Raw genomic sequence first — 54,707 nt, 5'->3', positions numbered from 1 at the left:
GCGCAACTGGTGGCCGAAGACGCTGCGCGTTCCGGTGCCGGTGCGGTCGGCTTTCTTCGTGCCGGACGTCAGCACCAGCCGCAACAGGTCCTCGTACTGGGTGTCGGGAGCCGATGCCGGATCGAGCGCGTCATGAGCCACGTCTGGCAACTCTAGTCTTCGCGCTCGCACACTCGGCGAGCCGATCGGGCGCGTCCCTGGCCACGCCTGACGACGGTGGCCCGCCGCGGCCCTGGCAAGCTCGAGCCCATGCGCAAGCTCTACGTGATCGGCATCGGCGCAGGCGACCCCGACCAGGTCACCGTGCAGGCGGTCAAGGCGATGCGGCAGGTCGAGACGTTCTTCGTCATCGGCAAGGGGGACGCCAAGCGGGAACTGGTCGACGTGCGGACGGCGATCCTGGCCGAACACATGGATAGGCCGTACCGGATCGTGCCGATCGCCGACCCGCCGCGGGACCGCACGCCCGCCGACTACGTGGACGTGGTCGACGACTGGCACGATCGCCGCTCGGCACTGCTGGAATCGGCGTTCGCCGCGGCCGACGGCGTCGGCGGCATCCTGGTCTGGGGTGATCCCGCGCTGTACGACAGCACGCTGCGGATGATCGAGCGGGTGCTCGCTCGCGGCGTGGCGCGTTTCGACTACGAGGTGATTCCCGGCATCACCAGCGCGCAGGCCCTGGCCGCCCGGCATCGGATCGTGCTGCACGGCATCGGTGAGCCGGTACGCATCACCACCGGCCGTCGCCTGCGCGAGGAGGGACTCGGCGCAGAGAACGCCCTGGTGATGTTGGACGGCGACTGCTCGTTCACCACGATTTCGGACCGCGGCGCGCACATCTGGTGGGGCGCCTACCTCGGCATGCCGGACGAGACGTTGATCGAGGGGCCGCTGTCGGAGGTGGGCGAGGAGATCGTGCGCCGCCGCGCCGAGTTGCGCGACCGGAAGGGCTGGATCATGGACATCTATCTGCTGCGCCGCGGGGAGTGATCCGTCCGCTGCCGTGTGAGAACCGGCAGGTTGTCGGTAGGGCTGGGTAGTCTGAACTCCGTGCCTGAGCTACCGGAAGTGGAAGCGTTGGCTCAGTTCCTCCGGGAGCATGCGGTCGGCGCCGTGGTCGGCCGCGTCGACGTGGCCGCGTTGAGCGCTGTCAAGACGTTCGAGCCCCCGGTCACCGCACTGTCCGGCCGAGACGTCACCGGCGCCGGGCGCTGGGGCAAATTCCTCGGCATGGAATGCGACGGGCTGTGGCTGGTCACGCACCTGTCGCGGGGTGGATGGCTGCGCTGGATCGATGAGCCGAGCCCGACGCCGCCCAAGCCGGGCGGCAAGAGCCCGCTGGCGCTGCGAGTGCACTTCTTCACACCCGAAGGGGCGACACCCGCGTTCGACCTCACCGAGGCCGGCACGAAGAAGCGGCTCGCGGTGTATGTGGTGGCGGACCCGAAGGCGGTGCCCGGTATCGCGCGCCTGGGCCCCGACGCGCTGGAGGTGACCGAGGCGCAGTTCGCCGAGATCCTGCACGGCACCTCCCAGCGGATCAAGACCGCGCTCGTGGACCAGGCGCTGCTCGCTGGCATCGGCAACGCCTACTCCGACGAGATCCTGCATACGGCGCGGATCTCGCCGTTCGCGAACACCAAGACCCTCCCGGCGGACAAAACAGCCGAGCTGTACACCGCCATGCGCACGGTGCTCACCGACGCGGTGCGACGCTCGGTGGGGCAGGACGCAGCCCGCCTCAAAGGCGAGAAGCGCTCCGGTATGCGGGTGCACGCGCGAACCGGGCAACCCTGCCCGGTCTGCGGCGACACGGTCCGCGAGGTCTCCTACGCCGAACGGTCCTTCCAGTACTGCCCCACCTGTCAGACCGGCGGCAAGGTCCTCGCCGACCGGCGGATGTCGCGCTTGCTGAAGTAGCGGCTCAGGTCAGCGTCGGGACCCGCACGCCCTGCCAGGCGAGTCGCTTCTCCCGGTCGGGGTCGTGTTCCACGCGCGTGGGGTAGTCGATGATCAGGGTGGACCTGCGGGCCTCCGTATAAGCGGGCCAGGACGGCAGCGGAGCTCCGGTGCGCGCGAAAGCCAGCCAGTTGTCCTGGAACTGCTCGGTGACCGCCCGCAGTCCGCGCCTGCCGCCCGCGGCGGTGAAGGCCCGGCCGATCGGAGTATCCGTCACGCCGAAGACCGGAACGAGATCGGTCGCGTGCGTGGCGCCGATCCCGGCGAGTTGCAGGGCGCGCGGTGCGAAGTCGTAACGGTAGGCGTAGGTCGGCGCGTGCCTGCTGTGACCTTCCATGACCTTCACCGAAGGACGCCAGAAGGTGTAGTCGCCGCCCGCCCGCACCGCGGCCTTCGGCTGGGGATAGCCGGGATACGCCGCCTTGATTTTGGACTCGGTCTCGGTGGAGTTGCCGAGCGCCGAGCGCAGCCGGTCCGGAGTGGTGGGCAGTTCGTCGGCGAACCTGGCGAACAGCGTGCCCTCGTCGCGGTTGGTGCCGATGATCAGCGGCACCCGGTGCGCGGAGCCGTCGGTGATCGCGTCGACCGGGGAAACCGGCAGGAACTCGCCGTCCACCACCGGGCACACCGGAAACGCGCCGGGCTGTTCCCGCACCACCTGTGCGATGGTGCGATCGACCGCGCGGCGGATGTCGTTCGCGCCCGCGGTGCGCAGGGCGGTATGCGCGGTGTCCGGCGTGGCGCCCAGCGCGGCGACGCAGCGGCGCGCGAAGCCGCGGGCTTCCTCGGCGGTCACTGCCCAGTCGGCGGGCGGGCTCTGGGGAAATGGCCTGATGGAAAAGCCCTTTGGCTTTGGGTGTGGCCAGGAGACCGAGTACGGCGTGCGCCCCGGCCGATTCGCCGAAGATCGTCACGTTGTCCGGATCGCCGCCGAAGGCCGCGATATTGGTGCGCACCCACTCCAATGCGGCGAGCTGGTCACGTAAGCCGAGGTTCGAGTCGAACGGTTCCCGCGCGGTGCCGAATTCGCTGAAGTCGACGTAGCCGAACGCACCCAGCCGGTAGTTCAGCGAGACCACCACCACATCGCCACGCAGCGCCAGTCGCGCGCCGGAGTACAGCCCGAGCGCGGAGGTTCCGATGAGATAGCCGCCGCCGTGGATGAACACCAGCACCGGGCGCGGGCTCGCCGCCGGTGTCGCGGGCATGGTGACATTGAGTGTCAACGCGTCCTCGCTGGTCGGCTGATAGGCGCGCGGCCCGATTCGCGCCCCGGAGCGATGCTGCATCGCCGCGGAGGTGAAGTCCGTCGCCGCCCGCACGCCGGACCAGGGTTCGACCGGCTGTGGAGCGCGAAACCGCAGGTCTCCGATGAGAGGAGCCGCGTAGGGAATGGACCGCCAGCGCAGGACGCGGCGGCCCCGGCGACCGCGGACGACTCCGTCGGCGGTCGCGATATCCGTTGTTGCCACCATTTTCAAATGGTAGCTACGCGCGCCGCTCCTCCAACAGGCGCAGCCAGAACTCGCTGACCGCCGGGAAAGCTGGCACGGCGTGCCAGAGAGTGGACAGCGGCACCCGGCCGACCACGGCGATCGTCGCCGCGTGCAATTGCTCGCCCACGTCGGGCCCCACGAAGGTGGCGCCGAGCAGCGTATCGGTGGCGCGGTCGATCACCAGTTTCGCGCGGCCCGCGTAGTCGTCCCGGGACAACGCCGATCCGGCCACCTCGATGTCGAGTTCGACGGTCTCCACCGAGTGCCCCGCGTCCCTGGCCGCGGCCTCGGTCAGGCCGACCGCCGCGACCTCCGGCGCGGTGAACACCACTTGCGGCACCTTGCCATGATCGGAACTCGCCACGAACCGTGGATCCTCCAGCGGCCGGCCCTCGGCCCGCGCGGCGATCACGTCGCCGCACACCCGGCCCTGGTACTTGCCCATGTGGGTGAGCGCGGCGCGGTGGTTGAGGTCGCCGACCACATACAGCCACTCGCCCTCGACATCGCGCGCGGTGAGATGGTCGTCGACCGCGATGTAACCGTCGGACAGCCCGACCGTGTCCAGGCCCAGCCCGTTCGTGGCGGGTGCGCGCCCGGCCGCCACCACGATCTCGTCCACCTCCAGCGCCGACTCGCCTTCGGGACCGCGCAACCGGACCGTGACGGGACCGCCGTGGATCCGGCCCTCGCCGGTGTCCTTCGCGACCGGGCGCTCGACGGCGGTGGGCTCGGTGCGGAAACGCACCCGCACGCCCGCGTCGGTCAGCGCCGCCGCCACCCGTTCGCCCGCGAACGGCTCGTTGGCGGCCAGCAGCGCCGAGCCGCGCACCAGCAGGTCGACCTCGGCCCCGAGCGTGGCCAGCCAGGTCGCCGCCTCACCGGCCACCACGCCGCCGCCGACCACGGCGACCCGCCGCGGGACCTCGTGCAGATTGGTGGCGTCGCGGGAGGTCCACGGCAGCGCGGCGCGCAGGCCGGGCACGTCGGGCACGTTCGCGGTGGTGCCGGTGGCGAGCACCACGGCATGCCGGGCGCGCAACTGCCGCCCGCCGACCTCGACCGAGCGCGTGCCGGTCAGGCGGCCGGTGCCGCGCACGACGTCGATGTGTTTGCCGCGCGCCCAGTCGGCCTGGGAGGCATCGTCATGGTCGTGCACGAAGGCGTCGCGCCGCCGCAGCACCGCATCGACGTCGAGGCCGGTGGCCGAAACACCCGGCATCGCCCGCGCGGCCGCCAGGACGTGACCCGGCCGCAACAGCGCTTTGCTCGGGATGCAGGCCCAATAGGAACATTCGCCGCCGATGAGTTCACGCTCCACGATGGCGGCCGTGCGGTCGCTGCCCGCGACGGCGTAGGCGGCGGCGTTCTCGCCCGCCGGTCCGCCACCGATCACGATGACGTCGTAGTCGGCTGGTGTGTTCGACATCGCCGCGCCTACTGCAGGTAGCCCTCGACCTGCGAAACCGTATTGGCTTGGACCGCGTCCGGGGACTCGCCCTGGTCGATCCGCGCGCGGCGATGGCGGAGCAGGTCCCAGGCCTGATCCAGCATCACTTCCAGTTCGGCCAGGCGCTGGCGTTCGGTCCTCGGGTCCAATTCGCCGCGAGTCGCCTGCGAGCGCAGCTGGTGCTCCTGGTCGACCAGTTCCTTGATCCGCGCCAGGATGTCCTGTTCGCTCATGGTCCGTCCTTTCCGGCATGTGCGGGGCTCCGCGTGATCACGCTGCGCTGCCGCCTCCGGGCCTGTTCGCTGACCCCGACCATGCTACGGCTGGGCCAGGCACGCGGCGGCCTTCGGGACGGCCACGGCGAGTTCCGGCCAGGACAGCGCCGTGTAGCCGAGCGCGACGCCGAAGTGGTCCCGGCGCGATCCGAGGTGATGTCTGGCCAACCCGTCCAGCGCGACACCGTGCGCCAGGCCTTCGGCGACCACGCGCAGCTCGTCCTCGGCCGACTCCACCGGTACGACGACGTGCGAACCCGCGTCGTCGCCGAGCACGCCGAGTCCGCGGCGGCGCAGTTCGGTCACCACCAGCGCCCGGCGCGGTGGCAGCATGCGGCGCAGCCTGCGCAGGTGCCTGGCCAGATCACCGTGTGCGGCGAAAGCGGCGAGCACGCGCTGGCCCGCCGTGCTCGGGCCGGTGCCGGTGCGCTCGCGGTGGGCGAGCACCGCCCCGGCGATCTCCGGAGCGGCGAGCAACCAGCCGACACCGAAACTGGGGGACAGGATCTTGCTCGTCGTGCCCAGGTGGACGACGACGTCCGGAGCCATGGTGGCCAGCAGCGGCAGCGGCGCGGTGTCGTAGCGCAATTCGCCGTCGTAGTCGTCCTCGATGACCAAGATCCCGGAGCGGCGCGCATGCTCCACCAGCTCGACCCGCCGCGCCGCGGGCATCCGCGCGCCGAGTGGGAATTGATGCGCCGGAGTGCAATACACCGCTTTGATCCGGGACGGCAGTGCGTCGACGCGCAGTCCGTGCGCGTCGACGGGAACCGGGACGACCTCGAGACCGGCCGTCGCGAATGCCCCTGCGGCGCGCTGATAGCCGGGATCCTCCATGGCGACGGCATCGCCCGGCCGCAGCAGCGCCACGGCCAATTCGCCTACGGCGGAACTGGTTCCCGCCGTGGCGAGCAGCACCGTGTCGCTGCCCGCGCCGATCCCGCGGTGACGCAGCAGATGCTCGGTGACCGCCGTGCGGAACTCCGGTTCGCCCGCGCGGTCCTTGCGCACGAGCGGGGAGTGGTCCGCCGCGGCGCGCCAGGCGCGGCGCCACGCGGCCGGATCGATGGCGTCGACGCACGGCGCGCCGGGGGCGAGGTCGAACAGCTGCGGCGCGGCGTCGGTGTCGTGCACGGGGCCGGTGCGCGCGGGCGCGGCGGCCGGTGCGGTCGTCAGGTAGGTTCCGGAGCCGCGTCTGCCGTCGAGCCAGCCCTCCGCGTGCAATTGGTCGTATGCGGCGGCGACCACGGTGCGGCTCACGCCGAGCCGCCCGGCCAGCGCGCGGGTGGACGGCAACCGGTCGCCGCCGCGCAGCGGCCCGCTGGTCGCCGCGCGGCGCAGTTGATCGGCGATCTGCACCGACAGCGGTTGCGCCAGGTCGCGATCGAGGTCGAGGGGAAGGTCATCCAGCACGACTCCTCCTCGAAGTGGACTGGTGAGAATCATTCGAATTGGCACTTTGATAATGCCATTAGCGGCTCGATGCTGGGTTCATGACCGAAACAGTCAGCCCACGCGCTCCCCTCTCGCCGACGCCGCGCAGCACGCCGACCCGGCTGACCGACCGTGCCCGCACCGATCGCGCCGACTTGGACGCGGTGCTCGACGCCGGGCTGATCTGCCACTTCGGTGTGCTGCTCGGCGGCGCGCCGGTCGTGTTGCCGACCGCCTACGGCCGCGACGGCGACACGCTCTACCTGCACGGCTCCACCGGCGCGGGAAACCTGCGCGCGGCGCTCGCCGCCGACATCTCGGTGGCGGTGACCTTGGTCGACGGCGTGGTCTACGCGCGTTCGGCCATGCATTTCTCGATGAACTACCGCTCCGCGGTCGTGCTCGGCCGGGCGCGGGAGGTGACCGAGCACGACGAACGACTGCACGGGCTGCGCGTGATCGTCGAGCACGCCGCACCGGGCGCGTGGTCGCGCGTGCGGCCCCCGAGCAAGAAGGAGCTCGCCGCCACGAAGGTGCTCGCTCTCGACCTCACCGAGGCATCGGTGAAGGTCCGTGCGGGGGGCCCGAAGGACGACCCATCGGACATCGACAACGGCGGCGTGTGGGCCGGTGTCCTCCCGCTGCGCCAGATGTGGGACACCCCGATCGACTCCGCGGACCTGGACCCCGGCGTCTCGGTCCCCGCCGACGTCCTGGGGCGCTCTGCCCCCGCCCGCTGACTACTTGCGGGGATGAGGACGACGGCGCGAGTCCGGCGATGTCGACCGCTGCGCGTGACCCACACGGTTGCTCGGGTTTTCGCGGGCGTCACAGCGGGTGCGGCGCGTCGACCGGCTGCGCGGACGCGGAGTCGTGGCGGGCCGCCGAGGCGGCTGGGCGGCAGGCGAGCAGCGCCGCGAATGTGAGGAGCCAGATGCTCCACAGCACATAGCCCGCGAAGTTCGCCTGCGCGGTGAGCGGGACGTTCAGCGGTACCAGTACTCCGCTGAGCACCAAGACGGCGCAGGCGCAGCCGAGTGCGCTCCACACTGCGGGCATTCTGTGCCGCAACGCGATGGCGACCAAGGCCGTCCACGCGGCGGTGAGGGTGTATCCGGCCGTCTCGCCGAGGCCGGTGCCGAGCACCGCGCCCAGCACTTCGAAAGTGCGCACGGCCGAGGAGCCGGGGCCTTCCTCGGCGGCCCGCGCCGCCAGCGCCGGCACCGCGACGGTCCAGCGCAGCAAGCCGATCGCCTGCACGGCGGCGGCCGCGACGCCCGTCGCGACGGCGGCGCGCATGGCCGGTGCGCGGTCCAGCCTGCCGATCAGCACCGCCAACGGCGCCAGTGCGGCGGCTGCGACGGCCAGCACGACGAACCAGGTGACAACGGCGGTTTGGTTCTGCCGGAACAGAGCGAGCACCTCGGCCGCGGGTTCGCGTAACACGTGCGGATAGTCGAAGGCCGAGCCGAGTCCGGCGAAGGCGACGTTCAGGGTGATCGGCGCGGCCACCAGCAGGGCGATGACGGGCCAGGGGCGTGCGGGCATGGCGTCTCAATTCTGACTGTACGGGGTACAGGTAGCTGTACGGGGTACAGTCAACCGGGTGGCAACGGCGAAGTCAACACCCGGAGAACGCAGGACCAGACCCGAGCGACGGGCGTTCAGTGACACGCAGATCGTCGATGCCGCCATGGAACTCATGGACGAGGGCGGTGTCGCCGCGGTGTCGATCCGATCGGTCGCGACTCGGCTGGGCGTGAATCCGAACGCGGTCTACACCTACGTCGCGAGCCGGGCCGACCTGGAGCGCGCGGTGGTCGAACGGGTGCTCGGAGCGGTGCCGGTCGCCGTGCTCGCCGACCCGGGCGTCGAACCCCGCGCGGCCGTCCTGGAATTCGCCCGTGGACTACGAACCGAGGTGCGGAGACATCCCGCGGTGGCGGGGTTGATGATGAGCGCGCCCATGGACGGCGACGCCGCACGAGACGTCGGGGAGGCGTTGCTGAACTGCCTGGCCAGAACCGGCCTCCCCGAGGAGGACTGCGCCCGCGCGGCCTACGCCGTGATGGTGCAGGTCATCGGCTCGCTCGCCATGGAAGTCGCGGAAACCGACGGAAGACTCCCGCTGGCGCCGGAATCCGAGCGGATCGCCGGGCGCGCGGCCGCGTTCGACACCGTGGACGGTGACCGGTGGCCGCGCACCCGCGCGAATGCCGCCGTACTGGCGCAGTGGATCTCGGACGCGCAGTTCGACTGGGGACTGGGCGCGCTGCTGGACGGATTGATGCGGCGCGACGGTCAGAACCAGAACGCGGCGCCATAGCCGGTCGTTTGCGCGGTTGCCCTTTTCGAATCGGCCCGTACGGTGACAAAAGGCATGGCCGAAGCCGGTGAAAGGCAACCGCTGACATTCAACGGGGTATTGGTGTGCGCGAAGGTGTAGGGGAATTCGGATTCCCCGTCGATTTCCGCCGCGCCGACCACCGCCGCCGTGACCGAACCGGGGGCCAGGTTCACCGCGAGTTCGCCGGCGACGCCCGCCTCGACGCCGATGCTGGGCTGGATGGCAACGGCGGCGCCGACGGTGACGCTCGGCGGCGCCATCAGTTGCAGGGAGGGCATCATCATCATGTGCTGATCGGGCATGTTCATCTGCACGGAGGGCGCCTCGAAGGTGAGGGAGCCCTCCAGGCCGAAGGAGGGCGCGATCCCGGCGTTGATTCCGACGCTGGGTGAGATACCGATCGAGATGCCGTTGGAGATGTCGACCGCGCAGCCGACCAGATATCCGACGGCGATCTCTCCGCCGCGCAGCGCCGTGGGGCCGTCGAGAGACACCGAGAAGTCTCCGGACACCCGCACCGAATGCACGAACGGAATCCCCGGCGCGATGTCACCGGCGGGCGCGAAGTTGTTGGCGTTCGCCGACGCGATCAGATGCAGTCCACCGGCGTTGATCTCTCCTGGCGCGGCGCCCGCCACGGAATCGGAAACAGCGAAAGCGCCGGTAGCGGTCACCACCACCGCGATGATCGCGGCGAGAGTACGCGAATGCCTTCGGTTCATCATGCTCCAGTCGAGTATCGATGGAATCGGAACTTTTTGCGCGAAACGGACTTGCACGGCAAATGGGTCGTCGCGGCCCTCACTCGGCATACGCCGCAGACTTTATCGGGCGGTGCCGCCGTCGGCGGTGAGCACGCCACACGGCGAGTCGGCCGACCCGACCGATCGCGGTCGTCGGCATTCGCGCGAATCGCCGTGACCGGCGGGCGAAACTATCGGATTTCATACCAGGTCGACAAAACTCACCGCTGTTCGCCGAAATTTTGCGCGTGTCGTATGAACTGGCCGTGCGGAGATCCGCGAGCCGGGGTGCGCGCCCGTGGATATGCTCGCCGCTCGGCGGGCGCGCGTGGGGACGCTCGGCGTGTCAGTCCGCGGGAATCACCACGGCGAGGCGTGCAAGCCCGCGGAATTCACCGCGCGCACCGCCAGTTCGCGCAGCGCACCGGCGGACTCGATCCGCGCCGGGTCGAGGGAGACCAGGCTGAGCACGTAATCGTCGCCGATACGGCAGAGGTAGCCCGAGAGGCGGGTGCGGGGCAGTCGCGAGCTGGTGAGGCCGGGATGGATGGCGCGAGCGGCGACGCCGGTGCAGCGGTGTGGGCCGAGTTCGAGCAACGAGGCCGGGAGCGTGCCGATGTTGGAGCACAGAATGTCGCGTTCGCCCGCGCCTTTGGACAGTGCGTAGGCCCAGCGGTCCGGAATCACCTGGAGGAGTTCTTCGGGCATGTCGTTCGGCGCGGACATGCGGTGCTCATAGGCGGAACGGGCCAGCGCACGGATTGTCGCCGGGGTGTCGGCGCGGGTGATCGCGATGCGCGTCATGGCGAGATCGTTGTCGACACGGGGTTCGTCGCGGGTGTCGACAGGCAGGCTGGTTTCGATCGTGTCGCCGGGAAACCCGCTGTCCCAGAGCACCCTCGCGACGAGTTGGATGAACAGGCTGTTGGACGTACCGCCGTCGCGCGCCGCCACGCGATCCCACGCCGCGGCCGGGCATTGCAGGATCGCGCTGTGCGTCGCGTTGTCGGCCCTGCGCGGCCGCTCGTCCCGGCTCGGCGCGGCGGGTTGCCGCGGAACCCCGTGCCGCAGCGCCGCCGCGGTACCGCGCAGGACGATCGACCACTGGCGGCGGGCGTCGGCCCAATCCGATTCCCGTGCGGAGAGATCCGCCGGACGTACCCGAGCGCCGCCCAGTGCGTCGTCCACCGCGAGTACCAGCGCGCGCCCGTCGGCCAGCACGTGCGAGCACGTGAGGGAGACGACCGAACCGCCGTCATCCAGCGCCGCGGTCGAAAGCCGCCACCCCGGGCCGTATTCCGGATCGAGCCCGGCGCCCTGCACGTCGGCCCAGTCGAGCAGGTCCGCGACCGGGAGGACGCCCTCGGCGCGGCGTATCGGATACGACCGGACATTCGCCCGCCAGGCCCGGCGAGCTCCCGGAACGCGCGGGCGAACCACTCTGCGTCCCAAAGGGCCCGACCGCAGCGCCTCGTGCACTCGCACCAGCAGCGCAGGGTCCACCCGGTCGGCCGTCCGCCACAGCCCCTGCAAGGCGATCGGCGTGCCGAGCCCTCGGTGGCCGCGCAGGAAGATCTCGTCGACGACGCTCAGCCGGCCCATGGGGCTCAGGCGCGAGCGCCGTGCCGGCCCGCGCCGGCCGCGAAGCGCTGCGCGCCGTCCAGCGCGCCGTCGGCCAGCGCCGTCAGCCCGTGGCGGAATTCGTTGCGCAGCGCGGACTCCTCGGTCATCCCCTCCTGCTCCAGCATCGACATCCGGTCCGAGCGCAGGCAGGTCTGCGGCAGCGCGGCCAGTTCGGCGGCCAGCGCCTCCGCCGCACGGCGGGCTTCACCGGCGGGCACCACGCGATTCACCAGCCCGATTCGCAGCGCCTCCTCGGCGGCGACCGCGCGGCCGGTGAGCACCAGGTCCATGGCGCGGCCCGCGCCGATGATCTGCGGCAGCCGGACGGTACCGCCATCGATCAGCGGGACGCCCCAGCGGCGGCAGAAGACGCCGAAGGTGCTGTCCTGTTCGGCGACCCGCAGATCGCACCACAACGCGAGCTCGAGCCCGCCCGCCACCGCGTAGCCGGAGACCGCGGCGATCACCGGCTTGGACAGCCGCATCCTGGTCGGTCCCATCGGGCCGTCACCGTCCTCAGCGGCCCGGTTGGAGCGCTCGGTACCGAGTGCCTTCAGGTCGGCGCCCGCGCAGAAGGTGCCGCCGTCGCCCCACAGCACCGCGACCGCCGCATCGGGGTCGGCGTCGAACTCACGGAAGGCGTCGGCCAGCGCCGCGGCGGTCGGCCCGTCCACGGCGTTGCGTGCTTCGGGCCGGTGCAGGATCACGGTCGTCACGGGGCCGTTGCGTTCGATGAGTACCGTCACGCGCTCGACCATACGCCGTAAAAGCACCCTTGTGTGAAGAAATGAATTCGTGCTTCACTTCTTGGGTGGCCTACCGCAGAACTCCCGCTGTGCAGGCCCGCCTGGACGCTCAGGCGGGGCTGATCGTGCAGGCCGCGACGAAGGTGCTGTCGCGCGGCGGCTACGCCGCGCTGTCCATGGCGGCGGTCGCGACCGAGGCGGGCTTGGCCACCGGCACGGTCTACAAGAACTTCGACGGCAAGTCCGCGTTGGTGCGTGCGGTGTTCCGGAAAGTGGTCGCCCGCGAGGTCGCCGCCGTGGCCGCGGCGGGCGCGCTCGGAACGGCCGTCGAACGGGTCACCGCGGCCGTGGAGACCTTCGCGGGCCGTGCGCTGAAGAACCCGAACCTGGCCTACGTGCTGCTCGCCGAGCCGGTCGACGCGGCCGTGGACAGCGAACGCCTGCACTTCCGGCGGGCGTTCGCCGAGACCTTCGAATCGGCGGTGGCCGAGGGCATCGCGCGAGGCGAGATCCCGCCGCAGGACCCGAGGATCAGCGCGGCCGCATTGGTCGGCGCGATCGGCGAGGTGCTCGTCGGGCCGCTCGCCGACGCGCCGCACGGCGAATCCGTCGTCCCCGAACTCACCGCTTTCGCGATGCGCGCACTCGGCGTGCGCGACGACCCGGGCGCGGGTGGCGCCCGGCTGGAATCAGGAGTGTCAGATGCAGACGCATGAAGTCTTCAACCAGGTGCCCGATATCGTGCCGTTCGACGTGTCGCGCAATCCGGCGCTGCTCGAGGGCCTGCACCGGGAAGGGGCGGGCTGGGCGGAAGCCGAAGTGCGAGAACTGGGCGCGCTCGCGGGCGGCGCGCAGGCGCAGGAGTGGGGCAGGCTGGCCAACGAATATCCGCCGGTGCTGCGCACGCACGACCGGTACGGGCACCGCATCGACGAGGTCGAGTTCCATCCGCACTGGCACGACCTGATGCGCGTCGCCGTCGAGCACGGCCTGCACGGCGCCCCGTGGCTGGACGACCGGCCGGGCGCGCACGTGGCGCGCGCGGCGAAGTTCTACACCTGGGGCGCCGCCGACGCGGGCCACATGTGCCCGATCTCGATGACCTACGCGGTGGTCCCCGCGTTGCGGCACAACCGGGAACTGGCGGCGAAATACGAGCCGCTGCTCGGCTCCCGCGTCTACGAATTCGGGTTGCGCGAGCCGTCCACCAAGGCCGGGCTCATCGCGGGTATGTCGATGACCGAGAAGCAGGGCGGCTCGGACGTGCGCGCCAACACGACCACCGCGACGCCGCAGCCGGACGGCTCCTACCGGATCGTCGGCCACAAGTGGTTCACCTCCGCGCCGATGTCGGACATGTTCCTCACGCTGGCGCAGGCGCCCGGCGGCCTGTCCTGTTTCCTGCTGCCCCGGGTGCTGCCGGACGGCACCCGCAACCCGATCCGCATCCAGCGACTGAAGGACAAGCTGGGCAACAAGTCCAATGCCTCTTCGGAGATCGAGTACGAGAACGCCTCGGGCTGGCTGGTCGGCGCGGAGGGCGCGGGCGTCAAGACCATCATCGAGATGGTGAACATGACCAGGCTGGACTGCGTGATCGGGTCCGCGACCGGTATGCGGGCGGGCGCGGTGTACGCGGTGCACCACGCGCGGCACCGGAAAGTGTTCGGCGCCGAGCTGATCGACCAGCCCGCCATGCGCAACGTGCTGGCCGACCTGGTGATCGAGTCCGACGCCGCGACCACCGTGATGATGCGGCTGGCCGGGGCCACCGACCGGGCGGGCGGCGATCCGGCCGAGGCGGCGCTGCGGCGCATCGCGCTCGCGGTCACCAAGTACTGGGTGTGCAAGCGGGCGCCCGCGCATGCGGCCGAGGCGCTGGAATGCTTCGGGGGCAACGGATATGCCGAGGAATCCGGTATGCCGCGGCTGTACCGGGAGGCGCCGCTGATGTCGATCTGGGAGGGGTCGGGCAATGTCGCCGCGCTGGACGCGCTGCGTGCCATGGGGCGTCAGCCGGAGACGGTGGAGGCGTACTTCAACGAAGTGTCGCTCGCCAAGGGCGAGAATCCGCGCCTGGACGACGCGATCGCCCGGGTCGGCAAGGAATTGTCGGATCTCAACGACATCGAGTACCGCGCGAGGCGTGTCGTCGAGCTGATGGCGCTGGTGCTGCAAGGCGCGCAGCTGGTCCGGCACGGTCATCCCGCCGTCGCCGACGCGTTCTGCGCGACCCGGCTCGGCGACGACTGGGGCATCGCGTTCGGCACTTTGCCCACCGGCGTCGACACCGGCGCGATCATCGAACGGGCATTCGTCTGAGCTGTCGGCCGCCCCTGCCTCTCAGGCGGGACGGGTCAGCACGCGTTCGACCAACGCGGTGTCGCAGTACTCGACCACCTCGCGCAGTTTCCCGTCGGCGACCCGAAAGACGAAGCAATAGGTCTGGTTGTAGGTTTCCCCGCGCGTGGTCACGGCCTCGGCGCGGGCCTGCACGACGACGCGGTCGTCGGCTGCGACGATCGTGTCCGCGGCCGAGCGGTATTCGGTGAACTGAGCCATCAGCGGACGCAGGAGTCCTTCCAGCACAGCTGGTTTCGGCTGCCACGTACCGCTCCAGGACCAGTCGCCGGGGAAGACCCAGCGGAAGTCGTCGGCCATGGCGTCGCTGAGTGCGCGGGTGTTGCCGAGGGACATCTGCTCGAAGATGTCGGTGAGCAGCCTCTTGTTGTCGATCGCGGTCATGCCCACGACGCTAGGGCGGTACGAGGTATGCGACAAGCGACTGTCTCGCATATATGGTATGAGAATTACGCATGGATGAGTTCACCGTCGCCGGTCTCCGGGTGATGCGGGAAGCCGCCGCCTGCGGATCCTTCTCGACGGCCGCGGAGAACCTCGGTTACACCCAGTCCGCGGTGTCCAGGCAGATCGCGCTCATGGAGCGGGCGGCGGGCCGCGCGCTGTTCGAGCGACACGCCCGCGGCGTGCAGCCCACCGAGGCGGGGCGGATCGTGCTGCGGCACGCGGACGTGATCCTCGGCGAACTGGAGCAGGCCCGGCACGACATCCGTCATCTCACGGCGCGCCCGGCGGGCCGTCTGCGCGTCGGTGCGTTCTCCACCGCGATGGCCGCCTTGGTGCCCGGGGCGATCTCCGCGACCCGTGACCGGCAGGTGCGGATCTCGCTGCGCGAGGGGCTCAGTCCCAGGCTGCTCACCGCCGTCTCGCGCGGACGCCTCGACCTCGCCGTGGTGACCGCGCCGGACCCCTTGCCCTCCGGCGTGGAGATCGAACCCCTGGTGGACGATCCGTTGCTGGTCGCGGTCCCGCCCACCCATCCGCTCGCGGGCGCCACCAGCGCGACCCCCGAGGTATTGCGCGATGAGCGATGGATCGCGGGCAGCCAGGAGCCGTCCGCCACCCTCCTCGGTGCTTGGCGCGACCCGGACTGGGAGCCGGACATCGCGTTCGTCGCGCGTGATTGGTTCGCCAAACTCGGTCTCGTCGCGGCCGGACTCGGTATCACGGTGGTCCCCGGCATCGCCGTCCCCGTGCTGCCGCCGACCGTCGCGCTGCTGCGCATCGACCATCCCGCCGCGGTTCGGCGCACGGTCATCGCGCATCGTGGCGACCGCGGAGCCGCCGAATCGCGCGGTGCGTTCACCGAAGCGCTGCGCGACCGTGCGGCCGAGTTGTCCGCCCAGGTACGCCAGCGCCTTCGCGCCGGCGTCTGATCGCCGCGTTGTTCTCGTGGGCCGGAACCACGGGGGCCGGCGCCGCGAATGGACACGGCGACAAGCCCGCGCCGCATACGCGTCCGCCTCCCGCTTTCCTGGTGCGTGATCCGCGCCATGCCCAGCTGGGGCCGGGCAAGCGCCCGTGCGCGTGGCATCACTCTGTGGAGGAGTGTGGATAACCTTCGCGAAGCGCGAGCGCCGGTCAGCGGAAGTGGCGATCCGAAACGGTGGACCGCCGGTAGTGTGGCGGCGGTGGCAGGGCAGTTCGTCGACAGACCGTTGAGCTGGCTGGTCCGGCGGGTGCTGGATCGGGCCGGGCGGGGAAGGTATCTGCTCGGCATCACGGGGCCGCCCGGCGCGGGCAAATCCGCCTTGTCGGTCGCGTTGCGCGACGCGATCAATACCGAGGCGGGCGGAGCGGTCGCCGAAATCGCGCCCATGGACGGATTCCACCTGACCAACGACGTCCTGCGGGCGGCGGGAAGCCTTGCGCGCAAAGGCGAGCCGGATACCTTCGACGTCGACGGTTACGTTTCGGAGCTGCGCCGCCTGCGCGCCACTCCTGTAGGCGAGCCGGTGCCGTGGCCCACATTCGACCGGTCCATCGATGCCCCGGTTCCCGGTGGCGTGGTGTTCGACCGGCAGTCAATCGTCCTCACCGAGGGCAACTACCTGCTGCTCGACGACTTCGGGACGCGGCGGTGGTCCGCGGTTCGCCCATTGCTGGACGAGTGCTGGTACCTGGACGCCGCGCGCGATGCGATCGAGAATCGCCTGCTGGACCGGCACATTCGCGGTGGCCGCACCCCTGCGGCGGCACACGACAAAGTGCACCACAGCGACTTGCGCAACGCTGACCTGATCGCGACCACCCGCGAGCGAGCCGACCTCTTGTTGCGCTGGCATGCGGGAGGCTATGCGGTGGCCGGTCCGCCCGGGGCATCAGCAGTCGATCCGAGCGTCTCGTAGTCGACGCATCTCTGGGATCGCGACGCGCACCGTCCGGCGCGTGCGGCGTCTCTTGCGCTCCACCTGGGCCGATGATGGAGGAATGACGGAGAATCGCGCAGTCGGCAGGTTGTCGCGTGCCTTGCACAACCTGCTGGCCGTGGTGTGCGCTCTGCTGTTCTACTACTTCCTGCCGCTGAAGGCCCTGCATCTGGGCCGGTTGTCCGGCGTGTCGGCGTTGCTCGCGTTCGTCGTCGGCGTCGCGGGCTTGATCTGGCTGGCCCGGTGGCGCATCCGGCGGTACATCATGGATCCGCGCGCGACCGTCGGGCGCATCAACGACGTGCTGCTCGTGGTCTGCGTCGTCGTCACGTTCTTCGCCCTGTACTACTACGTGCTGGAATCGCGCGCACCCGGCCAGTTCGAGGGTCTGCACACGCGGACCGACGCGCTCTACTACACGATCGTCACGCTGGGCACGATCGGCTACGGCGACGTGCACGCGGTGGGGACCGCCGCGAAGGTGGCCACCATGGTGCAGGTCGCCTTCGACCTGGGCGTCATCGGCATTCTGATCGCGATATCGACCTCACACATCATCCAGCAGTTGAACGAGGCACAGCGCGACCGTCCGACGGGCGGCGGCGACTAGCGCCGAGCGTCGCACGCGATCAGCGGTGGGCGCGGTACCAGCGAATGAGCGAATCGGTCGACGAGTCCTCCTGCGGTTCGGGCTCTTCCGCCGACGTGAGCAGCGGCGCCAAGGCGAGCGCCTGTTGTTTGCCGAGTTCGACACCCCACTGGTCGAAACTGTCGATGCCCCAGATCGTGCCCTCCACGAAGACCTGATGCTCGTAGAGCGCGATCAGCTGACCGACGACCGACGGGGTGAGTCGCGGCGCGAGGATGGTGGTGGAGGGACGGTTCCCCGGCATCACCTTGTGCGGCACGAGCGCCGGATCGGTGCCCTCGGCGGCGATCTCCTCCGCGGTCTTGCCGAAGGCGAGCACTTTGGTCTGCGCGAACAGATTGCTCATCAGGATGTCGTGCATCCTGCCGGTGCCGTCGCTGGTCGCCAGATCGTCGGTGGGCTGGGCGAATCCGATGAAATCCGCCGGGACGAGGCGGGTGCCCTGGTGCAGCAATTGGTAGAAGGCGTGCTGGCCGTTGGTGCCCGGTTCACCCCAGAAGATCTCGCCGGTGGAGGTGGTGACCGGGGTGCCGTCGGCTCGGACCGACTTCCCGTTGGACTCCATGGTCAACTGCTGCAGGTAGGCGGGGAAGCGGGCCAGATCGTTCGAGTACGGCAGCACCGCATGCGATTCCGCGCCGAAGAAGTTCGAGTACCAGACACCGAGCAGGCCCAGCAGCACCGGAGCGTTCGCCTCCAGCGGCGCCTCGGCGAAATGCCGATCCACCGCGTGCATACCCGCGAGGAACTCGGCGAAGCGCTCCTTGCCGACAGTCGCCATCACCGACAGGCCGATCGCCGAGCCCACCGAGTAGCGGCCGCCGACCCAGTCCCAGAAACCGAACATGTTCGCGGTGTCGATCCCGAATTCCGCGACCCGCTCGGCATTGGTGGACACCGCGACGAAGTGTTGAGCCACGGCGCCCTCGCCGAGCGCGGCGACCAGCCAGCGCCGGGCCCCGGTCGCGTTGGTGAGCGTCTCCAGGGTGGAGAAGGTCTTGGACGCGACGATGAACAGCGTGGTGGCCGGGTCGAGCCCGTCGAGTTTCGCGACCAGGTCGGCGGGATCGACGTTGGAGACGAACCTGGCGGCGATGCCCGCGTCCTCGTAGTGCCGCAGCGCCTGGTGCACCATGGCCGGCCCCAGATCCGATCCGCCGATGCCGATGTTGACCACCGTCGTGATGCGCTCGCCGGTCGCCCCGCGCCACGCGCCGGAGCGCAGCGCGTCGGTGAACTCGCCCATCCGCCGCAGCACCTCGTGCACTTCGGCGCCCGCGTCGACGCCGTCGATGATCATGGTCTCGCCTTCCGGCAACCGCAGGGCGACATGGCCGACCGCGCGGTCCTCGGAGGTGTTGATGTGCTCGCCACGGAACATCGCGTCGCGACGATCGGGCACGCCCGCCTCGCGCGCCAAATCCACCAGCAGGTGCAGGGTTTCGCGGTTCACGCGGTGTTTGCTGTAGTCGATGTGCAGGTCCGCCGCCTGGACGGTCAGCTCGCTGCCCCGGGCCGGGTCGTCGGCGAAGAACTCCCTCAGGTGTCGTCCCGCGACGGTGCCGTGGTGATCGTGCAGTTTCCGCCATGCCGCCGTCGCGGTGATGTCGCTGCTCACGTTCGCCGAGACTACAAGCAGGCACCGCCGCGCGCACGGCTGCGGGCGCGGAGAGTCGGATGTGTTCCCCTCATCAGGCATAGGCTGGCGTCATGGTGTCCGAACGTGAACTTCTCGAATCCGTGCCGACGCAGTTGTGGATCGGAGGGCGTCCGGTCGACGCCACCGGGGCGGGTACCTTCCCTGTGCACAATCCCGCGACCGGCGAAGTGCTGACGCGCGTCGCGGACGCGACACCGGAAGACGCGCTGCGCGCACTCGACGCGGCCGTCGCGGTGCAGGACGAGTGGGCGGCCACGCCCGCCAGGGAGCGCGGGGAGATCCTGCGCGCGGTGTTCGAGCAGATCACCGCCCGCGCGGAGGAGTTCGCGCTGCTGATGACCCTGGAAATGGGCAAGGCGCTGCCGGAGAGCCGCAACGAGGTGCGCTACGGCGCCGAATTCTTCCGCTGGTTCAGCGAGGAGGCCGCCCGCGTGCACGGACGCTACCTGCACGCGCCTTCGGGGACCGGCCGGATCATGGTGCACAAGCAGCCGGTCGGCCCCTGTCTGGCGATCACCCCGTGGAATTTCCCGCTCGCGATGGGCACGCGCAAGATCGGCCCCGCGCTGGCGGCGGGCTGCACGATGATCGTCAAGCCCGCCTCGGCGACGCCGCTGACCATGCTGCTGCTCGGCAAGCTGTGCAGCGAGGCGGGACTGCCCGACGGCGTGCTTTCGGTGCTCACCTCCAGCCGCTCCGGCGCGGTGACCCAACCGCTGCTCGACGACGCCCGGCTGCGCAAGCTCACCTTCACCGGCTCCACCGAGGTGGGCAAGAAGCTGGTGGAGAAATCCGCGAACCGGCTGCTGCGCACCTCGATGGAACTCGGCGGGAACGCGCCGTTCGTGGTGTTCGCCGACGCCGACGTCGATGCCGCGGTGCAGGGCGCGATGCTGGCGAAACTGCGCAACGGCGGCGAGGCGTGCACTGCCGCCAATCGCTTCCACGTGCACAACAGCGTGCTCGAGGAGTTCACCACCAAGCTGGTCGAGGCGATATCGAGCAGCGTGCGGCTCGGGCCGGGCGCCGACCCGGACACGACGCTGGGCCCGCTGATCAACGAGGAGCAACTGCGCACGGTCGGCGAATTGGTCGACGATGCCGTCGCGAAGGGCGCACAGGTGCTGATCGGCGGCAAGGCGCCCGAAGGTCCCGGCTGGTACTACCCGGCCACCGTGCTGCGCGACGTCCCGCCGCAAGCCAGGATCTTGCGCGAGGAGGTCTTCGGCCCGGTCGCGCCGATCGTCGGCTTCGACACCGAGGAAGAGGGGCTCGCCGCCGCCAACAACACCGAATTCGGGCTGGTGAGCTACGTCTACACCCGCGACCTCGATCGCGCGCTGCGGATCGCCGAGGGTTTGGAATCCGGCATGGTGGGCGTCAACCGCGGCGTCATCTCCGATCCCGCCGCCCCCTTCGGCGGCGTCAAGGAGTCCGGCTTCGGCCGGGAGGGCGGCACCGAGGGGATCGAGGAGTACCTGTCCACCAAATACATCGCGCTCACGTGAGAGCGTGCCGCGGGTTCCGAACTGCCGAAGGCGACCGCCCACACCCCCATGCTTTGGGGGGAAGACTTCGTCGAAGCGGAACGTCTCGAAGCCGAGTTGAGGGCCGACCCGCGTGTCCTGAACGATTCCACCGCAGGGGAGGGACCGTCCGCGGAACCCGGATAGCGTCGGTGCGCGGGCATGTGGCGGACATGAAGCGACCGCCCCGGGGTGCTCGACACCCGGGGCGGCCTGTTCGGAAGCGACGGTCTCGCGAGCGCCGCGTGGCTATCGGTTCAGTGGCCGAGACGACCGCGGCCGAGGCGTAACAGCAACATGGCGAGGGTGTGGCCCTCTTGACCGAGCTCGCTGAAGCGCTCCAGCACCTTCATCTCGCGACTGTGCACGAGGCGCGGCCCGCCTGACGCCATGCGCGTCCGGCCGATGATCCGGGAGATCTCCGTCCGGCGCTTGATCGCGGCCAGGATCTCCGCGTCGAGACGGTCGATCTCCTTGCGGAGCTTGTCGATCTCGGCCTCGGTCTGCGGCAGCGCGGATTCGGACCCGGTCGTCGTGGCAGGGGTGCTCATCATTCATCTCCTCGTGTCAGAACATGGATCGGCGGGTGCCGACGGCTCGTTACCGATCAGTTCTTTCACCGTGAAACAGACCTGGTGGGGCCTTGTATTGTCCCCCCAGAAGGCGTGCTCAGGTACAGGCTCCGCGATCCCGGCGTTCGGCTGGCAGCCGAATCGGACGTCTTGCGAAAGCGCTGAGCATGTCGCCAGTGTGCCACGGGCAGGGGGGTATGCAAAACGTATCCGTTTGGCAATGTCGCGAGAAACGCAGGTCGTTTCGCCCGCCCTTCCCACCCGGGGGAGTTCACCCGCCGTTCAGTCGACCGGCGCCGAACCGATACCGACGTCACCCGGGGCTTCATCTCTGTCGGTGCCCGCCGGTAGCGTGGATGGACGATGGACATCACGGTGGCTCCCAAGACGCAGGGCGGTCGGGTCGTGCACCCGGATCCCACATCGAAATCGCAGCTCGCCGGCGGTAACGCGGCGGAGGGGTGGCAGCCTGCCTCCGTTCCCGAGGCGCCGCCCACGGACGCCGAGCGCGAACGGCAGCGCGTCGAGCGGGAACAGCGGCGCGCCGAGGAGGCCGAGCGCCTGCTCGACGGCCTCAATCCACAGCAGCGCGCGGCGGTGGTGCACACCGGATCCCCGCTGCTCATCGTGGCGGGCGCGGGCTCGGGCAAGACGGCCGTGCTCACCCGCCGCATCGCCTACCTGCTGGCCGCCCGCGGTGTCACGCCGGGCCAGGTGCTGGCCATCACATTCACCAACAAAGCCGCCGCGGAGATGCGGGAGCGGGTGACCGGGCTGGTCGGCCCGCGGGCGAACGCCATGTGGGTGTCGACGTTCCACTCCAGTTGCGTCCGCATCCTGCGCACCCAGGCGGCGCTGCTGCCCGGCCTGAACTCGAACTTCTCGATCTACGACGCGGACGACTCGCGGCGCCTGCTCACCATGATCAGCCGCGACCTGGACATCGACGCCAAGAAGTACTCGGCGCGCCTGCTCGCGACGGCGATCTCGAACCTCAAGAACGAACTCATCGACCCGGCCCGTGCCACCGCCGACGCGGAATCGGACGACACGGAGCTGCCCGGCCTGGTGGCCAAGGTCTACACCGAATATCAGCGCAGGCTGCGCTCGGCGAACGCGCTGGACTTCGACGACCTGATCGGCGAGACCGTGGCGCTGTTGCAGCATCACCCGCAGGTCGCCGAGTACTACCGCCGCCGGTTCCGGCACGTGCTGGTGGACGAGTACCAGGACACCAACCACGCGCAGTACGTCTTGGTCCGCGAGCTGGTCGGCCACCACGTGGAAGGCGGCGACGAGGACCGGGTGCCGCCGAGCGAACTGTGTGTGGTGGGTGACGCCGATCAGTCCATCTACGCCTTCCGCGGCGCGACGATCCGCAATATCGAGGAGTTCGAGCGCGACTTCCCCGACGCCGAAACCATTCTGCTGGAGCAGAACTACCGCTCCACCCAGCACATCCTCTCCGCCGCCAACGCGGTGATCTCGCGCAACGAGAACCGGCGCGAGAAGAAGCTGTGGACCGATTCCGGCGAGGGCGACCTGATCACCGGTTACGTCGCCGACAACGAACACGACGAGGCGTCCTTCGTCGCCCGCGAGATCGACCGGCTGGTCGACCAGGGCGAGGCCAACTACGGCGACGTCGCGGTGTTCTACCGCACCAACAACAACTCCCGCGCGCTGGAAGAGATCTTCATCCGGATGGGCCTGCCCTACAAGGTGGTCGGCGGCGTCCGCTTCTACGAGCGCAAAGAGGTGCGCGACGTGGTCGCCTACCTGCGCGTGCTGGAGAACCCGGAGGATGCGGTGAGCATGCGCCGCATCCTCAATACGCCCCGCCGCGGCATCGGTGACCGAGCCGAAGCCTGCGTGGCGGTCCATGCCGAACAGCGCGGGATCGGTTTCGCCGCCGCCCTGCGCGACGCCGCCGAAGGCAAGGTGGCACTGCTGAACACACGCGCTCAGCGCGCCATCGCCGGCTTCCTCGAGCTGCTCGACGACATCAGGGCCGCGGGCGAGCAAGCGGAGTCCGACTTCCCCGACCTGGGCAACGTCGTCGACGCGGTGCTCGAGCGCACCGGTTATCGCGCCGAGCTGGAGGCGTCCGACGATCCGCAGGACGGCGCCCGGCTGGACAACCTCAACGAGTTGGTCAGCGTCGCGCGCGAGTTCAGCTCCGAGGCGCACAACAACGCGGAGGCCGCCCGGCAGGAGGGGCTGTTGCCCGAGGTGGGCGAGGGGGAGCCGGATCCCGGTTCGCTCGCCGCGTTCCTCGAGCGGGTTTCGCTGGTGGCCGATACCGACCAGATTCCGGACGAGGGCTCCGGGGTGGTCACGATGATGACGCTGCACACCGCCAAGGGGCTGGAATTCCCGGTGGTGTTCGTGACGGGTTGGGAAGACGGCCAGTTCCCGCACATGCGTGCACTCGGTGATCCGACCGAGCTGGCCGAGGAACGCCGCCTCGCCTACGTCGGCATCACCAGGGCCCGTCAGCGGCTGTATCTGACGCGGGCGGTGGTGCGTTCCGGCTGGGGCCAGCCGGTGTCGAACCCGGAATCGCGCTTCCTCCAGGAGATTCCGGGTCACCTCATCGACTGGCGTCGGCTCGAGCCCGCCGGTTCACCCGCGACGAGGGGTCTGCGGCGGCGTGGCGGGGACGACGACGGGCTGGAGCGGGACTGGACCCGCGGCGACGGCTGGGCGGAGCCGCGTCCCGGCTTGCGTGATCGCGGTCCGCGCAGGCCCGCTCCCGGCGGCGCGACCCGCAACAACACGAATTTGGTCCTCGCCGTGGGCGATCGGGTCAGCGACGACAAGTACGGTCTCGGCCGCGTGATCGCGGCGGAGGGCTTCGGCCCACTGGCCACGGTGACCATCGACTTCGGCACCGCGGGCAAGATCCGGTTGATCCCGCAGTACAGCCGGACGTTGGTCAAGCTATAAGCCGCGTGGGCCTTTCGACCCTGCTCCTATCCACGTCGCGCCGGTAGCGTCCGCGACGTGGATACGACCGCACAGCATCTCCTGTGGTTCCTGCCCATGCTCTGGCTCGGCATGGTGCTGGCCATCTCGTTCCTGGAAGCGCCGCTGAAGTTCCGCGCCCCAGGGGTCACGCTGGCGCTCGGCCTCGGGATCGGCCGCTTGGTGTTCCGTGCGCTGAACACCGTGGAGGCCGTGCTCGCGGTGCTGTTGGTGCTCGCCGCAGTGATCGTCGGCCCCGGCGCGGCGACGTGGGCGTGGCTGTGCGTCGCCGCGGCAGTGCTGGCCGTTCAAATCGTGGTGGTGCGCCCGCCGCTCTCACGCCGCTCCGATCGCGTGCTGGCGGGCGAGAAACTGCCGCGCTCCCACGCCCACTACTGGTACATCGGCCTGGAGGTCGTCAAGGTCGTCACGCTGGTCGGCCTCGCGATCGCAGCGGCGCCGTAGAGCGGCCGCTGTCCTCCGTCCCCTACCACCATGCGCGCGGACCCGGCCCTTCTCGTGCTCTTTCTCGACCCTCCGACCTTCTTGCGGTGGTGCGTCATTCTGGACCCATGACGATCTCGCTCGAGCGAGCCGAGTCGGTGGTCGCCGCCGCACGGCGAGCCGCGACCGACCGCGGGAAAACGGTCACGATCGCAGTGGTCGACGCCGACGGCAATCTGATGGCATTCGCGCGCATGCCCGGCGCTTCGCTGCCCACCATCGACTCCGCCCAGCACAAAGCTGCCGCCGCGATCGCACTCGGCTTCGACACCATTCAGATGGCCCCGCTCAACGACCTGGGGCATCTGCTGCCCGGAGCGGTGTCCTCGGGCGAACCGTTCGTGCCGCACGGCGGCGGTGTCCTGATCAGAACGGGCGGCGTCCTGCTCGGTGCGCTCGGAGTGTCCGGCGCGACAACCCCGATCGTCGATCACAAGATTGCGTCGGCGGCCGTTCGGTCGGGGTGAATACCCATACCCGCCGGTGCCCCTCCCGGCCGTTCAGCGCTGTTCACGCGAAGTGTCCGGCTTCATGCGCCCGGCGTCGATGAGCGTCTGCCGGGCCGCTGCCTTACGCGGGCATTGATCGGCTCGGCATGCCCTGTGCCGTTGCATGGTCTGATGCGCTTCCGGAACGCTCAACGGCGTTTCGGGAGCTTCATGCGGCCAACCGGTAGGCCACAGCCCGGGCTCGGGCCGCTCGGCGCTGATCCGTTCGCGTTCGCGTGCGGCGCGCCATTCGGCGGCCACCCGATCGATGATCGCTTGCGCCGACATGTCGTCCTGCTCGCCGTCTCGCCACCAGTTGAACCCCATCGCGTTTCACCCCTGCTGTTCTCGTTTGTTACTTGGGTGCACGCCACCCGGCGAGGTGGTGGTCACCGCGGGCCGCTCACGGCGGGCGGTGCGTCCGTTCCGGGCGGCGGAACAGACGCGCCCGCCGGGTGGGTGCGGCTGCAAGCGTCGCGCGTAAAACTTCGCTCTGGACTGGGAAAACGGCTACAGCGCGTCTACTGATCCGCCTACGATTCACGCATGGGGACGGACGGGGGGTTTCCTCCTGATATCGGGGAACGTCTGCGAGCCGCCAGGCAGGCGGCGGGCCTTTCGCTGGCCGAACTGGCAGTGCGCATACCGTTTTCGCGCAGTTACCTGGGGCATGTCGAGACGGGAACGCGCGCCGCCTCGGCCGACGTGGTCGCTGCGTATACGCGCGCATGCGGCGAAATGACATGCGACCCTGCCACACTGGTCAGTATGTTGGGCCGAGCGGATGTCGACCGGCGGTCGTTCCTCCGCACATCTGTCTACAGCGCCGCACTCTCCGCGACAGCGCTGGTGGCGCAGTCCGATATGGCCCGGTTGGTCCGCGTCGATGAATCGACGCACGCCGGCATGCCGGAAGTCCGTGCCGTCCAGGGAATCACGGATGCCTTCCTGCGCATGGACGAAGTCAAAGGCGGCGGCATCGGCCGAACCGCCGTCGCCGAATTCCTGAGTACCGACGTGGCGTCGCTGCTGCGCTCGCGGTTCGCCGATTCGACGGTCCGTTCCGCCGCCTTCAGCGCCGCCGCCGAATTGGCCTACCTGGCGGGTTTCAAAGCGCACGACGCCGGGGAGGACGGCATCGCGCAGCGGTATTTCCTGTCGGCGTTTCGGCTGGCGGAGGAAAGCCAGATGCCCGGCCAAGACGCATGGGTGCTGCGCATCCTCGCCATGCAAGGAACGGATATCGGCCAGCCGAACTTCAGTCCCGTCCTCGCCGAAGCGGCCGTAACTCGGGACGGCGGCCAACTCGGACCAGATGCGACGGCATTGCTCACAATCGCTGTCGCCCGCTGTCACGCCGAAACCGGCGACCACGGCCGAGCACTGGCTGCTCTGCGGACCGCCGAACCACACATAACTCCTGACCTGACCAGCGAACAACCCCGCTGGGTGTCGATGTGGTGCCCGAACAAGGGCACGGTCGTGGACCAGGCCGCGAAGACGTTTCTTGCTCTGGGCGACCTCGCCAATGCCGAACGTTATTACGAGCTCGCCACCGACATCTGGGATCGCGAGACTCACGCCCGCGTGTGGGCGCTCAGCGCTGCCGAAACCGGGCTGCTGCACTGGAAACGCGGCAAGCACACCGATGCCGTCGACATGTGGCGCTCCGCCTTACCCGCGTTGCGCGCCGTCAATTCCGCGCGTACCACTACTGCCTTGTGCAAGATTCGCCGCACGGCCCCCGAACTATTCGAGGACGCAGCCCCCACCGGCACCCCCGCCCCGTGAGCCCGGCGCCGCGCCGACATCGCAAAGGGTATGTGAAAGGTCGCTCCGGAATTGCTCGCCAGCACGGCAACATGACAGTGCACAGTACGTTTGGCGGTCCGTTGCCCCGTTGCCCCGTTGCCCCGTTGCTCAACGCTCTCCAGCTCAGGCCAGTGGCCGTGACCTCCGCCCGGATGGGTTCGGCGCACGTCGGCATGCCGGACTGGGCGTGGCACCCAGAACGGCCGCGCCAGTAAATCGGGTGACGGCTTGCTCGTATGGTCGTAGCCTTCGCGACGTAGCCCGCTTGTACCGTCGAGGACGCCTAATGATCAGCGAAACGATTCCCATGTGGACCTCCCAGCGCACGCTAGTTCCCCTGCGCGATTTGCTCGAGTTGTTCCCGCCGAACAACTGGCGATGGGTGGTCGAGGAGTTCGATGGAACGTTCGGTCGATTGCCCACCGGTATCACTCGTCCCGCCTGGGCACAGTTCCAGGAGATGGTGTCCGCCGGTGCAGTGGCATTCGATTGGGATGGAATCCAACAGTTCGCGGACGGTGTTGATCAGATGATCGATGGCCGAATTGTCGCGACCGATGAGAACCACACCACTGTGGTTCAGTTGGACGCGTTCGACAGCACGGAATACGAAATCGTCATCGATCCAGGCTGGAGCGGAGCGGCTGCGTTCGTTTCCGCTGTCCGGTGACCGGACTGCTGCGAGCAGCTATGTGCTGCAACCGGTTTCGCACCCGCATTCATCGTGCTCGAACACAGCGGAGGATCGTACATCTACCTCTGGCTTGTGCGATCCATGGTCCGCCGGGTTGCGGCCCGCCGACTGGGAAGGCGCGTCAGGCAAGCGTCGACGCGGCGCTCAGTCGCGCTGCGGGCCGAGGCTGATGCCACGGGTGGCCAGCCAGGGCAGCGGGTCGACCTTGTCGGTGCCGTTCAACCAGACCTCGAAGTGGCAGTGCGGGCCGGTGGAGAACCCGCGGTTGCCGATCGTGGCGATCTGGTCACCGGCGAGCACACGCTGGCCCGCCGACACCGTGGCGGTGTCGATGTGGCCGTAGATGGTGATGGTGCCGTCGTCGTGCAGCAGGCGGACCCACATGCCGAAGCCCGACGCGGGACCGGCCTCGATCACGGTGGCGTCGGCCACGGCGTAGATCGGGGTGCCGATCGGGCCCGCGATGTCGATGCCCAGGTGCTGCACGCCCCAGCGGGCGCCGAAGCCGGAGGTGAACGTGCCCGCGGCGAACTTGGTGAACAGCGGGCGAAGCTTCGAGGACTCCTGTGCGGCGAGGTCCTCGGCGTACTTCTGGCCCTTTTGCAGAATGTCGTTGAACTGATCGAGGTTGGCCGGCGCGGAAACGCTCAGCACCTGCGGTGAGTCCAGCGCCGCCGTCGGGTCGGCCACGTTCATCGACTGCGCGGCGATCTCGTGAATCTGCCCCGCGGCTTCGTAGTCGACCGCCTGCGAGGGCTGGTCGGGGGAGGCGAACGCGGCTTGACCGGCCGCTACGACAGCGCCCGCGGCGACGGCCGCCACCGCGGCGCGGCCCTTGAGCGCGGCGGGCGGCGCGGCCACCCGGTGCGCGCCACCGCGCTTGTTCGTGGCGCGGCGCCCCGGGATGACGGTCGGAAGAGCACGTGCACCCGGCTCCTCGTCGGACTCGGGCTCGGCGGTCTCGGTCGCCCAGGACTCCTCGGGAGCCCAGCAGCCGGTGTCGGACACCCAGGCCTGCTCGTCGGGCGCCCAGGTCTCCTCTTCGGCCCACGCCTCGCCGGAGTTCCACGCCTCGCCGGAGTTCCACGCCTCGCCGGAGTTCCACGCCTCGCCATCGGACCAGGCCTCCTGCTGGGCCCAATCTTGCTGCGACCAAGCGTTGTTCGTGGCCCAGGAGTTGTCGGAGGCCGCGTTCGCGTGGACCGACTGGTCGTAGCCCCCGTCGTGGACGGGCGACTCGGTCTCGAAGCCGTATCCGGCGCCGGCGGCCTGCAAGTCGTACTCGCCCTGCGGAGCCTCGTACCCGGCGTAGTGCGGGTCGAACGATGGCTCGGCGTAGCTCGCCGGGGCGAAGGACTCGTCGTCGGGGCGGTAACGATGTCCCGTCCGCGAGCGATCAGTGGGAGCGAAGGTGGAACTGTGGTTCATCGGCGGTGCCACATCGTGAAGCTGGTGGAACTTGGAAGCCGCCTGACCAGCGGCGTCGATCGGTCGAATGCGGAGCGGCTCTCCGTCTGCGGAGCGCTGTGCTGCGTCAAAGCTTGCCGTCCTCCTAGTCGTGACCGTGTTGTGACATCGACCGCATTGACGGTAACGAAACGATTGAGCCGCGACAAGCGGTGCGCAGCTTCCGTAACAAACATGTGAGATTGATCACGCTTTCCCCGTGGAAGATCTCACTGCGGTATGGGCACTCCGGAGAGGTCGTTCAACGACAAGTTGTAGTAGATTCCGGCGCGCTCCCGGGTTCGGTCCTCTACCTGGCGCGGTGTCAGCAACCTACTCGCCAGTAGCGTTGGCCAGCGGTTTTGCCGCTCCGGACGACGCCGGGTGACCTGCGCCACTTAGGATGAACGTGGCCGATTGGCCCTCCATGTGACTGGTTAGAGTCCGACCCGACCCGCTTCCGACGTCGGGCCGCCAACAAAGACGTTGTCATCACAACGCAGACGAGACGGTGAGTACATGGATCTCTTCGAATATCAGGCGAAGGAGCTCTTCGTTAAGCACGGAGTGCCTTCGTCCGAGGGCCGCGTCACGGACACGGCCGAGGACGCCCGCGCCATCGCGGAGGAAATCGGCAAGCCGGTGATGATCAAGGCCCAGGTGAAGGCCGGTGGCCGTGGCAAGGCCGGTGGCGTCAAGTACGCCGCGACCCCGGACGACGCGCTCACGCACGCGCAGAACATCATCGGCCTGGACATCAAGGGCCACATCACCAAGAAGATCCTGGTGGCCGAGGCCAAGGACATCGCGGAGGAGTACTACATCTCCTTCCTGCTGGACCGGGCCAACCGGACCTACCTGGCCATGTGCTCGGTCGAGGGCGGCATGGAGATCGAAGAGGTCGCCGCGACCAAGCCGGAGCGGCTGGCGAAGGTTCCGGTCGACGCGGTCAAGGGCGTCGACCTGGCGTTCGCGCGCTCGATCGCCGAGCAGGGCCACCTGCCCGCCGACGTGCTGGACGCCGCCGCCGTGACCATCCAGAAGCTGTGGGAGGTGTTCGTCGCGGAGGACGCCACCCTGGTTGAGGTCAACCCGCTGGTGCGCACCCCGCAGGACGAGATCCTCGCGCTGGACGGCAAGGTCACCCTCGACGAGAACGCCGGATTCCGCCACCCGGAGCACGAGGCGTTCGCGGACAAGGACGCGACCGACCCGCTCGAGCTCAAGGCCAAGGAGAACGACCTCAACTACGTCAAGCTCGACGGTGAGGTCGGCATCATCGGCAACGGCGCGGGTCTGGTCATGTCCACGCTGGACGTCGTCGCCTACGCGGGCGAGGGCCACGGCGGCGTGAAGCCGGCCAACTTCCTGGACATCGGCGGCGGCGCCTCGGCCGAGGTGATGGCAGCGGGTCTGGACGTCATCCTGAACGACAGCCAGGTCAAGAGCGTGTTCGTCAACGTGTTCGGCGGCATCACCGCGTGTGACGCGGTCGCCAACGGCATTGTGAAGGCGCTGGAGATCCTGGGCGACGAGGCCAACAAGCCGCTGGTCGTCCGCCTGGACGGCAACCGCGTCGACGAGGGCCGCAAGATCCTGGCCGACGCAAACCACCCGCTGGTGACGCTGGCGCAGACAATGGACGAAGGCGCCGACAAGGCCGCCGAACTGGCAGCCGCCCGATAACGACGGCCGAGTAAGGACGAAAAGAAATGTCTATCTTCCTGAACAAGGACTCCAAGGTCATCGTCCAGGGCATCACCGGCGGCGAGGGCACCAAGCACACCGCGCTGATGCTGAAGGCGGGCACCCAGATCGTCGGCGGTGTGAACGCGCGCAAGGCGGGCACCACCGTCGCGCACACCGACAAGGACGGCAACGCGGTCGAGCTGCCGGTGTTCGGCACCGTCGCCGAGGCCATCAAGGAGACCGGCGCCGACGTGTCCATCGCGTTCGTGCCGCCGAAGTTCGCCAAGGACGCCATCATCGAGGCCATCGACGCGGAGATCCCGCTGCTGGTGGTCATCACCGAGGGCATCCCGGTGCAGGACACCGCCTACGCGTGGGCCTACAACGTGGAGAAGGGCGGCAAGACCCGGATCATCGGCCCGAACTGCCCCGGCATCATCACCCCCGGCGAGTCGCTGGTCGGCATCACCCCGGCCAACATCACCGGCAAGGGCCCGATCGGGCTGGTGTCCAAGTCGGGCACGCTGACCTACCAGATGATGTACGAGCTGCGCGACTTCGGCTTCTCGACCTCCATCGGCATCGGCGGCGACCCGGTCATCGGCACCACCCACATCGACGCCATCGAGGCGTTCGAAAAGGACCCGGAGACCAAGCTGATCGTGATGATCGGCGAGATCGGCGGCGACGCCGAGGAGCGGGCCGCGGCCTACATCAAGGCCAACGTCACCAAGCCGGTCGTCGGCTACGTGGCAGGCTTCACCGCCCCCGAGGGCAAGACGATGGGCCACGCGGGCGCCATCGTATCCGGCTCGTCGGGCACCGCCCAGGCGAAGAAGGACGCGCTGGAGGCCGCGGGCGTGAAGGTCGGCAAGACGCCGTCCGAGACCGCCGCGCTGGCTCGCGAGATCCTGGAGAAGGCCAGCATCAGCGCCTGATCTCCGCACCGTGCACGAAGGCCGCCTCCGAATTCGGGGGGCGGCCTTCGTCATGTGTGGCGGGGGCTCAGGCTTGGGCAGAAGCCGAGCGTCCGGTCCAGCCACTCGCGGTTCTCCTCGCTATCCATCACGAGGCAGCAGGGCGGAAGGTTCATCGAGTTGGCACCGGGAATTCCCCGCTATTGAGAACCCGGGTGGTGTGAAAAGCGCCATCGCGGGCAACAGTTTCAATGAGCGGTAGGTGGTCTCGCTAGGAGCTTCGCGCCGGACACCGCCGCGACCTGCCGTGATGCGGGCGAATCCGCTCGCCTCGGCCGTCGCGGCGGGATGACCTCGGCGAGGGAGTGCAGTAGCGTCAGAAGTAATCCAGCCGTGAAGACCATGTACGACTCGATTTAGGAGACGACGACATGTCCTACCCGACCGGGGGCTCTGGGTACAACACACCCTCGCCCTCAGCGCCATCCAGCCAGAGTCCGGCCGCGGGTGGTGCCACTTCAGGTTCGAGCGCTACCGGTTCCGATGCCAAAGGTCTGCCGTTCTTCCTGGTGGTCGGCGTAGCGGCGCTCGGCGTGATCAACTTCCTGCTCGGCTTCCTGCCGTTCCTCGGCAGGAAGCCGATCGATATCGGCGGCCGCACGGTCAGCACGACGGAGACGGCCAACCTCTTCGAGGTCGCGTCCGGCTCGCCGCTGCTCGGCCTGCTGCTGCTCGGCGGCCTGCTCGCCGGACTGTCGCTGCTGCCCAAGCAGAACTGGACCGGCGCGGCCGCGGCGGCTTCGACCGCCGGCTTCGTCGCGTTGCTGTTCCAGTCGTTCAACTTCGGTTCGGGCAGCGAGCTGAAGGTCGGTGCGTTCGTCCTGCTCGTGCTGTCCTTCGTGCAGGCCGCGCTGGCGATCGCCGCGACGCTGTTCGAGGTGGGCATCCTCAAGGCGCCCGCCCCGCGCCCCGCCGCCGCGCCGAGCGGGTTCGGTCAGGGCGGCTACGGCCAGCAGCAGCCGTCGTACGGACCGGGTCAGCAGTCCTACGGGCAGCCGGGTCAGCAGCCCGGCTACGGCGCCAGCCCTTACGGGCAGGCCGGGTACGGCGCCCAGTCCGCGCCGCCGCAGTTCCCGTCCCAGCAGGGGCAGCCGTCGCCTTACGGGCAGAGCCAGCCGAGCTACGGACAGAGCCAGCAGGGACAGGCGTACGGACAGCCGCAGTCGCCTTACGGGCAGAGCCAGCCGACCACGGCCTACGGCGCGCCCCAGCAGCCGGGTTCGCCGTACGGCGCGCAGCCGCGCCCCGACGAGAGCGTGACCCAGCACTTCGGCGGCCAGCAGCAGTCCGGTCAGCAGTCGCCCTACGGTTCACCGGGCTACGGCCAGCAGCAGGCGCAGACCAGCCAGCCGAGCCAGCAGAGCGGTCCGTTCGGCGGCGAGCAGAGCGGCGACCCTTCCTCGGATGCCACCCAGGCATTCCGTCCTTCGGACGACAAGAACAAGTAGCGAACTCAGCGGCGTCCTCCCCGGTGCGGCGATCGCGTTCCTGCGGCGCGCCTGACCCGTTCGCGCCGGGGAGGATGCCACGCTGAAATGCCATGAGCTCTTCCAGAAACTCCTCGGCCCGCCGGATCGGCGGGCCGCGCTCGTCGCAGCCGCACCCCGACGCGGACGAAGCCGGGTTTCTGTCCCTCACCCCGGAGCGGTCCAGGGTGCTCATCGCCGTAGCGGGCCGCCCGTCCGCCTTCGGGCTGACCACCCTCGTCGTCCTCGTGCTCGCCACGCTCCTGGCGGCGGGCAGCGATCTGGACGGCGCCTCCGGCGCGATCGCCGCCTCCTGGTTGGGCGTGCACCAGGTTCCGCTGGTGATCGGCAAGACCTCGCTCGGCTTGCTTCCGCTGTTGCCGACCGCCCTGCTGGTCTGGCTGGCCGCGCGGGAATGCGCGCGCGCCGTGGAACCGCAATGCACCCGAGCGGATCTCGGGTGGATCGTCGGCGCCGCGGTGGGCGGTCCGCTGCTGGTCACCATCGTCTGCCTCGCGGTCACCGAAGACGCTTCCGGTGTCATCGCGCTGCAACCGCCGAACACCCTCGCCGCGTTCGTGTGGGTCGCCGCGTTGTATCTGCTCGCCGCCGCCATCGGCATCGGCATCCGTCTCCGGCGCGAGTTGTTCGTGCTGCTGCGGCTGCCCGATTGGGCGGTCTCCGGCCTGTACGGCGCGGGTCGGTCGGTCCTGCGCCTGCTGGGTTGCGCGAGCGCCGTGGTGGTGGTCTCGTTCCTCGTCCACGTTTCGCGGCTCGGTGACATGTATCAGTCGGCGGGCAATGCCGGTGGCGTCCTGGGCCTGACGCTGCTCTCGCTGGCGTATCTGCCGAACCTGGTGATCCACACCGTCGGTGTGCTGGTCGGTTCCAGCGCGCAGATCGGGGTCGCCTCGTTCGGGGTGTTCTCCGTCGTCGGCGGCCCGATCCCGGCGTTTCCGTTGCTCGCGGCGGTGCCGACCGGTCCGGCGGCGGGATGGTGGCCGGTGGTGCTGCTGATCCCCGCGGCGGTCGGCGTGCTCGGCGGGCTGGACATCGCGCGCACTTCCACCGACCGGATCGGCGCGCCGTGGGCCACGCTCGTCTCCGCCGCGCTCGCCGCGCTCGCGCTGACCGTGGCGGGCGCGGTCGCGGGCGGCGAACTCGGCGAGGTGGGCCGGGTCGGCCTGCAACTGCCGATCTTCGCCTCGGTCACGTTCGCCTGGCTGGCGATCCCCGGCTACGCGGGCCTGGTGTTCGCCCGCTGGTTCCTTGTGCCGGTCGGCGTCCCACCGGCGGACTACACCGATCCGTACGACGATTACCCCGACGACGACTACTACGAGACCGACGACGGCGACTACTACGAAGACGACGACTACTACGACGACTACGACCGGCCCGAGCTGGAGGCCCCGCTGGACGCCGAACTCGTCGACGAGCCGCCCGCGATCGAGACCGTCGGTCGGCATCCCGACCACGCCGCGGGCGACATCGTCGACGCCGAAGTGGTCGAGGCGGACCTGCCGGACAGTGACCGGGTGGACGGTCGTTAGGCTTTAACCCGGCGGTGCCGCATCCGTCCGCTATCCGATCGATCAGGGAGTAGAGCGCTGACGTCCCCGTATGCCTCGTGGAAGCCCGTGACGACGCCGGCCACCGTCGTCGTCCTGGCGTCGGGCACCGGTTCGCTGCTGCACGCCCTGCTGGACGCCGCGGCCGCGCCCGGCTATCCGGCGAAGATCGTCGCGGTCGGCGTCGACCGGCTGTGCGCGGCCACTACCCATGCCGACGCCGCGGGCGTACCGCATTTCCGGGTGGCGCTGAAGGACTTTCCGGACCGCGCCGCGTGGGATGCCGAGCTCACCGAGGCGGTCGCCGAGCACCAGCCGGATCTGGTGGTGTCGGCGGGCTTCATGAAGTTGCTCGGTCCCGCTTTCCTGGACCGGTTCGGCGGACGGATCATCAACACCCACCCCGCCCTGCTGCCCGCGTTCCCCGGCGCGCACGGCGTGCGGGACGCGCTCGCCTACGGAGCGCGGGTCACCGGCTGCACCGTGCACCTGGTCGACGAGGGCGTGGACACCGGGCCGATCCTGGCGCAGGAGGCGGTGCCGGTGCTGCCGGGTGACGACGAGGCCACCCTGCACGAGCGCATCAAGATCGTCGAGCGACGGTTGCTGGCGGAGGTCGTCGCCGCCGTCGCGACGCGAGGCATTGTCTCCGATGGACGAAAGGCAGTTATCCCAGATGAGCGAGTTCTCCGGTGAGTGAACGCAAGCCGATCAGCAGGGCGCTGGTGAGCGTCTACGACAAGACGGGTCTCGTGGAGCTCGCGACCGGTCTGCACGCGGCGGGCATCGAGCTGGTCTCGACCGGGTCCACCGCGGGCAGGATCGCGGACGCGGGCATCCCGGTGACCAAGGTCGAGGACCTGACCGGGTTCCCGGAGACCCTCGACGGCCGGGTCAAGACCCTGCACCCGCGGGTGCACGCGGGCATCCTGGCGGACTCGCGCAAGCAGGAGCACGTCGATCAGCTGGTTGAGCTCGGCGTCGAGGCGTTCCAGCTGGTGGTGGTGAACCTCTACCCGTTCACGCAGACCGTGGCCAGTGGTGCGACCCCGGACGAGTGCGTGGAGCAGATCGATATCGGTGGCCCGTCCATGGTGCGCGCCGCGGCGAAGAACCACCCGTCGGTGGCGGTGGTCGTGGACAGCGGCGACTACGACGACGTGCTCGCCGCGGTGAAGTCCGGCGGCTTCACCTTGGCCGAGCGCACAGCCTTGGCGGCCAAGGCGTTCCAGCACACCGCGAGTTATGACGTGGCGGTCGCGAGCTGGATGACCAACGTGCTGAGCGCGGATGGCACGGCCGAGGACACCGCTGTCCGGTTCCCCGAGTGGCTCGGCGGCACCTGGGAGCGGTCGGCGGTGCTGCGTTACGGCGAGAACCCGCATCAGTCCGCGGCCCTGTACACCAACGGCGACGGCGGCCCCGGGCTGGCGCAGGCGCGGCAGTTGCACGGCAAGGAGATGTCGTACAACAACTACGTCGACGCCGACGCGGCCTGGCGCGCCGCCTACGACCACGAGGCTCCGGCCGTGGCGATCATCAAGCACGCCAACCCGTGCGGCATCGCGCTCGGCGCCGACATCGCGGAGGCGCACCGCAAGGCGCACGCCTGCGATCCGGTGAGCGCGTACGGCGGGGTGATCGCGGCGAACCGCGAGGTCACCGTGGAACTGGCCGAGCAGGTCGCCGAGATCTTCACCGAAGTGATCGTCGCGCCGTCCTACGCCGACGGCGCGGTGGAGGTGTTGCAGCGCAAGAAGAACGTGCGCATCCTCGTGGCCGAGCCGCCGACGCGCGCGGGCGCCGAACTGCGTCCGATCAGCGGCGGGGCCCTGCTGCAACAGCGTGACGTGCTGGACGCGCCGGGCGACGACCCGGCTCATTGGACCTTGGCCGCCGGCGAGGCCGCCGACGCGGAAACGCTCGCCGATCTGGCGTTCGCCTGGCGCGCTTGCCGGGCCGTGAAGTCCAACGCGATTCTGCTCGCGCACGACGGCGCTTCGGTCGGTGTCGGCATGGGCCAGGTCAACCGCGTGGACGCGGTGGGCCTCGCGGTCCAGCGGGCCGGGGACCGGGCCAAGGGGTCGGTGGCGGCCTCCGACGCCTACTTCCCGTTCCCGGACGGTCCGCAGACCTTGATCGCGGCCGGTGTCCGCGCCATCGTGCAGCCCGGCGGTTCGGTGCGCGACCGGGAGACCATCGACGTCGCCCGCGAGGCGGGCGTCACCCTCTATCTCACCGGGGCCCGCCACTTCGCCCACTGAGCTCGATGGTTCCGCGACGCCGCGTCGGATCGAGGATCCGGCGCGGCGTTCTTCGTTCGATTCCCGCCCGTATCACGCGGTCGGGCAAGGGTTTCGGTGGTCCCCTCCGAGAGTTGTGCTGGGGCGCATGAGGAGCCGTGCGATGCGGCCCGTCGCAAGCCGGCAGCTATTCGGTTACGAGGGAACGGTGCGGGACCAGCCTGTCGTGCGCGCCGAGCGCTAGACCGCGCTGAGCACCGTGCGGTTTCCGAGTGGCTCTTTCAGCGGTACCTCCAGTGTGCCGAAGACCGCGATCATCGCGCACATGCGGCCCACCGCCTCGGCGCGGCTGCCGGAGCGCAGTTCGACCGTGACCGTCGACGCGGTCTCGGTGACCGTGGCGTCCACGCCGTAGCACTCCGGCGAACCGGTTTCGAAGTTCACGGCTATCTTGTTGTCTCCCAATCGGGTCCACGATTGGAATGGGATCGGATGCGCGCCGACGATGGACGGGTCGGCGGTGAATTCGTTGCCCTGGTTCCCGCGCGGGTCCTCGGTGGGCGTGCGCGCCGCCGCGCTCGGAGAGGCGCTCGTGCTCGGCGTCCTCCCTTCGTCGTCCGAGCCGCCGCAGCCCGCGGCGGCAAGACAGGCGAGCACTACGGCGACAGCTGTGGCGGCGCGTCCGGCCTGGATCCGATCCATACCGACACCCTAGTCCCGGCGTCGGTTCACATACCGCACAGCGGGTGCGTCGTGCACTGGGACGAACCCCACAGTGAACGTTCCGCGAACCCTGCGCGTAATAGCTCCCAAAGTCGTTCGGGGGCAGTAAGTTCTGCGGGGATGCGCGCCGGAGTCGTTGCGGCGCTCATCATGTCGGATGCTCTACCAGCTTTTTCCGGAAAGGAAGTATCGTGGTCGACACGCTGCGCGTAGGCGAAGAACTCGGGCGAGGGCAGTCCCTCCAGGGCGGGGCTTACACTCTCACCCTGCAGGACGACGGCAATCTAGTGCTGTCCGAGCCGGGCGGGAATGTCGTGTGGGCCACCCAGACGCACGACCAAGGCGTGGAGCGGGCCGTGCTGCAGCACGACGGCAACTTCGTCCTCTACAAGAGCGACGGCGCGGTCTGGGCGACGGAGACCAACGACCAGGCCGCCGATCGGCTGGTCGTGCAAGCGGATCGCAACGTCGTGCTGTACGGCACCGACGGCAGCGCGCTGTGGGCCTCCGGCACCGACACCGACACCCCGCTGCCCGCCCCGGAGCCGGAAGCGGAACCGGTGCAAGAGCAGGTCGCGGCTCCCGCCGCCGAGGAGGTGCCGCCTCCGCCGCCCGCGCCGGAGCCGCGCACCTACACCGTCGAGCCGGGCGACACCCTGTGGGCGATCGCCGAGCGTTTCTACGGCGACGGCAACCGCTACCGGGAGATCGCGGACGCCAGTGGCATCCCGAACCCGGACGCGATCAACCCCGGCCAGGTCCTGACCATCCCGTGACCCGGCCGGTTCGGTAGCGACGATGACAAAGACCCCCGGTGCTCGCGCATCGGGGGTCTTTCCGGTTCGCTCGTGTCGCGGAGTGCGCCTAGCGGCTGGTGAACGGCAGCAGCGCCATCTCACGGGCGTTCTTCACCGCGACGGCGACCTGGCGCTGCTGCTGCGGGGTGAGCCCGGTGACCCGGCGGCTGCGGATCTTGCCGCGATCGGAGATGAACGTACGCAGCAGGTTCACGTCTTTGTAGTCGACCGTCTCGATGCCGGCGGCGATGAGCGGGTTCTTCTTCGGACGGCGGGCCTGCTCTGCGCGAACCTTCTTCGACGGTGCTCGCTTGACTGCCATATGACGAGTTCCTTCTCACGAGATCAGTGGTTGTCTACCAGCTCGATTTGTGCACACCGGGCAACTCGCCCCGGTGGGCCATCTCGCGCACACGCACACGGGAAAGTCCGAACTTCCGGAGGTGACCGCGCGGTCGTCCGTCCGCGGCGTCCCGATTGCGCAATCGTACCGGACTGGCGTCGCGCGGCTGCCGCCGCAGTTCGGCCTGGGCGGCCGTGCGTTCGGCCTCCGGTGTGCCCGGCTTCCGGATGAGCTCCTTCAGTTCGGCGCGGCGCCCGGCGTAGCGCGCCACGATCGTCCTGCGCTGCTGATCACGCGCGATCTTCGACTTCTTGGCCATCTCAGCGCTCCTCACGGAAGTCGACGTGCCCGCGCACCACCGGATCGTATTTGCGCAGCACGAGGCGGTCCGGGTCGTTGCGGCGATTCTTGCGGGTCACGTAGGTGTACCCGGTGCCCGCCGTGGACTTCAGTTTGACGATCGGACGGATGTCGGTCGATTTCGACGCCATGGGTCGCTCCTCAGATCTTGTCGCCACGGGCCCGGAGCCGCGCCACCACGGCCTCGATCCCGTCCCGATCGATGGTCTTGATGCCCTTTGCGGAGACGGTCAGCGTGATGCGCCGGTCTTCGCTGGGCAGGTAGTAGGTCTTGCGCTGGACGTTCGGGTTCCAGCGGCGGCTGGTCCGCTTGTGCGAGTGCGACACGGACTTGCCGAATCCGGGCTTGCGCCCGGTGACCGGGCAGTGGGCCGACATGCGGACTCCCTCCAGTAGATGACAATCATTTTCGACAACGACAGCTCGACAATGTACCGTTGCTGTAGAGCAAATGAAAATCGTTACTGAAAGGGGTTCCGGTGGCTGCGGATTCCACCCTGGTCCCACCCGGCACCGACCGCAGAACGCCCGTGCTGGTGCTCGCCGGTTTCGCCGGACTCGCCGCGGCGGGCGTGGATCGCGCGGCCGCGGTGCTGGGCGCGGCCGCGGGCACCGTCGTGGTCCGCCACGATCTGACCCAGCTGCGGGAGGGCGTCGTGCGTCGCACGGTGCGCACCGCGACGCAGGAGACTTCGACCGTGCTCGAGCTCGCGCACGGCTGTGTCTCCTGCACCCTGCGGATGGATCTGGTTCCGCTGCTGTGCACCCTCTCCCGGCGGCAGTCGGTGGATCGCATCGTGCTCGCGCTCGACCCCGCGTTCGAGGCCGAGGCGGTGTGCCGAGCCATCGAGCACGTCGTGGTCACCGGCGTGCACGGTCGCATCGACGGCCCGGCCGGGCGCGACGTCCGGGTGGACGCGGTCCTGACCTGCCTGGACGCCGGCGTCTGGCTCGCCGACGCGACCGGCGACGAGACGCTCGCCGAACGCGGTCTCGCCGCCGCCGAGGACGACCGGACGGTGGCGCAGGTCGCGGTCGGGCAGGTGGATTTCGCCGATGCCGTCCTCGTCCTCGGCGCCGCCGCCGACGGAGCGCTGCTCGTCGACGCGGCGGTCGAGCGAGGCAAGCTCGCCGCGGTCCTGGCCAGGCTGGTTCCCGGCGCGCCGATCGCCTGGGCGGACGAGCCGGGTTCCGTCACGCCCGCGCTGGTCGAAACGCTGCTCGCGCGCGTCCCCGCCGATTCGCGCCGGGGGCGGGTCTTCGACGCGCACGCACCGCTTCTGCGTGGCCGACCGCCCTTGACCAGTGACTACGGCGTCGAACTTGTGGAGTTCGCCGCGGCGCGGCCGTTCCATCCCGCCCGCCTGCACGAGGCGCTCGACGTATTGTTCGACGGCGTCGTGACCGCGCGCGGCCGCCTGTGGCTGGCCACCCAGCCCGACGAGGTCGTGTGGCTCGAATCCGCCGGCGGTGGCCTGCGGGTGGGCGGTGCGGGGCGCTGGCTGGCCGCGATGCCGGAAGCGGAACGGGCCGAGGCGGACCCGGAGCGTCTCGCCATGGCCGCCTTGCGCTGGGACGAACGATTCGGCGACCGGGACGTCTCGCTGTCCATCCTGGTACACGAGGCCGATCCGGCACAGATCCGGGAGGCGCTGCACTGGGCGCTGGTGGAGGACGACGAACTGCGCCTGGTCGAGCGCGCGCCGGAGCGGGTCGCCCGATGGGAGGACCCGTTCGGCGAGTGGCACGCCGATCCATGCGCGAGTGACGGGGAGGCAGGGCAGCCCGTGCAGGACCTGAAAACCCCGAAAGGAGAGTCGAAATGAAGAAGGGTATCCATCCGGACTACCACCAGGTGGTCTTCGAGGACGTGAGCACCGGCAAGCGGTTTCTCACCCGGTCCACGGCAACCGGTACACGCACCGTGGAGTGGGCCGACGGCAACACCTATCCGCTGCTGACGGTGGACGTCACCGCCGATTCGCACCCGTTCTGGACCGGTGCGCACCGCGTGCTGGACGCCCAGGGGCGGGTGGAGAAGTTCGAACGCAAATACGGCAAGCGCGTGCGGAAGGGGGCCTGAGATGGCGGTGCCGAAGCGGAAGATGTCGCGGTCGAACACCCGCAGCCGCCGGTCGAACTGGAAGGCCGCACCGGTGGATCTGGTGGCGGTGACCGTGGGAGGCGTCGTGCGTCGGGTGCCGCGCAGGTTGGTCGCGGCCGTGCGGCGCGGCTTGATCGACGTCGAGAAACTCTGAGCGGTACGCCCGCACGGAGATCGTAGGAGCTGCCGTGCCCGAGGCCGCGAGCGACGGCCGGTTGCTCGACCGATGCCGACCTCGCCTCGAACGGGCCGGATACTGGTCTACTGTCCGGAAACGGGCACTTCGGCGCCCTTCGGAAAAAAATTTCCGGTCGGTTATCGGCAGCATAGCTATTTTCTAGCTACCAATGTGCCCTGCATCACGTCGCACTATTGCGCCGGAAGTGATTGCGACTGGATAGCCACATGCGGAATCCCGGACCGTCGGTCGGTTTTCGGCCGAGGAAAAGTTCGCCGAAAATGATGCGCGCGCAGCCCGATACCGGTACCCTCGTCGTCGAGGGCGGGTTCTCTTGGTTCCCAAGAGAACCCGCTCATCGCCAATTTTGGGGCCGTTCAGCCGGTTTCGCTCGCCCCGTCACTCCCGCTCACCGAGCCGCGTGCGTTCGTCGATCGCGCCGGTGTGGGTTCGGTCTTTCGAGGTCAACGCCGTAAGCCCGGCGTCGCCGCCCGGTGCGCGCCGCTCGCCGTCGTGTCCGGGCAGGCCGGGAAAGTCCGGCAGCAGCGCCTCGAGGCGGGCCAGCTGTTCACCGACAAGCGCCGCGGGACCCTCGATCAGCGACAGCGGCCACGGCCAGTGTCGTCCGTTCCAGCGCTCCACCTGCTCGGTCAGCTCGGCCGTCGTCGCCTCCAGTTCGCTGATCTCGGTACGCAATTCGCCTACTTGCGTTCGCAACTCGGCGGATTCGCGCTCCAGCGCGGCTATTCGGGTCAGCGCCGCGGCCAATCCGTCCACCAGCGTCCGATTCCGGCCGTCCGCGTCGGCGCCCAGCTGCGGCCAGCCGGACAAGTCGGGTCCGCGCAGCTGAATCTGGATGTCGCGCAGCACTGCCTCTTGTTCCGGCGTCACGTCCGGCTCCTCCTGTTCCACGAAATCCCACTGGCCGAAATCGATCGTCTCGGCCTCGTTCACGTCACAGCGCACGCCGCCGACCGTCACCTGGCGGCGCGTCTGATGAATGGCACGCCTGGTCTCCACGTTCGTGCCGGACCAGGCGTCGGTCTGCCACGCCCAGGTCGCGTACCCGGCGTCCAGTGCGCGGCTGACCGTCCAATACCCGCCGTAGATACCGACGTTCGCGCGGCCGAGCACGGTCGCGGCACCGTCCAGGTAGGCGTTGACGCGCAACTGGTCCTCTTGCGTCGCGTCGAAATCCGCGGAGAAATAGATCGGCCGGTCCACCCGGCCGCCGCAGCGCAGCACCTGCGCGAGGGCCGCACGCGCGTCGACGATGCCCGCGCCGTAGCCGTCCAGCATCCGCGCGGCCGTGGTCTCCCAGTTCGAGACGAGCGAGATGCCGTGCGCCCGCAGATCGTTCGCTTCGGACGGGGTGAGCAGTTTGCCGGGCAGACTCGGGCCGCCGTCGGACAGATACCGCACCACGAAGTCGTACCCCGCCGCCCGAATCGCCGCGCCCCCTGGACGACCCGCGGCGTAATCGAGACCGAAACGCATGGCTTCCACTGTAAGTGGGCCGGGCGAGTGAATCCGTGGCATCGCCGAATCCGGCACGCCGACGGGGATCGGTCAGCGGAAAACGGTCGATCGGCCCCGAACGGCGCCGCGAAACCGGATCAGCGGGCGGGCTCCAGCTTCGGCCTGCGCGGCTTCGGTGGTGCGGCCAACTCGCGGCGATCCGGTGCGATCAGCACCGCGGAGATCGGCACGGTCAGCGCGAGCAAGCCGATGACGAACATCGGGAACACGAAGTCGAACAGCTCGACGCCGTCGGGCACCTTCGCCGACCGGTTGACGTCGAAATGCAACGCGGCCACCGCCGTGTAGTAGGTGGCGGCCACGCCGACGCCGAACAGCAGCACCGTCGCGGCGCGGGCCAGCGGGAAGCGCAAGGTCTGGAACAGCCACAGCGTCGCCGTCGCGGTGATCACCCCGATCACGGCGGAGACGACGGCCAGCCAGGTCGTCACGCCCACCGAACCCTGGATCTCCAGTGAGCCGATGCCGAGGTAGTGCGTGACGCCGATGCCCAGGCCCAGTACCAAGCCGCCGGGCAGCAGCAGCGCGAGCCGGGGCGTGCGCCCGATGATCAGCAGTGCCGCGAAGACGGCCACGATGGACACCACCAGCGCCGCGACCAGCCTGCCCGGGTCGTAACGCATCGCGCTGCCGGGCACTTTCAGGCCCAGCATGGCCACCGAGGTGGCCAGCCACGCACCGACGCCGCCCAGCGATATCGCCGCAGAAACCAGCCACACCAACCGGAACTGGACCGAGCGCGCGCCGTGCCGTATGCAGGCGAGGCCGACCATCGCGCCGAGGACCGAAATGCCCACCGACAGCCCGACCAGCCAATAGCCGAGCGCGAACTGGTCGACGGACGTGGTGGCGGCACTACCCGCGGCCAGGACCGCGACCTCACGCATGGCGGGCCGTTCCTTCCAGTTCGCTGGCCTTCAGCTGGGCGATCGCGTACTCGGTGACCGCGGCGAGCGCCTGGCGCACCTCGATCGCGTTGCGCGCGTCGATGTCCACGATCGGGACGCCCTCGCGCACCGAGAGCGCCTCGCGCAGTTCCGCGATGGGGAAACGCGGTGCGTCGGGGAAGCGGTTGACCGCGATCAGGAACGGTAGCTTGCGCGCCTCGAAGAAGTCGACCGCGGCGAAGCTGTCCTCCAGCCGCCTGGTGTCGATCAGCACCACGGCGCCGATCGCGCCGCGGATCAGGTCGTCCCACATGAACCAGAACCGCCGCTGGCCCGGCGTGCCGAACAGGTAGAGCACCAGGTTGCCGGGCAGGATGATCCGGCCGAAATCCATGGCGACCGTGGTGGTCTCCTTCTCCGGCGTCTCGGCGAGATCATCGATGCCGTCGGAGTAGCGGGTCACCATCGCCTCGGTGCGCAGCGGAACGATTTCCGATACCGCGCCGACGAACGTGGTCTTGCCCGCGCCGAAGCCACCCGCGACGACGATCTTCGTCGAGGCGACCCGGTTCTCGAAGCCATCCGGGCCGGGGGCGTTGCCCGATCCGACATTTCCACTTGGCCCGGGGTGTCCACTGGGCCCCGGATTCCTATAGGGCGCGGAGTCCACGCAATGTCCTTTCCATCAGGGAACGGCGCTCGTCATAGCTCGCCTCTTCGGTCAGGGTCGAATGCACGCGCATGGTGCCGTCGACGACCAGGTCGCCGATCACCACACGGACCATGCCGAGCGGCCGGTCCAGATGTGCCGCGATCTCCGCGACCGACAACCGATGTGTGCCGAGTCGCAGTATCTCGGTACGGATGTCGCCGGTCGGCCAGTCGAGATGTGCAGTGTACGACAAGGTTTCGATGACCGCCTCCAACGGCAGGTCGATCGCGGGTTCGGTGCGCCCCGAGGTCAGGGCGTAGGGCCGGACGCGCGTGGTGGGTCGTGGTCCGGGACCGTATGGGTTGGACATCTCACGCTCAGACAGCGGTGCGCGCGGTGGCGGTGACCACCGAGCCCACCCGATCGACCAGCAGCGCCATCTCGTAGCCGATCCGGCCGATGTCGTGTGTCTTGTTCGCCAGCACGGCCAGATGCGAGCCGTTTCCGACGCTCATCACCAGCAGGTAGCCGCGCTGCATCTCCACGATGGACTGCATCACCTTGCCGCCGTCGAACAGCGACGCCGCGCCCATGGAAAGGCTGGCGAGTCCGGCGGTGACGGCGGAGAGCTGTTCGGCACGGTCACTGGGCAGGTGCGGACTGGTGGCCTGCAACAAGCCGTCCGCCGATACGAGCACCGCATGGGACACGCCGGGCACATCGCGGGTGAAGCGGGCGACCAGCCAGTTCAGATTCTCGTCCGTGGTGCTGTTTTTCGCGTTGGTCATGCAAGCCCTCCGTCGTTGTACTGCGCATTGGCCCGCCCGCTGCGGACCCCACTGAGATGCCTGGTCAAATTGTTGCGGATTTCTTCCGGATCGCGCGGGCCCGCGTCGTCCGCGGGCGCCAGGCCGCCGGGCACCAACTGGGCGCCCGGCCTGCGAATAGGCAGGCCGCCGACAGTGCGCGCGGTGGTGGTCGGATGGCTGGCGTCCTCGGCGGCCAGCCAGCCCGCGTCGCCAGGCGAGGACCACGAGCTTTCCGGCGATTGCGAGGTCGAGGGCTCGACCAGCCATTCCGAGACCATGCGTTGATAGATAGGGGTCGGGGAGGAGCCTGCGACCGGCTGCAGCCGGGAGGAAGTCACCGTCGCGGGTTCCGGCGCCGCCTCCTGCGGTGGCTCGACGGGCGCGGCCGGCTTCCGGATCGGCAGACCGGAGCGGGCGGTGGTCTGCGGCGCGGGCGGCTGGCTCGGCACGGTGGGTGTGGGACCGGTCGTCGGCTCGTCGTCCTTGACCTCGGTCCACAGATCGGTACGCGTGGGCTGCTGCTCGACGGCTTGCTCCCCTGCGGAGGGCGTCACCGCGGCGAACGGACCGGTGGGTGTGCGGTCGTCCGCGCGCGGCGTGAGCACCGGCCACGGCTGGGTGGCGGGCTGATCCGCCGGGTTGACCGCCCGACCGACCGGCGTGGAGACCGTGGGCTGGTCGGGAGTGTCGGCGACGCGGATGGCCGGACGGCGTTGCGGCAGGCCGGAACTCGTCACGCCGAAGCGTGCGGTGTCGCGCTGCGGCAGGCTCGGCACCGGAACCAGGTTGCGCGGCTGCGCGCCGGTGGGCGGCGTGACCAGGGAGGGCAGCTGGTGCTCGGCGGTGATATCGAGCGGCTTGCCCGCCGGATCGGTGACGTCCATCGGCGGCGCGACCAGCGCGCCGGGTAGGTGCACGCTGGCGGTGATGCCCGGCTGCTGCGCCATCGTGGACGTGCGGCGCAGGCTGACCGTGATGGTGTGACGCTTGGCCAGGCGGCCCACGACGAACAGGCCCATGCGGCGCGCGGTCTCGACGGTGACCTCGCCACCGGAGGCGAGCCGGTCGTTGGTCGTCTGCAGGTCTTCCAGGGACATGCCGAGGCCGCGGTCGGTGATCTCGATCAGGTAGCCGCCGTCCACCGCGCGCGAAACCATCACGGTGACCGGCGTGGTCGGCGGGGAGTACCGCAGCGCGTTGTCGATCAACTCGGCCAGCAGGTGCTCGATGTCGACGGCGGGCTCGCCCGCGACGATGCCATCGGGCACCGCGCCGATCTCGACGCGCTGGTAGTCCTCCACCTGGGAAACCGCGCTCCACAGCATGTCCGACAGCGGCACCGGGTGCAGCTGGCCGCGGCGCAAGGCGGTACCGGCGAGCACCAGCAGGTTGTCGCCGTTGCGGCGCATGCGGGTGGCCAGGTGGTCGAGGCGGAACAGGCTCTGCAACCGGTCGGTGTCGTCCTCGTCGTGCTCGAGGTCCTCGATCAGCGCCAGCTGCTGCTCGACCAGCGATTGGCTGCGGCGCGAGAGGGTCTCGAACATGTTCCCGATCTGCAGGCGCAGACGGGCCTGGTCGGCGGCGAGGTTTAGCGCCTGCTCGTGGATCTCGTCCACGGCGCGGGCCAGCTGGCCGATCTCGTCGGTGGAGTGCACCGCGACCGGGGTGATCTCGGGAGTGGTGCCGCCCGCGCGCACCACGGCGAGTTCGTCGGGCAGTTTGATGTGCGCGACCTCGAGCGCGTCCCGCCGCAGGCGGCGGACCGGGACGACCAGGGTACGAGCGACCGAGAGCGCCAGGGCGAGACCCGCGAGCAGCATGCCGATGACGATCGTCGTCTCGCGCAGCGCACCGGCTTGCGCCTCGGTGGTGCGCGCGGCCAAGGCGCTGTCGATGGTGTCGATCAGCTGCGCGGTGGTCTTCTCATAGGTGTCCGAGCTGATCAGCAGCGAATCGACGACGGCGGGATTGGTCGCCGGATCGGCGGCGTTCTGGCTGAAGGTGCCGAGACGCGTCTGCACCGCGTCCAGCAGCGGGCGCATGTTGCCCGCGTAGTCCGGCAGGATCTGCGCGTACTGGTAGATCATCGTGATCTCGGCGCCCGCGGCGACCAGCACGCGGGGCCGCACGCTCGGGTTGCGGCCCGCGTCCGGCGAGCCGATCAGCATGCGCTGCTGGGTGAGCACGCGCCGCGCGGTCTGCACCGAGGCCAGCTGCAGGAAGTACCGCTGGATGACCAGGTCGTCCACCGACGGCGAGAGCGCGAGCGCGTTGCCGATGCGGACCATGATCTCGTCGGACTGCTCGCCGACCATGGCGGGCGAGCCGTTGCGCAGGCTGTTGCGCATCGTGGTGCCGGTGGCGATGGCCGAGGCGAGTTCGGAGGTGACCCGGCCGCTGACCTTGGTGGTCTGCAAGGCGGCTTCCAGTTCGGCCAGTGCCTGGTCGAACTTCGTCAGCGCGGCGTCGGTCTGCGGGTCCGCGGCGTTGCCCCAGGTGGCGGTCGCGGTGACGCCGAGTTGCTCGGTGGCCGAACCGAACTTGACGATCGGCCGGATGATGATGGCTTGTTCGGTCGCCGCGTCCAACTGCGCCATGGTACGCAGTTCGTTGTTGATTCGGAGCACGGCGAAGACAGTCGCCAGCAGCACCGGAAGCACCAGCACCACGCCAACCTTGCGGGTGACCGACCAGTTCGACAGGCTGAATTGCCAGGACCGCGGTGCAGCTTCCATCCGCTTCCGTCGCCTCCGCTTCACCAGTGACCTCGGGCGCGCGTGGCTGTTCGGTATTGATTCAACCCGCAAAGAACCAACTAGAGGTCTTCTTTTTACCGCACGGAACATACCGTGCAGAGTGGTCATCGGCAATCCGGGGGAGCCGCCGCGCAAATTACCGAATATGGCTATAGAGAACGAGTTTCGCGGTGTAATGCGTAAGGGACGCGTCAACTTCTCCGCGGGGCCGTGGAAGACCCTGGTCACCCCGGGTTGACGGGGGCGACGCACCGTGGCGTGTCGTGGCTGCTCACCACGGCGTGTCGGGAGCGCCCTCTCAGTTACCTCTCAGTCGGTGCGGTCAAACTGGTGGCATGCGCATTCTGGTGGTCGATGACGATCGGGCGGTCCGGGAATCGCTGCGCCGGTCGCTCACCTTCAACGGCTACTCCGTCGATCTCGCGGTGGACGGTGTGGACGCGCTGGAGAAGGCAACTGTCCAGCGACCCGACGCGCTCGTCCTGGACGTGATGATGCCCCGGCTGGACGGGCTCGAGGTCTGCCGCCGTCTCCGGAGTACGGGCGATGATTTGCCGATATTGGTTCTCACCGCGCGGGATTCGGTATCGGAGCGGGTCGCGGGGCTCGATGCCGGGGCGGACGACTATTTGCCGAAGCCGTTCGCGCTGGAGGAACTGCTGGCCAGGTTGCGCGCGCTGTTGCGGCGCACGGCCGCGGGCCCGGGGGACGCGTCGGAGGCGATGAAGTTCGCCGACCTGTCGCTGGATCCGGTGACCCGCGAGGTGTCCCGCGGCGCCAGGCAGATCAGTCTCACTCGTACCGAGTTCTCACTGCTGGAAATGCTGATGGCGAACCAGCGCCGCGTGCTCACCCGTAGCCGCATTCTCGAGGAAGTCTGGGGCTACGATTTCCCGACCTCGGGAAACGCGCTCGAGGTCTACATCGGTTATCTGCGCCGCAAAACCGAGGCCGAGGGCGAGCCGCGGCTGATCCACACGGTGCGCGGCGTCGGCTATGTGCTGCGTGAAACGCCGCCGTAGGTCCTCGGTCATGGCACGAACACCTCCCAAGCGTCCCGCCGTCGCCGCACTCGGCCAGCGTCCGTCCGAGCCCGTGGACATGCGGCCGCCCATGCCGTTGACGCGGTCGGTCTCCCTGCGGTGGCGGGTGACGCTGCTGGCCGCCTCCGTGGTGGCGATCGCGGTGGCGGTCACCTCGATCGCGGCGTACGCGCTGGTGGCGCGCGCGTTGTACGCCGACGTGGACGCTCAGTTGCGCAGCCGGTCCACGGCGGTGATCGCCAGTAACCCGTACGGGTTCAACAACCTGAATCTGATGGTCGCCGCCGCCTTCTACGACGACACCGGCATCGCGCTGATCTATCCCGATCTGCGGCGCTGGCTGCCGCCGCAGTCCACCGATCCGCCGGTGGGGCCGCAGGAGGTGGCCGTGGCCCGCGGGGAACGCAGCTCGTCGCTGCGCACCGACGGCGATCAGCGCGTGCTCGCGGTCTATACCAACTCCGGTGCGACGCTGGTCATCTCCCAGCGCCTGGACCGCACCAGGGAGGTGCTCGACCGGCTCGCCTGGCTGTTGTTCGTCGTCGGCGGCTGCGGCGTCATACTGGCCGCCGCGGCGGGCACGGCGGTCGGCCGCACGGGCCTGCGGCCCATCGCGCGGCTGACGGCGGCCACCGAGCGCATCGCCCGCACCGACGACCTGACCCCGATCCCGGTGACCGGCGACGACGAACTGGCAAGGCTCACAGAGAGTTTCAACACGATGCTGCGCGCGCTCGCGGAGTCGCGCGACCGGCAGCGCAGGCTCGTCGCCGACGCCGGGCACGAGCTGCGCACGCCGCTCACGTCCCTGCGGACCAACATGGAACTGCTCATCGCGTCGAGCCGTCCCGGCGCTCCGCGCATCCCGGACGAGGACATGGCCGGACTGCGCGCCGACGTGATGGCGCAGATCGAGGAGTTGTCCACGCTCGTGGGCGACCTGGTCGATCTCGCGCGCGAGGACGCGCCGGAGACCGTCTACGAGCGCGTGGATCTGGGCGAGGTCGTGGAACGAGCGCTCGAGCGCGCCCGCCGTCGCCGCACCGGCATCGAGTTCCTCGCCGACCTGCGGCCGTGGTTCGTCTACGGGCACGAGGCGGGCTTGGAGCGTGCGGTGCTGAACGTGCTCGACAACGCGGCCAAGTGGAGCCCGGCGGGCGCGCAGGTGCGCATTCTGATGCGGGAGAGCGGTCCGGGGTTGCTGGAGCTGTCCATCGACGACGCCGGTCCCGGTATTCCCGCGGCGGAACGCGAGCTGGTGTTCGAGCGTTTCTATCGGGTCATGTCGTCGCGATCGATGCCGGGCTCGGGCCTCGGCCTGGCGATTGTCAAACAGGTGGTGACGAAACACGGCGGTACGATCGCCATTGATACCTCGCAACGCGGCGGCGCCGTCGTTCGCATCGTGTTGCCCGGCGAGCCGGGCGCGCCGGTGTCCGATTGACGCAATAGTGAGCGGCGGAACTCCATTTCCGTCACAATCTCGAGTTCTGTGCGGAATATTCGTCGTCGGTGAGGTATTTCGGACAATGCTCCGATTGGTTTGCGGCAGGATTTGAGACATCAACTTGCCGGTGATTCTATTTCGCACCGGCAGCTCTCGGAAAACTGAAAGCGCGGTCTCAGTCCGCTCTCAGTCGCCGCGGCCAACCTGGACGAGACGTGAGCAGAAACGAGGAGTCCATGACCGAGGATTCGAAGGATCGCCGGGAGCCGGGTGCGCCGGACGCGGGCGGGTTCGGGCCAGGGGAGGCGCACGCCCCCGGTTACGGCCCGCAGGCAGCACAGCATCCCACCGCGCAGTTCCCTCCGCAGCACCATCCGGCCGCGCCCTTCCCCGGGTATCCGGCGTCCTTCGGTCCACCGGCCGACGCCACGCAACCGCACGGCCCCTACGGCGCACCGCCCGCGCAGGCCCGGCGTCCGTTCCGCGCGGGTCTGGCCGCGGGCGCGGTCGCGCTCGCGCTGGTCAGCGGTGGTATCGGCGGTGCGGTCGGTGCGCTGGTCACGCACGGCGACGACGGTCGGGCACCGGTGACCAACGCGCTGGACGCTCCGAAGCCGAACGTGAGCAACGCCGTGAACGCTCCGGCCGGTTCCACCCAGGCGGTCGCGCAGAAGGTGCTGCCCAGCGTCGTGATGATCAAGGTGGCCAGCAGTAAGGCCGAGGGGGAGGGCTCCGGGGTGATCCTGTCCTCCGACGGCCTGATCCTGACCAACAACCACGTCGCCGCGGGCGGCGGGCCCAGCGCCAAGATGGAGGTCGTGTTCTCCGACGGCAGCAGCGCGCCCGCCACGCTGGTCGGCGCCGATCCGGTTTCCGACCTGGCCGTCATCAAGGTTTCCGGGAAGACCGGCCTCACTCCCATCGAGCTGGGTGGCTCGGCGAATCTGCAAGTCGGCCAGCCGGTCGTCGCGATCGGGTCGCCGCTCGGCCTTGCGGGCACGGTCACCACGGGCATCGTGTCGGCGCTGAACCGGCCCGTCGTGACCACCGGCGACGGAAGCGAGGCGGGCGCCGCGGTCAGCCCGGTGATCGACGCGATCCAGACCGATGCCGCGATCAACCCGGGCAACTCGGGTGGCGCGCTGGTGGACGGCAGCGGCAAGCTGATCGGCATCAACACCGCCATCGCGACGCTCGGGCCCGCCGAGACAGCGGGCGGCCAGACCGGATCGATCGGACTCGGGTTCGCGATCCCCGTCGATCAGGCGCGCCGGGTGGCCGACGAACTGATCAAGACCGGCAAGGCCACCTACGCGCAGATCGGGATCACGGTGTCGCGGCAGCAGGACCCGGCGCAGCAGGTTTCCGGCGCGAAGGTCCGCGATGTCACGGCGGACGGCCCCGCCGCGCGCGCGGGCATCCCGCCGGGGGCAGTCGTGACGAAGGTCGACGACCGCCCGATCGATTCCGGGAACGCGCTCGTCGCCGCGGTGCGCTCGCACCAACCGGGAGACAAGGTGAAAGTCACCTACACCGATGATCAAGGCAACAATGCCAAGACCGTCGAGGTGACCCTCTCCGGCGCGCCCGCGGACGGCGGCCGGTGATGCGCGCGGTGCCCGGCGGGCCTGGGCCGATGATCGATGTGAACGCCGACGTTCTCGGTGCGGCCGCCGAGTTGCTGGACGCAGGCGCTACGGTGAGCACCATGGAAATCGATGCTCCTGTGGCGGGGCGTGCTCTGGTGGTGGTCGTGGACGATCGGACGGCGCATGGAGGTGTTGACTCGCTCGGCCCGCTGGTCACCGAGCTGCTCACCGAAGCGGGTTTCCTCGTGGACGCGTCGGTGTCGGTGCAGGCCGACGAGGTCGAGATCCGCAACGCGCTCAACACGGCGGTGATCGGCGGCGTCGATCTGGTGATCTCCGTCGGCGGTACGGGCATGTCCCCGCGCGACGTGACGCCGGAGGCCACCTCGCAGGTGCTCGACCGCGAGTTGCCGGGGATCAGCGAAGCCCTTCGTTCCTCCGGCCGGGTGGCAGGCTCGCTGGACGCGGGGCTCTCCCGCGGGGTGGCCGGCGTGTCCGGAAGCACCTTGGTGGTCAACCTGCCCGGCACCCGTTCCGCCGTTCGCGACGGCATGGCGACGCTGGGCCCGCTCGCCAGCCGGGTGATCGGTGAACTCTCCGGATTGGTCGAGTAATTACCGCCTCCACGCCTTCTGAGCATCCTCGCCCGGCGGGTCGCCGGGCGAGGGATGCCGCGCGCTTGGCGGAGGTCTTCGGCGACGCGCTGCCCGACACCACCGCCGACGAGCGCGACGAGCGCGACGACGTCCGGTCCGCTGACGACTGGCTGCGCGCCCAGGTTCCCCCGCATCACGGCTGAGTCCGTTATCTACGTAGTAGCTACGTAGTCGTTTCCCCTGGCTTGCGAAACGCGCCAGTGATCATTTCTGACCGGAAATAATCCGGACGAGATCCTTACGGTCGTGTCCCGTATCCGTACGCTGGCCCTGCTGTGCCGCCAGCTCGGTTTTCCCACCGGAATCGGCTGTAGCGAACCGGTATTTATGCACGTCAAGCCATATTCGGATGTACGCAAGTGTGATGTGAGTCACCTTGAACTTTACGAAACTTTTCGTTGCGGCGGTCGTTACGAACCGTTTAATCTCCCATCGAGCCACTCACATTGGGACCCGCGGTCGTGGGTGCCGGCACGCGTGAAAGCCCGCTCGGCGGAACCCGGCTCGGTTCCGTTGCCCCCTGCCCGTTGCGCCGAAATAACAACCGGTTACACATCGGCAACAAAGGGGCGACACACTGAGCTGGGCCTGAGAGGACCACTGTCCAGCCTCGATGGTCGAGGTTGACTGTTTGAACCTGATGAGGGGAAGTATGAGCGAGAACCGCACCAAAGGTCTGCGCCGCGGTGCCCGCGTCGCGGGCGTAGGCGCTGCCGCGGCTGTTGCCATGGGCCTGCTTTCGACCGGTGCCGCCAATGCCGATACCTTCGTGCCGTTGCCGGACGGTCAGAAGGTAGGGCCCGGCGTGACGATCACCAGGAACGGAGAGCGGGCCCTGATTTCGCCGTCGCTGGCCGCCAACGGCGCAGGCCGGGTGGTCTGGGTGTCGGGCAACGCCGTCGCCGATGTCACCGAGACGCCGGAAGGCACCATCGGTCCCAACAACGGTCCGACCGGAAACCCCGGAACCAACAACTCCTCGACGCATGGTTCGTCGCAGTTGAGCACCGGTTACATCGTCGGCTGCCAGATCAGCATCGCCGATGACGCGATCTCCGCCGGTGTGTCCGGCAGCGTGAACCTCAGCGGCGCCAGCGCGGGCGGTTCGATCGGCGTCAACCTCGGTCCCGGCGAAGTGAAGTTCGTTCAGATCGACTACAAGGACATCCTCAAGGCCGGTGTCTACTCCGTCGAATACCAGGATGCCGAGATCCAGATCCAGGGCTGCGCGGGTTACGCGCAGGCGCGTTCGTACACGGTCGTCGAGATCATCGGCGATCACTACTCGAAGACCACCCTCTACGGGATGCCGTTCAGCATCGGCTGACGTCTGTCGAACCCAACGAACCATCTTCCCGCTGAAGCGGACTCAACCCTCGAGGGATACCAAACCATGATCAACCGTAAGAACCTGGCGCGGATGGCCGGCCTCGGCGCCGCTGCCACCATCGCCATGGGCCTGTTCTCCACCGGTGCGGCGAATGCCGACACCTTCGTTCCGCTGCCGGGTGGGGAGCTGACCAAGACGCTCTCCGATGGCACCGTCGTGACCATCCGTCTGGTCGGCGAATCGGCCAACATCAGTCCGTCCATGGGCGCGACGCCGTTGCACCGCAACGCGTGGGTCTCGGGCAGCGCGCAGGTCGAGCTCTCCGGCGCGGCCGGGGGCAAGATCTTCCCGGGTTACACCGTGGGTTGCCAGGTGAATATCGCTGGTGGTGGTGCCACCGGTGGTGTGGATGGCAATGTGGACT

General features: G+C 69.2%; 56 protein-coding genes and 2 pseudogenes (1 of these 58 cut by a window edge). 32 read left to right on the top strand and 26 right to left on the bottom strand.

The features are described 5' to 3' along the window. Positions 1-141, bottom strand: partial view of a thymidylate synthase gene (locus ACWEO7_RS00775; protein WP_452358323.1) — the start only. 687 nt of this gene lie to the left of the window's left edge; the window shows 141 of its 828 coding nt (coding positions 1-141); the start codon lies at positions 139-141; its stop codon lies beyond the left edge, outside the window. A gap of 108 nt (positions 142-249) precedes the next feature. On the opposite strand from ACWEO7_RS00775, the gene cobF reads away from it, so the two are divergent. After that, the gene (gene cobF, locus ACWEO7_RS00770) at positions 250-993 is read left to right on the top strand and encodes a precorrin-6A synthase (deacetylating) (protein ID WP_452419902.1); all 744 of its coding nucleotides are present in this window, start codon (positions 250-252) and stop codon (positions 991-993) included. A 60-nt stretch (positions 994-1,053) separates the two neighbouring features. Further along, a complete protein-coding gene (locus tag ACWEO7_RS00765; protein ID WP_452419901.1) occupies positions 1,054-1,923 on the top strand; it encodes an Fpg/Nei family DNA glycosylase in 870 nt (289 codons plus the stop codon). A gap of 4 nt (positions 1,924-1,927) precedes the next feature. On the opposite strand, the gene ACWEO7_RS00760 is transcribed toward ACWEO7_RS00765, so the two are convergent. From ACWEO7_RS00760 to pdxR, 5 genes and pseudogenes are all read right to left on the bottom strand, one after another. Continuing rightward, complete coding sequence (locus ACWEO7_RS00760) at positions 1,928-2,758, bottom strand: carboxylesterase family protein (protein ID WP_452419900.1); 831 nt, start codon at positions 2,756-2,758, stop codon at positions 1,928-1,930. An 85-nt stretch (positions 2,759-2,843) separates the two neighbouring features. Continuing rightward, positions 2,844-3,437: pseudogene (locus tag ACWEO7_RS00755) on the bottom strand (carboxylesterase family protein); the annotation flags it as partial. A 13-nt stretch (positions 3,438-3,450) separates the two neighbouring features. Next, positions 3,451-4,887, bottom strand: a complete 1,437-nt coding sequence (locus ACWEO7_RS00750) for a dihydrolipoyl dehydrogenase family protein (protein WP_452419899.1) — start codon at positions 4,885-4,887, stop codon at positions 3,451-3,453. 8 nt (positions 4,888-4,895) lie between these two features. Further along, positions 4,896-5,141: a DUF2630 family protein gene (locus ACWEO7_RS00745; RefSeq protein WP_450026573.1), complete on the bottom strand. Its 246-nt coding sequence runs from the start codon at positions 5,139-5,141 to the stop codon at positions 4,896-4,898. An 84-nt stretch (positions 5,142-5,225) separates the two neighbouring features. Continuing rightward, on the bottom strand, positions 5,226-6,596 hold the full coding sequence (gene pdxR, locus ACWEO7_RS00740; protein WP_452419898.1) for a MocR-like pyridoxine biosynthesis transcription factor PdxR: 1,371 nt from the start codon (positions 6,594-6,596) through the stop codon (positions 5,226-5,228). A gap of 80 nt (positions 6,597-6,676) precedes the next feature. Here pdxR and ACWEO7_RS00735 point away from each other — a divergent pair, with 80 nt between their 5' ends. After that, a complete protein-coding gene (locus ACWEO7_RS00735) occupies positions 6,677-7,357 on the top strand; it encodes a pyridoxamine 5'-phosphate oxidase family protein (RefSeq protein WP_450026954.1) in 681 nt (226 codons plus the stop codon). An 88-nt stretch (positions 7,358-7,445) separates the two neighbouring features. On the opposite strand, the gene ACWEO7_RS00730 is transcribed toward ACWEO7_RS00735, so the two are convergent. Then, a complete protein-coding gene (locus tag ACWEO7_RS00730) occupies positions 7,446-8,165 on the bottom strand; it encodes a DUF4386 family protein (RefSeq protein ID WP_452419897.1) in 720 nt (239 codons plus the stop codon). A 58-nt stretch (positions 8,166-8,223) separates the two neighbouring features. Here ACWEO7_RS00730 and ACWEO7_RS00725 point away from each other — a divergent pair, with 58 nt between their 5' ends. Beyond that, positions 8,224-8,943, top strand: a complete 720-nt coding sequence (locus tag ACWEO7_RS00725; protein ID WP_452419896.1) for a TetR/AcrR family transcriptional regulator — start codon at positions 8,224-8,226, stop codon at positions 8,941-8,943. Here ACWEO7_RS00725 and ACWEO7_RS00720 read toward each other — a convergent pair. The 3 genes from ACWEO7_RS00720 to ACWEO7_RS00710 all read right to left on the bottom strand — a co-directional run bounded on the left by ACWEO7_RS00720 (position 8,919) and on the right by ACWEO7_RS00710 (position 12,088). Further along, the gene (locus tag ACWEO7_RS00720; protein ID WP_452419895.1) at positions 8,919-9,689 is read right to left on the bottom strand and encodes an MspA family porin; all 771 of its coding nucleotides are present in this window, start codon (positions 9,687-9,689) and stop codon (positions 8,919-8,921) included. The genes ACWEO7_RS00725 and ACWEO7_RS00720 overlap by 25 nt on opposite strands. A 378-nt stretch (positions 9,690-10,067) precedes the next feature. Then, entirely contained in the window at positions 10,068-11,309 is a 1,242-nt protein-coding gene (locus ACWEO7_RS00715) for a hypothetical protein (RefSeq protein ID WP_452419894.1), read from the bottom strand. 5 nt (positions 11,310-11,314) lie between these two features. Continuing rightward, on the bottom strand, positions 11,315-12,088 hold the full coding sequence (locus ACWEO7_RS00710; protein WP_452419893.1) for a crotonase/enoyl-CoA hydratase family protein: 774 nt from the start codon (positions 12,086-12,088) through the stop codon (positions 11,315-11,317). Positions 12,089-12,141: 53 nt separating this feature from the next. Here ACWEO7_RS00710 and ACWEO7_RS00705 point away from each other — a divergent pair, with 53 nt between their 5' ends. Both ACWEO7_RS00705 and ACWEO7_RS00700 read left to right on the top strand, forming a co-directional pair. Then, entirely contained in the window at positions 12,142-12,792 is a 651-nt protein-coding gene (locus tag ACWEO7_RS00705) for a TetR/AcrR family transcriptional regulator (protein WP_379250710.1), read from the top strand. Continuing rightward, complete coding sequence (locus tag ACWEO7_RS00700; protein ID WP_452419892.1) at positions 12,779-14,398, top strand: acyl-CoA dehydrogenase family protein; 1,620 nt, start codon at positions 12,779-12,781, stop codon at positions 14,396-14,398. The genes ACWEO7_RS00705 and ACWEO7_RS00700 overlap by 14 nt, the downstream gene beginning before the upstream one ends. Positions 14,399-14,419: 21 nt before the next feature. Here the strand turns inward: ACWEO7_RS00700 and ACWEO7_RS00695 are convergent, their stop codons facing one another. Next, complete coding sequence (locus ACWEO7_RS00695; protein WP_452419891.1) at positions 14,420-14,821, bottom strand: nuclear transport factor 2 family protein; 402 nt, start codon at positions 14,819-14,821, stop codon at positions 14,420-14,422. 71 nt (positions 14,822-14,892) lie between these two features. Here ACWEO7_RS00695 and ACWEO7_RS00690 point away from each other — a divergent pair, with 71 nt between their 5' ends. The 3 genes from ACWEO7_RS00690 to ACWEO7_RS00680 all read left to right on the top strand — a co-directional run bounded on the left by ACWEO7_RS00690 (position 14,893) and on the right by ACWEO7_RS00680 (position 17,416). Continuing rightward, positions 14,893-15,813: a LysR family transcriptional regulator gene (locus tag ACWEO7_RS00690; RefSeq protein ID WP_452419890.1), complete on the top strand. Its 921-nt coding sequence runs from the start codon at positions 14,893-14,895 to the stop codon at positions 15,811-15,813. 255 nt (positions 15,814-16,068) lie between these two features. Continuing rightward, the gene (locus ACWEO7_RS00685; RefSeq protein WP_452419889.1) at positions 16,069-16,785 is read left to right on the top strand and encodes a nucleoside/nucleotide kinase family protein; all 717 of its coding nucleotides are present in this window, start codon (positions 16,069-16,071) and stop codon (positions 16,783-16,785) included. 82 nt (positions 16,786-16,867) lie between these two features. After that, positions 16,868-17,416, top strand: coding sequence for a potassium channel family protein (locus tag ACWEO7_RS00680; RefSeq protein WP_452419888.1), 549 nt, complete (start codon positions 16,868-16,870; stop codon positions 17,414-17,416). A gap of 19 nt (positions 17,417-17,435) precedes the next feature. Here the strand turns inward: ACWEO7_RS00680 and pgi are convergent, their stop codons facing one another. Then, entirely contained in the window at positions 17,436-19,073 is a 1,638-nt protein-coding gene (gene pgi / locus ACWEO7_RS00675) for a glucose-6-phosphate isomerase (protein WP_452419887.1), read from the bottom strand. Positions 19,074-19,165: 92 nt separating this feature from the next. Between pgi and ACWEO7_RS00670 the strand changes: the two genes are divergently transcribed. Next, complete coding sequence (locus ACWEO7_RS00670) at positions 19,166-20,623, top strand: NAD-dependent succinate-semialdehyde dehydrogenase (RefSeq protein WP_452419886.1); 1,458 nt, start codon at positions 19,166-19,168, stop codon at positions 20,621-20,623. Positions 20,624-20,898: 275 nt separating this feature from the next. On the opposite strand, the gene ACWEO7_RS00665 is transcribed toward ACWEO7_RS00670, so the two are convergent. Then, the gene (locus ACWEO7_RS00665) at positions 20,899-21,192 is read right to left on the bottom strand and encodes a chorismate mutase (RefSeq protein ID WP_062977356.1); all 294 of its coding nucleotides are present in this window, start codon (positions 21,190-21,192) and stop codon (positions 20,899-20,901) included. Between the two features lie 384 nt (positions 21,193-21,576). On the opposite strand from ACWEO7_RS00665, the gene pcrA reads away from it, so the two are divergent. The 3 genes from pcrA (at position 21,577) to ACWEO7_RS00650 (ending at position 25,151) form a co-directional block, all read left to right on the top strand. Further along, entirely contained in the window at positions 21,577-24,162 is a 2,586-nt protein-coding gene (gene pcrA / locus ACWEO7_RS00660; RefSeq protein ID WP_452419885.1) for a DNA helicase PcrA, read from the top strand. Positions 24,163-24,258: 96 nt separating this feature from the next. After that, complete coding sequence (locus tag ACWEO7_RS00655) at positions 24,259-24,645, top strand: hypothetical protein (RefSeq protein WP_450023092.1); 387 nt, start codon at positions 24,259-24,261, stop codon at positions 24,643-24,645. A 107-nt stretch (positions 24,646-24,752) separates the two neighbouring features. Continuing rightward, positions 24,753-25,151 (top strand): GlcG/HbpS family heme-binding protein, encoded by a 399-nt coding sequence (locus ACWEO7_RS00650; RefSeq protein ID WP_452419884.1) that lies wholly within the window; start codon positions 24,753-24,755, stop codon positions 25,149-25,151. Between the two features lie 33 nt (positions 25,152-25,184). On the opposite strand, the gene ACWEO7_RS00645 is transcribed toward ACWEO7_RS00650, so the two are convergent. After that, complete coding sequence (locus ACWEO7_RS00645) at positions 25,185-25,499, bottom strand: hypothetical protein (RefSeq protein ID WP_450023060.1); 315 nt, start codon at positions 25,497-25,499, stop codon at positions 25,185-25,187. A gap of 219 nt (positions 25,500-25,718) precedes the next feature. Between ACWEO7_RS00645 and ACWEO7_RS00640 the strand changes: the two are divergent. From ACWEO7_RS00640 to ACWEO7_RS00630, 3 genes and pseudogenes are all read left to right on the top strand, one after another. After that, positions 25,719-25,895, top strand: a pseudogene (locus ACWEO7_RS00640) (helix-turn-helix domain-containing protein); the annotation flags it as partial. Between the two features lie 45 nt (positions 25,896-25,940). Beyond that, entirely contained in the window at positions 25,941-26,963 is a 1,023-nt protein-coding gene (locus tag ACWEO7_RS00635; RefSeq protein ID WP_452420031.1) for a hypothetical protein, read from the top strand. 307 nt (positions 26,964-27,270) lie between these two features. Then, on the top strand, positions 27,271-27,654 hold the full coding sequence (locus ACWEO7_RS00630) for a hypothetical protein (protein ID WP_452419883.1): 384 nt from the start codon (positions 27,271-27,273) through the stop codon (positions 27,652-27,654). Positions 27,655-27,822: 168 nt separating this feature from the next. Here ACWEO7_RS00630 and ACWEO7_RS00625 read toward each other — a convergent pair whose 3' ends face one another. After that, positions 27,823-28,953 carry a M23 family metallopeptidase gene (locus ACWEO7_RS00625; RefSeq protein WP_452420028.1) on the bottom strand — a complete coding sequence of 377 codons (1,131 nt, stop codon included), beginning with the start codon at positions 28,951-28,953 and terminating at the stop codon, positions 27,823-27,825. Between the two features lie 690 nt (positions 28,954-29,643). On the opposite strand from ACWEO7_RS00625, the gene sucC reads away from it, so the two are divergent. From sucC to purH, 6 genes are all read left to right on the top strand, one after another. Then, complete coding sequence (sucC, locus tag ACWEO7_RS00620) at positions 29,644-30,810, top strand: ADP-forming succinate--CoA ligase subunit beta (RefSeq protein WP_039801161.1); 1,167 nt, start codon at positions 29,644-29,646, stop codon at positions 30,808-30,810. Positions 30,811-30,836: 26 nt separating this feature from the next. Next, on the top strand, positions 30,837-31,751 hold the full coding sequence (gene sucD, locus ACWEO7_RS00615; RefSeq protein ID WP_355074650.1) for a succinate--CoA ligase subunit alpha: 915 nt from the start codon (positions 30,837-30,839) through the stop codon (positions 31,749-31,751). Positions 31,752-32,161: 410 nt separating this feature from the next. Then, positions 32,162-33,238: a DUF5336 domain-containing protein gene (locus ACWEO7_RS00610; protein ID WP_452419882.1), complete on the top strand. Its 1,077-nt coding sequence runs from the start codon at positions 32,162-32,164 to the stop codon at positions 33,236-33,238. A 92-nt stretch (positions 33,239-33,330) separates the two neighbouring features. Further along, on the top strand, positions 33,331-34,809 hold the full coding sequence (locus tag ACWEO7_RS00605) for a cell division protein PerM (RefSeq protein WP_452419881.1): 1,479 nt from the start codon (positions 33,331-33,333) through the stop codon (positions 34,807-34,809). 87 nt (positions 34,810-34,896) lie between these two features. Continuing rightward, the gene (purN, locus tag ACWEO7_RS00600) at positions 34,897-35,523 is read left to right on the top strand and encodes a phosphoribosylglycinamide formyltransferase (protein ID WP_450023067.1); all 627 of its coding nucleotides are present in this window, start codon (positions 34,897-34,899) and stop codon (positions 35,521-35,523) included. Continuing rightward, complete coding sequence (gene purH / locus ACWEO7_RS00595; protein WP_452419880.1) at positions 35,520-37,091, top strand: bifunctional phosphoribosylaminoimidazolecarboxamide formyltransferase/IMP cyclohydrolase; 1,572 nt, start codon at positions 35,520-35,522, stop codon at positions 37,089-37,091. The genes purN and purH overlap by 4 nt, the downstream gene beginning before the upstream one ends. A gap of 219 nt (positions 37,092-37,310) precedes the next feature. On the opposite strand, the gene ACWEO7_RS00590 is transcribed toward purH, so the two are convergent. Continuing rightward, on the bottom strand, positions 37,311-37,772 hold the full coding sequence (locus tag ACWEO7_RS00590) for a hypothetical protein (RefSeq protein WP_452419879.1): 462 nt from the start codon (positions 37,770-37,772) through the stop codon (positions 37,311-37,313). Positions 37,773-37,984: 212 nt separating this feature from the next. Between ACWEO7_RS00590 and ACWEO7_RS00585 the strand changes: the two genes are divergently transcribed. Next, entirely contained in the window at positions 37,985-38,569 is a 585-nt protein-coding gene (locus tag ACWEO7_RS00585; RefSeq protein WP_452419878.1) for a LysM peptidoglycan-binding domain-containing protein, read from the top strand. 88 nt (positions 38,570-38,657) lie between these two features. Here the strand turns inward: ACWEO7_RS00585 and rpsR are convergent, their stop codons facing one another. Genes rpsR through rpmB form a run of 4 tightly spaced genes read right to left on the bottom strand, consistent with a single transcriptional unit; the run spans position 38,658 to position 39,671 of the window. Beyond that, positions 38,658-38,912, bottom strand: coding sequence for a 30S ribosomal protein S18 (gene rpsR / locus ACWEO7_RS00580; RefSeq protein WP_011211513.1), 255 nt, complete (start codon positions 38,910-38,912; stop codon positions 38,658-38,660). 34 nt (positions 38,913-38,946) lie between these two features. Beyond that, a complete protein-coding gene (gene rpsN, locus ACWEO7_RS00575; RefSeq protein WP_355074636.1) occupies positions 38,947-39,252 on the bottom strand; it encodes a 30S ribosomal protein S14 in 306 nt (101 codons plus the stop codon). A gap of 1 nt (position 39,253) precedes the next feature. Beyond that, positions 39,254-39,424 carry a 50S ribosomal protein L33 gene (gene rpmG, locus ACWEO7_RS00570; protein WP_450023075.1) on the bottom strand — a complete coding sequence of 57 codons (171 nt, stop codon included), beginning with the start codon at positions 39,422-39,424 and terminating at the stop codon, positions 39,254-39,256. Positions 39,425-39,434: 10 nt separating this feature from the next. Next, positions 39,435-39,671: a 50S ribosomal protein L28 gene (rpmB, locus tag ACWEO7_RS00565; RefSeq protein WP_452419877.1), complete on the bottom strand. Its 237-nt coding sequence runs from the start codon at positions 39,669-39,671 to the stop codon at positions 39,435-39,437. 101 nt (positions 39,672-39,772) lie between these two features. Here rpmB and mrf point away from each other — a divergent pair, with 101 nt between their 5' ends. From mrf to rpmF, 3 genes are read left to right on the top strand one after another with little or no spacing between them, the layout of a single operon-like run. Beyond that, complete coding sequence (gene mrf / locus ACWEO7_RS00560; RefSeq protein ID WP_452419876.1) at positions 39,773-41,119, top strand: ribosome hibernation factor-recruiting GTPase MRF; 1,347 nt, start codon at positions 39,773-39,775, stop codon at positions 41,117-41,119. Beyond that, positions 41,116-41,376, top strand: coding sequence for a type B 50S ribosomal protein L31 (locus tag ACWEO7_RS00555; protein ID WP_452419875.1), 261 nt, complete (start codon positions 41,116-41,118; stop codon positions 41,374-41,376). The genes mrf and ACWEO7_RS00555 overlap by 4 nt, the downstream gene beginning before the upstream one ends. A 1-nt stretch (position 41,377) precedes the next feature. Continuing rightward, positions 41,378-41,551: a 50S ribosomal protein L32 gene (gene rpmF, locus ACWEO7_RS00550; RefSeq protein WP_355074628.1), complete on the top strand. Its 174-nt coding sequence runs from the start codon at positions 41,378-41,380 to the stop codon at positions 41,549-41,551. Between the two features lie 423 nt (positions 41,552-41,974). Here the strand turns inward: rpmF and ACWEO7_RS00545 are convergent, their stop codons facing one another. The 6 genes from ACWEO7_RS00545 to ACWEO7_RS00520 form a co-directional block, all read right to left on the bottom strand. After that, positions 41,975-43,072: a glycoside hydrolase domain-containing protein gene (locus ACWEO7_RS00545; protein ID WP_452419874.1), complete on the bottom strand. Its 1,098-nt coding sequence runs from the start codon at positions 43,070-43,072 to the stop codon at positions 41,975-41,977. A gap of 119 nt (positions 43,073-43,191) precedes the next feature. Beyond that, complete coding sequence (locus ACWEO7_RS00540) at positions 43,192-44,001, bottom strand: MHYT domain-containing protein (RefSeq protein ID WP_452419873.1); 810 nt, start codon at positions 43,999-44,001, stop codon at positions 43,192-43,194. Next, positions 43,994-44,551 (bottom strand): GTP-binding protein, encoded by a 558-nt coding sequence (locus ACWEO7_RS00535; protein ID WP_039801302.1) that lies wholly within the window; start codon positions 44,549-44,551, stop codon positions 43,994-43,996. Before ACWEO7_RS00535 ends, ACWEO7_RS00540 begins: the two co-directional genes overlap by 8 nt. Before the next feature lie 100 nt (positions 44,552-44,651). Beyond that, positions 44,652-45,023 (bottom strand): DUF742 domain-containing protein, encoded by a 372-nt coding sequence (locus tag ACWEO7_RS00530; RefSeq protein WP_040782732.1) that lies wholly within the window; start codon positions 45,021-45,023, stop codon positions 44,652-44,654. Positions 45,024-45,030: 7 nt separating this feature from the next. Beyond that, the gene (locus tag ACWEO7_RS00525; protein WP_355074622.1) at positions 45,031-45,441 is read right to left on the bottom strand and encodes a roadblock/LC7 domain-containing protein; all 411 of its coding nucleotides are present in this window, start codon (positions 45,439-45,441) and stop codon (positions 45,031-45,033) included. After that, a complete protein-coding gene (locus ACWEO7_RS00520) occupies positions 45,438-48,197 on the bottom strand; it encodes an ATP-binding protein (RefSeq protein WP_452419872.1) in 2,760 nt (919 codons plus the stop codon). The genes ACWEO7_RS00525 and ACWEO7_RS00520 overlap by 4 nt, the downstream gene beginning before the upstream one ends. Positions 48,198-48,553: 356 nt before the next feature. On the opposite strand from ACWEO7_RS00520, the gene ACWEO7_RS00515 reads away from it, so the two are divergent. From ACWEO7_RS00515 to ACWEO7_RS00490, 6 genes are all read left to right on the top strand, one after another. Then, entirely contained in the window at positions 48,554-49,240 is a 687-nt protein-coding gene (locus ACWEO7_RS00515; RefSeq protein WP_452419871.1) for a response regulator transcription factor, read from the top strand. A gap of 10 nt (positions 49,241-49,250) precedes the next feature. Further along, entirely contained in the window at positions 49,251-50,705 is a 1,455-nt protein-coding gene (locus tag ACWEO7_RS00510) for an ATP-binding protein (protein WP_450023090.1), read from the top strand. A gap of 239 nt (positions 50,706-50,944) precedes the next feature. Further along, positions 50,945-52,315: a S1C family serine protease gene (locus ACWEO7_RS00505; RefSeq protein ID WP_452419870.1), complete on the top strand. Its 1,371-nt coding sequence runs from the start codon at positions 50,945-50,947 to the stop codon at positions 52,313-52,315. A gap of 29 nt (positions 52,316-52,344) precedes the next feature. Then, positions 52,345-52,911, top strand: a complete 567-nt coding sequence (locus tag ACWEO7_RS00500) for a MogA/MoaB family molybdenum cofactor biosynthesis protein (RefSeq protein ID WP_452419869.1) — start codon at positions 52,345-52,347, stop codon at positions 52,909-52,911. 694 nt (positions 52,912-53,605) lie between these two features. Further along, positions 53,606-54,280, top strand: coding sequence for an MspA family porin (locus ACWEO7_RS00495; protein WP_452419868.1), 675 nt, complete (start codon positions 53,606-53,608; stop codon positions 54,278-54,280). Positions 54,281-54,346: 66 nt separating this feature from the next. After that, positions 54,347-54,707: MspA family porin (locus ACWEO7_RS00490; RefSeq protein ID WP_452419867.1), on the top strand; the 361-nt coding region annotated here is incomplete at its 3' end.

This window comes from Nocardia sp. NPDC004260 (genome assembly GCF_053603155.1).
The sequence above is the reverse complement of the archived record's forward strand: the minus strand, read 5'-3'. Positions and strand labels throughout refer to the sequence as shown.

Bases quoted from the DNA above. Each gene is read 5' to 3' on its own strand.
- ACWEO7_RS00680 (WP_452419888.1), top strand. From the start codon at position 16,868: ATGACGGAGAATCGCGCAGTCGGCAGGTTGTCGCGTGCCTTGCACAAC.
- ACWEO7_RS00655 (WP_450023092.1), top strand. From the start codon at position 24,259: ATGCTCTGGCTCGGCATGGTGCTGGCCATCTCGTTCCTGGAAGCGCCG.
- pcrA (WP_452419885.1), top strand. From the start codon at position 21,577: ATGGACATCACGGTGGCTCCCAAGACGCAGGGCGGTCGGGTCGTGCAC.
- ACWEO7_RS00515 (WP_452419871.1), top strand. From the start codon at position 48,554: ATGCGCATTCTGGTGGTCGATGACGATCGGGCGGTCCGGGAATCGCTG.
- ACWEO7_RS00500 (WP_452419869.1), top strand. From the start codon at position 52,345: ATGATCGATGTGAACGCCGACGTTCTCGGTGCGGCCGCCGAGTTGCTG.
- ACWEO7_RS00720 (WP_452419895.1), bottom strand. From the start codon at position 9,689: ATGATGAACCGAAGGCATTCGCGTACTCTCGCCGCGATCATCGCGGTG.
- ACWEO7_RS00745 (WP_450026573.1), bottom strand. From the start codon at position 5,141: ATGAGCGAACAGGACATCCTGGCGCGGATCAAGGAACTGGTCGACCAG.
- ACWEO7_RS00545 (WP_452419874.1), bottom strand. From the start codon at position 43,072: ATGCGTTTCGGTCTCGATTACGCCGCGGGTCGTCCAGGGGGCGCGGCG.
- ACWEO7_RS00530 (WP_040782732.1), bottom strand. From the start codon at position 45,023: ATGTCCAACCCATACGGTCCCGGACCACGACCCACCACGCGCGTCCGG.
- ACWEO7_RS00630 (WP_452419883.1), top strand. From the start codon at position 27,271: ATGATCAGCGAAACGATTCCCATGTGGACCTCCCAGCGCACGCTAGTT.
- ACWEO7_RS00525 (WP_355074622.1), bottom strand. From the start codon at position 45,441: ATGACCAACGCGAAAAACAGCACCACGGACGAGAATCTGAACTGGCTG.
- ACWEO7_RS00670 (WP_452419886.1), top strand. From the start codon at position 19,166: ATGGTGTCCGAACGTGAACTTCTCGAATCCGTGCCGACGCAGTTGTGG.
- rpmG (WP_450023075.1), bottom strand. From the start codon at position 39,424: ATGGCGTCGAAATCGACCGACATCCGTCCGATCGTCAAACTGAAGTCC.
- ACWEO7_RS00605 (WP_452419881.1), top strand. From the start codon at position 33,331: ATGAGCTCTTCCAGAAACTCCTCGGCCCGCCGGATCGGCGGGCCGCGC.
- cobF (WP_452419902.1), top strand. From the start codon at position 250: ATGCGCAAGCTCTACGTGATCGGCATCGGCGCAGGCGACCCCGACCAG.
- ACWEO7_RS00645 (WP_450023060.1), bottom strand. From the start codon at position 25,499: ATGGGGTTCAACTGGTGGCGAGACGGCGAGCAGGACGACATGTCGGCG.
- rpmF (WP_355074628.1), top strand. From the start codon at position 41,378: ATGGCGGTGCCGAAGCGGAAGATGTCGCGGTCGAACACCCGCAGCCGC.
- ACWEO7_RS00495 (WP_452419868.1), top strand. From the start codon at position 53,606: ATGAGCGAGAACCGCACCAAAGGTCTGCGCCGCGGTGCCCGCGTCGCG.
- ACWEO7_RS00710 (WP_452419893.1), bottom strand. From the start codon at position 12,088: ATGGTCGAGCGCGTGACGGTACTCATCGAACGCAACGGCCCCGTGACG.
- ACWEO7_RS00555 (WP_452419875.1), top strand. From the start codon at position 41,116: ATGAAGAAGGGTATCCATCCGGACTACCACCAGGTGGTCTTCGAGGAC.
- rpsR (WP_011211513.1), bottom strand. From the start codon at position 38,912: ATGGCAGTCAAGCGAGCACCGTCGAAGAAGGTTCGCGCAGAGCAGGCC.
- ACWEO7_RS00750 (WP_452419899.1), bottom strand. From the start codon at position 4,887: ATGTCGAACACACCAGCCGACTACGACGTCATCGTGATCGGTGGCGGA.
- ACWEO7_RS00520 (WP_452419872.1), bottom strand. From the start codon at position 48,197: ATGGAAGCTGCACCGCGGTCCTGGCAATTCAGCCTGTCGAACTGGTCG.
- ACWEO7_RS00635 (WP_452420031.1), top strand. From the start codon at position 25,941: ATGTTGGGCCGAGCGGATGTCGACCGGCGGTCGTTCCTCCGCACATCT.
- ACWEO7_RS00730 (WP_452419897.1), bottom strand. From the start codon at position 8,165: ATGCCCGCACGCCCCTGGCCCGTCATCGCCCTGCTGGTGGCCGCGCCG.
- ACWEO7_RS00510 (WP_450023090.1), top strand. From the start codon at position 49,251: ATGGCACGAACACCTCCCAAGCGTCCCGCCGTCGCCGCACTCGGCCAG.
- ACWEO7_RS00540 (WP_452419873.1), bottom strand. From the start codon at position 44,001: ATGCGTGAGGTCGCGGTCCTGGCCGCGGGTAGTGCCGCCACCACGTCC.
- ACWEO7_RS00650 (WP_452419884.1), top strand. From the start codon at position 24,753: ATGACGATCTCGCTCGAGCGAGCCGAGTCGGTGGTCGCCGCCGCACGG.
- sucD (WP_355074650.1), top strand. From the start codon at position 30,837: ATGTCTATCTTCCTGAACAAGGACTCCAAGGTCATCGTCCAGGGCATC.
- ACWEO7_RS00715 (WP_452419894.1), bottom strand. From the start codon at position 11,309: ATGGGCCGGCTGAGCGTCGTCGACGAGATCTTCCTGCGCGGCCACCGA.
- ACWEO7_RS00590 (WP_452419879.1), bottom strand. From the start codon at position 37,772: ATGGATCGGATCCAGGCCGGACGCGCCGCCACAGCTGTCGCCGTAGTG.
- sucC (WP_039801161.1), top strand. From the start codon at position 29,644: ATGGATCTCTTCGAATATCAGGCGAAGGAGCTCTTCGTTAAGCACGGA.
- ACWEO7_RS00695 (WP_452419891.1), bottom strand. From the start codon at position 14,821: ATGACCGCGATCGACAACAAGAGGCTGCTCACCGACATCTTCGAGCAG.
- ACWEO7_RS00735 (WP_450026954.1), top strand. From the start codon at position 6,677: ATGACCGAAACAGTCAGCCCACGCGCTCCCCTCTCGCCGACGCCGCGC.
- rpmB (WP_452419877.1), bottom strand. From the start codon at position 39,671: ATGTCGGCCCACTGCCCGGTCACCGGGCGCAAGCCCGGATTCGGCAAG.
- ACWEO7_RS00505 (WP_452419870.1), top strand. From the start codon at position 50,945: ATGACCGAGGATTCGAAGGATCGCCGGGAGCCGGGTGCGCCGGACGCG.
- ACWEO7_RS00690 (WP_452419890.1), top strand. From the start codon at position 14,893: ATGGATGAGTTCACCGTCGCCGGTCTCCGGGTGATGCGGGAAGCCGCC.
- ACWEO7_RS00700 (WP_452419892.1), top strand. From the start codon at position 12,779: ATGCAGACGCATGAAGTCTTCAACCAGGTGCCCGATATCGTGCCGTTC.
- rpsN (WP_355074636.1), bottom strand. From the start codon at position 39,252: ATGGCCAAGAAGTCGAAGATCGCGCGTGATCAGCAGCGCAGGACGATC.
- ACWEO7_RS00665 (WP_062977356.1), bottom strand. From the start codon at position 21,192: ATGAGCACCCCTGCCACGACGACCGGGTCCGAATCCGCGCTGCCGCAG.
- ACWEO7_RS00610 (WP_452419882.1), top strand. From the start codon at position 32,162: ATGTCCTACCCGACCGGGGGCTCTGGGTACAACACACCCTCGCCCTCA.